Here is a 57,671-nt window from a genome sequence, read left to right as displayed (position 1 = left end):
ATCCAACGCCTTCTGGCTAAGATTTTGAATTCCTTGCGGAATTGGGGGTGTAGCTCAGCTGGGAGAGCGGCTGCTTTGCAAGCAGTAGGTAGCGGGTTCGAGTCCTGTCACCTCCACCAATCTTTTAATTTCTTATCTGATTAGTATTAATCAACACCAAAGTTGCTTCGAAAGAGGCTGCTTTGTTGTTGATCGGGATTACCTGATCAATCGGCTGTTCTTTAACAATTTATAGAGTTTAATCAGCGTTGCTAACTTTAAGCTGCGTGAGGAAACTGCACATTCGTAAAGGTTTAGTGCAGACCGTGCCTTGCGTAGTTGTTAGCAACAATTTTTGATTGCGTCAAAATGAATATCAAACTTTGTTTGAAATTCGAAAGTAAGTTAGACGAGTTTTTTACGAAAGTAAGAGGCGGCGTCATTTACGGCATAACGCGATTGGTGAAAGACCAATCAAACATTCCTTGAAAACAACTTTAAATCTCGCAAGAGAAGTCAAAGTTATAGGGTCAAGTGAATAAGAGCACATGGTGGATGCCTTGGCAATGATAGGCGACGAAGGACGTGATAGCCTGCGATAAGCTTCGGGGAGCTGGCAAATTAGCTTTGATCCGGAGATTTCCGAATGGGGAAACCCACCCTTAGGGGTATCGCATACTGAATACATAGGTATGCGAGGCGAACCGGGTGAACTGAAACATCTCAGTAGCTCGAGGAAAAGACATCAACCGAGATTCCGAAAGTAGTGGCGAGCGAAATCGGAGAAGCCTGCAAGTGATAGCACAAGACATAACGGAACAGCCTGGAAATGCTGGCCATAGCGGGTGATAGCCCCGTACGTGAAATGACCTGTGTGGTACTGAGCTTGCGAAAAGTAGGGCGGGACACGAGAAATCCTGTCTGAATATGGGGGGACCATCCTCCAAGGCTAAATACTCATCATTGACCGATAGTGAACTAGTACCGTGAGGGAAAGGCGAAAAGAACCCCGGGAGGGGAGTGAAATAGATCCTGAAACCGTGTGCTTACAAAAAGTAGGAGCCCGCAAGGGTGACTGCGTACCTTTTGTATAATGGGTCAGCGACTTACATTCAGTGGCAAGGTTAACCGAATAGGGAAGCCGTAGAGAAATCGAGTCCGAATAGGGCGAATTAGTCGCTGGGTGTAGACCCGAAACCAAGTGATCTATCCATGGCCAGGATGAAGGTGCCGTAACAGGTACTGGAGGTCCGAACCGACTAGTGTTGCAAAACTAGCGGATGAGCTGTGGATAGGGGTGAAAGGCTAAACAAACTTGGAAATAGCTGGTTCTCTCCGAAAACTATTTAGGTAGTGCCTCAAGTATTACCGTCGGGGGTAGAGCACTGTTTTGGCTAGGGGGTCATGGCGACTTACCAAACCAATGCAAACTCCGAATACCGACGAGTACAGCTTGGGAGACAGAGCACCGGGTGCTAACGTCCGGACTCAAGAGGGAAACAACCCAGACCGCCAGCTAAGGTCCCTAAAATTGGCTAAGTGGGAAACGAAGTGGGAAGGCTAAAACAGTCAGGATGTTGGCTTAGAAGCAGCCATCATTTAAAGAAAGCGTAATAGCTCACTGATCGAGTCGTCCTGCGCGGAAGATGTAACGGGGCTAAGCCAGTTACCGAAGCTGCGGATTTGCAATTTATTGCAAGTGGTAGGAGAGCGTTCTGTAAGCCTGTGAAGGTGCGTTGTAAAGCGTGCTGGAGGTATCAGAAGTGCGAATGCTGACATGAGTAGCGTTAAAGGGGGTGAAAAGCCCCCTCGCCGTAAGCGCAAGGTTTTCTACGCAACGTTCATCGGCGTAGAGTGAGTCGGCCCCTAAGGCGAGGCAGAGATGCGTAGTTGATGGGAAACAGGTCAATATTCCTGTACCGATGTGTAGTGCGATGTGGGGACGGAGAAGGTTAGCTCAGCCAACTGTTGGATATGTTGGTTCAAGCCTGTAGTCGTGCCTGGTAGGTAAATCCGCCGGGCTTAGATGAGGGGTGATAACGAGGCTGCTTGCAGCCGAAGTGAGTGATACCCTGCTTCCAGGAAAAGCCACTAAGCTTCAGCTACACACGACCGTACCGCAAACCGACACTGGTGCGCGAGATGAGTATTCTAAGGCGCTTGAGAGAACTCAGGAGAAGGAACTCGGCAAATTGACACCGTAACTTCGGAAGAAGGTGTGCCTTTAGTAGGTGAAGGGATTTACTCCTGGAGCCCAATGAGGTTGCAAAAAATCGGTGGCTGCGACTGTTTATTAAAAACACAGCACTCTGCAAACACGAAAGTGGACGTATAGGGTGTGACGCCTGCCCGGTGCTGGAAGATTAAATGATGGGGTGCAAGCTCTTGATTGAAGTCCCAGTAAACGGCGGCCGTAACTATAACGGTCCTAAGGTAGCGAAATTCCTTGTCGGGTAAGTTCCGACCTGCACGAATGGCGTAACGATGGCCACACTGTCTCCTCCTGAGACTCAGCGAAGTTGAAATGTTTGTGATGATGCAATCTCCCCGCGGAAAGACGGAAAGACCCCATGAACCTTTACTGTAGCTTTGTATTGGACTTTGAACAGATCTGTGTAGGATAGGTGGGAGGCTTTGAAGTAGGGTCGCTAGATCTTATGGAGCCAACGTTGAAATACCACCCTGGTGTGTTTGAGGTTCTAACCTAGGTCCATTATCTGGATCGGGGACAGTGCATGGTAGGCAGTTTGACTGGGGCGGTCTCCTCCCAAAGCGTAACGGAGGAGTTCGAAGGTACGCTAGTTACGGTCGGACATCGTGACGATAGTGCAATGGCATAAGCGTGCTTAACTGCGAGACTGACAAGTCGAGCAGATGCGAAAGCAGGACATAGTGATCCGGTGGTTCTGTATGGAAGGGCCATCGCTCAACGGATAAAAGGTACTCTGGGGATAACAGGCTGATACCGCCCAAGAGTTCATATCGACGGCGGTGTTTGGCACCTCGATGTCGGCTCATCTCATCCTGGGGCTGTAGCCGGTCCCAAGGGTATGGCTGTTCGCCATTTAAAGAGGTACGTGAGCTGGGTTTAAAACGTCGTGAGACAGTTTGGTCCCTATCTTCCGTGGGCGCTGCAGATTTGAGGAAGCCTGCTCCTAGTACGAGAGGACCGGAGTGGACACACCTCTGGTGTATCGGTTGTCACGCCAGTGGCATTGCCGAGTAGCTAAGTGTGGAAGAGATAACCGCTGAAAGCATCTAAGCGGGAAACTCGTTTCAAGATGAGATCTGCCGGGGCCTTGAGCCCCCTAAAGAGTCGTTCAAGACCAGGACGTTGATAGGTCGGGTGTGGAAGCGCAGTAATGCGTTAAGCTAACCGATACTAATTGCTCGTGCGGCTTGACCCTATAACTTTGATCGTTAGATCAAGGAAGTTATGCCAAGTTGACGCATTCAAAAATCCTGACAGTACGCAAGTACACAGGTTCGTTAAATCGATGAAGCTGATTAGCTCTATAAATTGGTTGTCTTGACTGGTTCATTCCACATCAAGATGACAAAAAGTTATGCCTGACGACCATAGCGAGTTGGTACCACTCCTTCCCATCCCGAACAGGACCGTGAAACGACTCTGCGCCAATGATAGTGCGGATCCCCGTGTGAAAGTAGGACATCGTCAGGCTATTCAACCGAAAACGCCCCCTGTGATCAGGGGGCGTTTTTACTAGAACTAAGAATTAGTTTTAGTAAAAACGCAAAATGCGTGTTATACTTTAAGGCTCCGCTGATCGCAGCGTCTTAAAAGAAGGTAGTTGAAAGACTGCTTGGTTCGTTAAAAATTTACAGCCGATAAGTGTGGGCGTTTGAAGGCAATTGCCAAGTTCTTCGGAACTATGTCTTAACTGACATACAAACGCTCATGAAGTAAAAAAGATGTGAAATTCGTCAAAGAAAATCACGTCGATTCCAATTTATGAGTGGCTCGAGAGAGCAAAAAATTCAAGATCGAACTATAGAGTTTGATCCTGGCTCAGATTGAACGCTGGCGGCATGCCTTACACATGCAAGTCGAACGGCAGCACGGGAGCAATCCTGGTGGCGAGTGGCGAACGGGTGAGTAATATATCGGAACGTGCCCAGTCGTGGGGGATAACGCAGCGAAAGCTGTGCTAATACCGCATACGATCTACGGATGAAAGCGGGGGACTCGCAAGAGCCTCGCGCGATTGGAGCGGCCGATATCAGATTAGCTAGTTGGTGAGGTAAAGGCTCACCAAGGCGACGATCTGTAGCTGGTCTGAGAGGACGACCAGCCACACTGGAACTGAGACACGGTCCAGACTCCTACGGGAGGCAGCAGTGGGGAATTTTGGACAATGGGCGCAAGCCTGATCCAGCAATGCCGCGTGCAGGATGAAGGCCTTCGGGTTGTAAACTGCTTTTGTACGGAACGAAACGGTCTGCCCTAATACGGTGGGCTAATGACGGTACCGTAAGAATAAGCACCGGCTAACTACGTGCCAGCAGCCGCGGTAATACGTAGGGTGCGAGCGTTAATCGGAATTACTGGGCGTAAAGCGTGCGCAGGCGGTTATATAAGACAGATGTGAAATCCCCGGGCTCAACCTGGGACCTGCATTTGTGACTGTATAGCTAGAGTACGGTAGAGGGGGATGGAATTCCGCGTGTAGCAGTGAAATGCGTAGATATGCGGAGGAACACCGATGGCGAAGGCAATCCCCTGGACCTGTACTGACGCTCATGCACGAAAGCGTGGGGAGCAAACAGGATTAGATACCCTGGTAGTCCACGCCCTAAACGATGTCAACTGGTTGTTGGGTCTTCACTGACTCAGTAACGAAGCTAACGCGTGAAGTTGACCGCCTGGGGAGTACGGCCGCAAGGTTGAAACTCAAAGGAATTGACGGGGACCCGCACAAGCGGTGGATGATGTGGTTTAATTCGATGCAACGCGAAAAACCTTACCCACCTTTGACATGTACGGAAGTCGCTAGAGATAGCTTCGTGCTCGAAAGAGAGCCGTAACACAGGTGCTGCATGGCTGTCGTCAGCTCGTGTCGTGAGATGTTGGGTTAAGTCCCGCAACGAGCGCAACCCTTGTCATTAGTTGCTACATTTAGTTGGGCACTCTAATGAGACTGCCGGTGACAAGCCGGAGGAAGGTGGGGATGACGTCAAGTCCTCATGGCCCTTATAGGTGGGGCTACACACGTCATACAATGGCTGGTACAAAGGGTTGCCAACCCGCGAGGGGGAGCTAATCCCATAAAGCCAGTCGTAGTCCGGATCGCAGTCTGCAACTCGACTGCGTGAAGTCGGAATCGCTAGTAATCGTGGATCAGAATGTCACGGTGAATACGTTCCCGGGTCTTGTACACACCGCCCGTCACACCATGGGAGCGGGTTCTGCCAGAAGTAGTTAGCCTAACCGCAAGGAGGGCGATTACCACGGCAGGGTTCGTGACTGGGGTGAAGTCGTAACAAGGTAGCCGTATCGGAAGGTGCGGCTGGATCACCTCCTTTCTGGAAACTGCAATTTAATTTGAACGCTCACACTTATCGGTTGTTGGAAGGTTGTCGCTGAGGACTTAACTTGAACTCATGTTCAGGCTTGGTAAAAAGTGACCGGCTTGGGTCTGTAGCTCAGTTGGTTAGAGCACTGTGTTGATAACGCAGGGGTCGTTGGTTCGAGACCAACCAGACCCACCAATGTCGTTCAAGAGCGTCATCCAACGCCTTCTGGCTAAGATTTTGAATTCCTTGCGGAATTGGGGGTGTAGCTCAGCTGGGAGAGCGGCTGCTTTGCAAGCAGTAGGTAGCGGGTTCGAGTCCTGTCACCTCCACCAATCTTTTAATTTCTTATCTGATTAGTATTAATCAACACCAAAGTTGCTTCGAAAGAGGCTGCTTTGTTGTTGATCGGGATTACCTGATCAATCGGCTGTTCTTTAACAATTTATAGAGTTTAATCAGCGTTGCTAACTTTAAGCTGCGTGAGGAAACTGCACATTCGTAAAGGTTTAGTGCAGACCGTGCCTTGCGTAGTTGTTAGCAACAATTTTTGATTGCGTCAAAATGAATATCAAACTTTGTTTGAAATTCGAAAGTAAGTTAGACGAGTTTTTTACGAAAGTAAGAGGCGGCGTCATTTACGGCATAACGCGATTGGTGAAAGACCAATCAAACATTCCTTGAAAACAACTTTAAATCTCGCAAGAGAAGTCAAAGTTATAGGGTCAAGTGAATAAGAGCACATGGTGGATGCCTTGGCAATGATAGGCGACGAAGGACGTGATAGCCTGCGATAAGCTTCGGGGAGCTGGCAAATTAGCTTTGATCCGGAGATTTCCGAATGGGGAAACCCACCCTTAGGGGTATCGCATACTGAATACATAGGTATGCGAGGCGAACCGGGTGAACTGAAACATCTCAGTAGCTCGAGGAAAAGACATCAACCGAGATTCCGAAAGTAGTGGCGAGCGAAATCGGAGAAGCCTGCAAGTGATAGCACAAGACATAACGGAACAGCCTGGAAATGCTGGCCATAGCGGGTGATAGCCCCGTACGTGAAATGACCTGTGTGGTACTGAGCTTGCGAAAAGTAGGGCGGGACACGAGAAATCCTGTCTGAATATGGGGGGACCATCCTCCAAGGCTAAATACTCATCATTGACCGATAGTGAACTAGTACCGTGAGGGAAAGGCGAAAAGAACCCCGGGAGGGGAGTGAAATAGATCCTGAAACCGTGTGCTTACAAAAAGTAGGAGCCCGCAAGGGTGACTGCGTACCTTTTGTATAATGGGTCAGCGACTTACATTCAGTGGCAAGGTTAACCGAATAGGGAAGCCGTAGAGAAATCGAGTCCGAATAGGGCGAATTAGTCGCTGGGTGTAGACCCGAAACCAAGTGATCTATCCATGGCCAGGATGAAGGTGCCGTAACAGGTACTGGAGGTCCGAACCGACTAGTGTTGCAAAACTAGCGGATGAGCTGTGGATAGGGGTGAAAGGCTAAACAAACTTGGAAATAGCTGGTTCTCTCCGAAAACTATTTAGGTAGTGCCTCAAGTATTACCGTCGGGGGTAGAGCACTGTTTTGGCTAGGGGGTCATGGCGACTTACCAAACCAATGCAAACTCCGAATACCGACGAGTACAGCTTGGGAGACAGAGCACCGGGTGCTAACGTCCGGACTCAAGAGGGAAACAACCCAGACCGCCAGCTAAGGTCCCTAAAATTGGCTAAGTGGGAAACGAAGTGGGAAGGCTAAAACAGTCAGGATGTTGGCTTAGAAGCAGCCATCATTTAAAGAAAGCGTAATAGCTCACTGATCGAGTCGTCCTGCGCGGAAGATGTAACGGGGCTAAGCCAGTTACCGAAGCTGCGGATTTGCAATTTATTGCAAGTGGTAGGAGAGCGTTCTGTAAGCCTGTGAAGGTGCGTTGTAAAGCGTGCTGGAGGTATCAGAAGTGCGAATGCTGACATGAGTAGCGTTAAAGGGGGTGAAAAGCCCCCTCGCCGTAAGCGCAAGGTTTTCTACGCAACGTTCATCGGCGTAGAGTGAGTCGGCCCCTAAGGCGAGGCAGAGATGCGTAGTTGATGGGAAACAGGTCAATATTCCTGTACCGATGTGTAGTGCGATGTGGGGACGGAGAAGGTTAGCTCAGCCAACTGTTGGATATGTTGGTTCAAGCCTGTAGTCGTGCCTGGTAGGTAAATCCGCCGGGCTTAGATGAGGGGTGATAACGAGGCTGCTTGCAGCCGAAGTGAGTGATACCCTGCTTCCAGGAAAAGCCACTAAGCTTCAGCTACACACGACCGTACCGCAAACCGACACTGGTGCGCGAGATGAGTATTCTAAGGCGCTTGAGAGAACTCAGGAGAAGGAACTCGGCAAATTGACACCGTAACTTCGGAAGAAGGTGTGCCTTTAGTAGGTGAAGGGATTTACTCCTGGAGCCCAATGAGGTTGCAAAAAATCGGTGGCTGCGACTGTTTATTAAAAACACAGCACTCTGCAAACACGAAAGTGGACGTATAGGGTGTGACGCCTGCCCGGTGCTGGAAGATTAAATGATGGGGTGCAAGCTCTTGATTGAAGTCCCAGTAAACGGCGGCCGTAACTATAACGGTCCTAAGGTAGCGAAATTCCTTGTCGGGTAAGTTCCGACCTGCACGAATGGCGTAACGATGGCCACACTGTCTCCTCCTGAGACTCAGCGAAGTTGAAATGTTTGTGATGATGCAATCTCCCCGCGGAAAGACGGAAAGACCCCATGAACCTTTACTGTAGCTTTGTATTGGACTTTGAACAGATCTGTGTAGGATAGGTGGGAGGCTTTGAAGTAGGGTCGCTAGATCTTATGGAGCCAACGTTGAAATACCACCCTGGTGTGTTTGAGGTTCTAACCTAGGTCCATTATCTGGATCGGGGACAGTGCATGGTAGGCAGTTTGACTGGGGCGGTCTCCTCCCAAAGCGTAACGGAGGAGTTCGAAGGTACGCTAGTTACGGTCGGACATCGTGACGATAGTGCAATGGCATAAGCGTGCTTAACTGCGAGACTGACAAGTCGAGCAGATGCGAAAGCAGGACATAGTGATCCGGTGGTTCTGTATGGAAGGGCCATCGCTCAACGGATAAAAGGTACTCTGGGGATAACAGGCTGATACCGCCCAAGAGTTCATATCGACGGCGGTGTTTGGCACCTCGATGTCGGCTCATCTCATCCTGGGGCTGTAGCCGGTCCCAAGGGTATGGCTGTTCGCCATTTAAAGAGGTACGTGAGCTGGGTTTAAAACGTCGTGAGACAGTTTGGTCCCTATCTTCCGTGGGCGCTGCAGATTTGAGGAAGCCTGCTCCTAGTACGAGAGGACCGGAGTGGACACACCTCTGGTGTATCGGTTGTCACGCCAGTGGCATTGCCGAGTAGCTAAGTGTGGAAGAGATAACCGCTGAAAGCATCTAAGCGGGAAACTCGTTTCAAGATGAGATCTGCCGGGGCCTTGAGCCCCCTAAAGAGTCGTTCAAGACCAGGACGTTGATAGGTCGGGTGTGGAAGCGCAGTAATGCGTTAAGCTAACCGATACTAATTGCTCGTGCGGCTTGACCCTATAACTTTGATCGTTAGATCAAGGAAGTTATGCCAAGTTGACGCATTCAAAAATCCTGACAGTACGCAAGTACACAGGTTCGTTAAATCGATGAAGCTGATTAGCTCTATAAATTGGTTGTCTTGACTGGTTCATTCCACATCAAGATGACAAAAAGTTATGCCTGACGACCATAGCGAGTTGGTACCACTCCTTCCCATCCCGAACAGGACCGTGAAACGACTCTGCGCCAATGATAGTGCGGATCCCCGTGTGAAAGTAGGACATCGTCAGGCTATTCAACCGAAAACGCCCCCTGTGATCAGGGGGCGTTTTTTTTTGACCAAAAACTCCCATAACGAACTCTCTCCGTACTTTAGCCAAATTGGCTCTACGTGTTCGCTAGACAGTGTCTTAGGCTAGATGTAACTTCGTCTGTTGGGCCATCGAAAAATCGGGTAATCCAAGCTTCTTCTCTGTCTCGCACTTGGTTTAGAAAATAGCCTGCCCCGGTCGAGTCATTACACCGACTCATTGTTTTGAATGTTTCGAACCCTGTTTCCAAGAAGGTTTGTAGGGATTCCAATCCAGCCAGATGTGCAGGGCGTCGCATTAGCTTAAGCAGCGTTGATAGGCCTACTGTGTTGGTAAGCTGGGTAAGGTCCTTACCAAGCTTCAGAACACCTAGTAGTTGCGTAGAGCGTTCGTGACGCGCTCCAACGAAACGCCAGCAGTCGATGTAGCGCGAGACCGGATCCCTGTCCAAAGGCTGTTCCAACCAGCAAGCCCCCATTGCCTGGTCAAGTTCTTCAGTCAAACAATGTACCGACGCCATCTGTGTAGCCGTTTGTATGACAGACGCAGGAAAGACTTTCTCGATTGTCTTGGCAATGCGTGAAAATTGCTGATCTCTTGCAGAATAATCCTTTGCCGCGTACAGCTCGGTTAGGAAAAACCTAGCCGCATCTCCAAAATCTTCACTCCGCAATAGATCTCTATAGGTTCCTTCGAACCGCCTTGCTTGAAGTTGTTTGATTTGGATAACTGCGTCTCCCAGTCGTGGCGCAACCACTTGTGCTTCCCGTAAAGCGTTGACTTTAGCCAATGCTTTGGCGATTGTTTCGTGTGAAGTCATGCTGCAAGTCTAGATTAGGGTTATCCGCAAATTATCGGCATCGGGAAGCAGCCCGCATCGGAGGTAAACGAGATTGGACTAGATAGTCTACGGGTTTACCCGTACATTATGGCGATGTCGAACCACCTGGTCTCAATAAAAACCGCTTTTCAGGCGGTGCTACGTCTAGTCTTTGGGCGCGCTCCTGCCTCACAAGAGACCGGTGGTGCAACTGTAGCGCGCGCTATTGTGCCTATTCGTTCATTGGGCGAGAACCAACGTCCGCGCATCCTCAAGCATTTGCTGGCACTTGATCCTCGTGATCGTTACCTGCGCTTTGGCAGTGTCATAAAGGATGAACGTATTGCTAAGTATGTCGAAAGCATTGATTTTCAACGCGACGACGTGTTCGGAATCTTCAATCGAAAGCTAGATCTGATCGCGGTCGCGCATCTCGCATACGCTGAACAGATGGATTGCGAAGCATGTGCGGAATTTGGCGTATCAGTCTTACCTCACGCGCGTGGTTTGGGCTACGGGTCTCGGCTATTCGAACGAGCCACAATGCATTCCCGTAACGAGGGGGTGCAGATGATCTTTATCCATGCGCTTTCCGAGAACACTGCGATGCTGGCGATCGCAAGAAAGGCGGGTGCAATCCTGCAGCGCGATGGAAGTGAGTCCGAAGCCCATCTGCGACTGGCACCCGCTGATCTCAGCAGTCAACTGGGATCGCTCCTTGATTCCCAGTTGGCACATTCAGATTACCAGCTCAAAGTACAGGCTCGGCAGTTTTGGCGATTTCTTTCCGCCGTGCAAGAGGTCCGAAACGGCGTTATTGACGCACAACGGCGTAGTGCCCCTTAGCGTTGCAATGGGTTCAATGCAGCCCTGAAACGTAAATCCGCTATCCTAGAGGGTCCGTAACAATGGCAAACATTGCCCACAAGTTAAGTGTCTGACCCACATCCATCGCGCAATTTCGACAAAGAAGATAAGCGTACCTTCTTGCAGAAGTTGGCAGAGTTTCTACACCCAGGCCCAGACTCAACAGCGGAGCTGATTGAAACCTTGGTTGAGGCAGAGGATAACAAGATCATCGGGGCTGAGTCACGTGCGATGCTGGAAGGGGTCATCCGCATGGCGGATATGACAGCCGGTGATGTGATGGTGCCGGCCACGCGCATGGACATCGTTAACATCGCGGCGCCTTTCGAGGACTTGCTGAATAACGTGATTGACACTGCGCACTCGCGCTTCCCTGTCTATGAACGGGAACGAGAAAACATCATCGGTATTTTGATGGCCAAGGACTTGTTGAAACTGCAGCGTGCCCCGGAGTTCAACATTCGGGCCTTACTCAGGCCCGCGGTCTTTATTCCGGAAACCAAAGGATTGAACGACTTGCTCCGTGAGTTTCGGGGCAACCGCAACCATTTGGCGATTGTGATAGACGAGTTTGGCCGTGTGGCCGGCCTCATTACGATCGAAGACGTCTTGGAACAGATCGTCGGGGAGATTGAAGACGAGTTCGATATCGCTGAGGATGAGGGTGACATTTTCGGCCTACCTGACAAAACGTATCGGGTTAGCGGAGACACACCGATTGACCGGGTGAACAGTGCTTTCGACACCCATCTTGCTGGTTCTGATCCAGATGACCACTTTGACACCATCGGTGGCCTCATTGCCCACGAAATGGGGCACGTGCCAAAGCGGGGCGAGAAGTTCACTTGGGGTGGATTGGATTTTGTGGTGCTTCACACCAAAGGTGGGGCCGTACGCTGGTTTAAGGTGGCGCCCGCCATCAAACACAACGCGCCAAGCCCCGCGCCTGAACAATAGCCATTGTCGTACGCGATGGGCCTCATCAAGGCTACGCCTTCCTTGCGTATTACGGCACTCTTACTCGGGGCTTGTGCTGCTGCGTCCAGCGTCGCATGGCCGCTTGAACTTGGGTTGAACAAAGGTAGCTCTGTATGGTGGCTGCAAACCATCGCGGTGCTTGCCTATGTTCTATCCCTGCGAAGGAGCCCCAGCGCAAAGCAGGCATTTTGGAGTGGGACATTTTTTGCCACCACGTGGCTCGGTGCGACATTCTGGTGGCTCTATGTGGCGATGCACGTTTACGGCGGACTAAGCGCCGCTTTAGCGGTAGCGGCTATCGTCGCCTTGGCCTTTGTACTCTCGCTCTACTATGGTGTGGCTGCTCTTGTCTACTGGCACTGGGGGCGGGCGCGACCTGCCGTCGGCGCCTTGTTGTTTGCCGCGACATGGACCTTGGCTGAAATGGCGCGTGGCACATGGTTCACTGGATTTGGCTGGGGCGCGATGGGGTACGCGCATCTGAGCGGCCCTCTGGCCCCTTACATCCCTTGGGTAGGCGCATACGGTGTGTGCGCCATAGCTGCGTGGTTAGCTGCGGCACTGGCCACGCTTCGCTTGCGGCAGCTGTCTCAAACTGTGGCCATCGTATCGATCGTGGCACTACCTCAGCTGTTGCCAGCACAGCTCACCCAGTTCGGCGAAGCGAACGGCGTATTGGGCGTCAAGTTGCTACAAGGCAACATCCCTCAAAACGAAAAATTTGAAGTGGGCACGGGCATTCAACAGTCTTTGGATTGGTACGGCGCCGAGCTGCTAAAGAGCACGGCCCAACTGGTTGTGGCACCTGAAACAGCCATCCCCATCCTTCCGCAACAGCTCCCTCCAGGCTATTTACAGGCCTTGCAACAACGTTACGCGGGGCCCTCGCAGGCTGCGTTGGTTGGTGTACCCACCGGTTCGTTCAGCAGTGGGTATACCAATGCCGTCATGGGCCTCGGTGGCGACCACTCGCAGCATTGGCAGTACGACAAACACCACTTGGTTCCGTTTGGCGAATTCATTCCCCCTTTCTTCAAGTGGTTTACGCGGCTCATGAACATCCCGCTGGGTGACTTCAATCGCGGTGAGCTAGGGCAGCCGTCGTTTGCGTTTGCAGGTCAACGCTTGGGCGTGAACATTTGCTACGAAGATCTATTTGGCGAAGAGTTGGCCGCCCGCTTCGTGGATCCAGACTTGGGCCCCACTATTTTCGTCAACGTCAGCAATATTGGCTGGTTTGGTGACACCACAGCGATAGACCAGCACCTCAACATTTCACGCATGCGTGCCTTGGAGTTTCAGCGCCCCTTTGTGCGTGCCACAAACACAGGGGCCACCGCTATCGTGGACCATCAAGGCCAAGTTACTGCTGACATGCCCCGTCTCACGCGCGGCAGTTTGCAGGGGGACGTGACCGGTCGTACCGGGATCACGCCTTTTGCGTGGTGGGCATCTCGCTTTGGCCTGTGGCCCATGTGGCTGTTGATGGCAGGTATTTGCGCGGCTGCATGGCTCACACGGCCGCGCCGCTGAGATTTGCACATAGCCCCGTAAAATAAGCGGTTTCGTTAACACGCCAAATTCAGCATTGCTGCCGGGCGTCGCGCAGTGGTCGTTCGGCCACCGTGCGCGCACGCAGTGCATCACTCCAAACACCATGCTTACTTTTCAGCAAATCATTCTTCGCCTGCAGGAATACTGGGACCGCCAGGGTTGCGCGCTTCTGCAACCGTATGACATGGAAGTGGGGGCAGGCACATCGCATACCGCCACCTTTTTGCGCGCCATCGGCCCGGAGCCTTGGAAGGCTGCTTACGTGCAACCCAGTCGCCGCCCCAAAGATGGCCGCTATGGCGAGAACCCCAACCGCCTGCAGCACTACTACCAGTACCAAGTGGTGCTCAAGCCCGCTCCCGCCAACATCTTAGAGTTGTACCTCGGCTCTCTCGAAGCGCTGGGCTTTGATCTCAAGAAAAACGACATTCGCTTCGTGGAAGACGATTGGGAAAACCCCACGCTAGGCGCTTGGGGTCTGGGCTGGGAGGTCTGGCTCAACGGAATGGAAGTGACCCAGTTCACCTACTTCCAACAAGTAGGCGGCATCGATTGCAAACCCGCCACCGGCGAGATTACCTACGGCCTGGAGCGCTTGGCCATGTACCTGCAAGGCGTGGACAACGTCTACAACCTGCAGTGGACAGAAACCATGAAGTACGGTGATGTGTACCACCAGAACGAAGTCGAACAATCCACCTACAACTTCGAGCACAGCGACGCTGACTTCCTGTTCACCGCGTTCAATGCGCACGAAAAGCAAGCCAAGTACCTGATCGAACAGCAACTGGCCTTGCCAGCTTACGAGCAAGTGCTCAAGAGCGCCCACAGCTTCAATCTGCTGGACGCTCGGGGCGCCATCAGCGTCACCGAGCGTGCTGCCTACATCGGCCGCATCCGCAATCTGGCACGCAGTGTGGCGCAGGCCTATTACGAGAGCCGGGAGCGTTTGGGCTTCCCCATGGCGCCGCGCGAGTGGATTGAACAGATGCCCAAGAAGGCCGCCTAAGCGCACGGAGAAACTAAGACATGACCACAAAAAACCTTCTGGTAGAACTGTTTGTAGAAGAGCTGCCCCCCAAGGCATTAAAGAAGTTGGGCGAAGCATTTGCCACGGTGCTGGCGGATTCCCTCAAGGCCCAAGGCTTGGTGGCGGCAGACGCTGCAGTCACTAGCTTTGCATCCCCTCGCCGTTTGGCTGTGCACGTTGCTGCAGTGGCGGCGCAAGCTGCCGACAAGGCGGTCTCGCAAAAGCTGATGCCCGTAGCGGTGGGCCTGGACGCAACTGGCAACGCAACCCCCGCCTTGCTCAAAAAGCTGCAAGCCCTCGGTGCAGACGCGACTGCCGTAACCGCCCTCAAGCGCGCCATGGATGGCAAGGCCGAGGCGCTGTTCTATGACAGCATGGTCAAGGGCGCTACCTTGGTGGACGGCCTGCAAAAAGCTTTGCTGGAGAGCATCGCCAAGCTGCCTATCCCCAAGGTCATGAGTTACCAATTGCAAAGCGGGTGTGAGCTGCCGGGCTGGACCAGCGTGAGCTTTGTGCGCCCCGCGCACGGTTTGGTGGCTTTGCATGGCAGCGACGTAGTGCCGGTGCAGGCGCTCGGCCTACAAGCCGGCAACCGCACCGAAGGCCACCGCTTTGAAGCAGCCATGTCGCCTGTGGTGATTTCCGATGCCGATGCCTATGCCGCTACCTTGGCAAAAGACGGCGCAGTCATTGCCAGCTTTGCCGAGCGTCGCGCCGACATCGTGCGCCAGCTCAATGCCGCCGCGGCCAAGGTCGGTGGTGGTTGCAAACCGATTGAAGATGACGCCCTGTTGGACGAAGTCACCGGCTTGGTCGAACGCCCGAACGTGCTGATTTGCGAGTTTGAAGCCCAGTTCCTCGAAGTGCCGCAGGAATGCCTGATTCTCACGATGAAGGCCAACCAGAAGTACTTCCCGCTGCTGGATGCCTCCAACAAGCTCACCAACAAATTCCTTGTCGTGAGCAATATCGCGCCCGACGACGCCAGCCTGGTGATTGGCGGTAATGAGCGCGTGGTGCGCCCCCGTTTGGCCGATGCCAAGTTCTTCTTTGACCAAGACCGCAAGAAGACGCTGGAGTCACGCGTAGCAGGCTTGGGCAAGGTCGTCTACCACAATAAGCTCGGTACCCAGGGTGAGCGCGTGGAGCGTGTGCGTGCGATTGCTACATGGGTGGCTGAGCGGATTGGCGCGGAGCCAGCGCTGGCAGACCGTGCGGCTGTACTTGCAAAAGCGGACCTGTTGACGGACATGGTCGGTGAGTTCCCTGAGCTTCAGGGTGTGATGGGGGGCTATTACGCACGGCATGATGGTGAGGATGAATCTGTCGCGGAAGCAATTGAAGACCAGTATCTCTTGCAACGCGAGCACAGCGATGCGGTCAACCTCGTTTCTGCTGCTTTAGATATTGCTGATCGCATTGAGACCTTAGTTGGTATATGGGGAATTGGGCTTAAGCCCACGGGCGAAAAAGATCCCTTTGCGTTGCGACGTCACGCTTTGACTTTGGGGAACCGTTTTGAGCTGCTCGGCTTTGCGGCGTGTTCGGATGCTGGGCAAATGCGCCTTGATTTAGCCGAGTTACTTGATTTTGCGCGTCAGCAATTCCCATCAGAGCTCTTATCGCCAGACACGGTGTCTGGACTCAGTGAATTTATTTACGATCGTTGCCAAAATCGTTTAGTGGCCACTGGCATTTACCGCCTGGAGGTCGTTGATGCTGTTGTGTCCACGCGCCCCCCATTGCACGACATCGTTCCCCGCATTCAAGCTGTCAAAGCCTTTGCAGCACTTCCTGAAGCTCCCGCCTTGGCCGCTGCCAACAAGCGCATCAGCAACATCCTCAAAAAGACCGACGATGTGGACGCGCATGTGAGCGAGGTGTTGTTGCAAGAGCCTGCCGAGAAGGCCTTGTACGCCGCCATGCAAACCGTGCTGCCCCAGGCGCAGAGCCAGTGGCAGGCGGGCGACTACACCGCCTCGCTGCAATCGTTGGCAGCTTTGCGCGCACCGGTGGATGCATTCTTTGAAGACGTGATGGTCAACGCCGAGCAGTTGGACTTGCGCCTGAACCGTTTGGGCCAACTCAAGTGCTTGCATGTGGCCATGAACCGCGTGGCGGACTTGTCTAAGCTGGCATCCTGATGCTTTTGCCTATGCCGCACGGTTTGCCTAGCCTGGCTTGCGCCAGTCGGGCCAAGCTGCGGCATTAGCCAGCGGACCACCATTGAAAAGGGCTTTATGAAACTTGTCATTCTCGACCGTGACGGCACCATCAACGAAGACAGTGCCGACTACATCAAGTCCCCCAGCGAATGGCAGCCCTTGCCGGGCGCCTTGCAAGCCATTGCCCGCCTCAACCACGCGGGCTGGTTGGTGGTGATTGCCAGCAACCAAAGCGGCTTGGGCCGTGGCCTGTTTGACGTAGCCACGCTCAATGCCATGCACGCTAAGTTGCACACCATGCTCGCAGCCGTGGGCGGGCGGGTCGACTCCATTTTTTATTGCCCCCACACGCCAGATGACGCCTGCCGCTGCCGCAAGCCTGAGCCGGGTTTGTTTGAACAAATTGGTGAGCGCTATGGTGTGGAACTTGCTGGTGTGCCTGCCGTGGGTGATACCTCGCGCGACTTGGTCGCAGCCGCCGCAGTGGGGTGTGAGCCGCATTTGGTGCTCACGGGCAAAAGTGTGGGCCTGGCGGGGCGCAGCTTGCCCGACAGTTTTCCCAAAGACACGCGCACCCATGCCGATTTGGGCGCGTTTGCCGACTTTTTGATCACCCGCGACAGCGGATTGAAGGTTGCTATTTAATTGCTAGCTGTTTGCACAATATCTACGGGGGCTACAGGCCTAAAACACTGAAATGGCATTGATTCGTTCGGCACTGCATATGGCGTGGATGGTGCTCACCGTCATCCCTTGGGCCCTGGCCTTGGTCATTAGTTCTTTGTGGATGAAGCGCACGCCGCTGTGGTGGTTTGCGGTGAACTGGTTTCGCGTGGTCATTTGGGGCGCACGCGTGATCACCGGCATCCAGGTGCGGGTGACGGGTCTGGAGAACCTGCCGGTCGGAGAGACCAGCCCGGCGGTGTTGCTGTCCAAGCACCAGTCCACGCTAGAGACTCTGTTGTTGCCCACGCTCATGCCGCACCCGCTGGCCTTTGTGTTCAAGCGCGAGCTGCTCAAGATTCCGTTTTTTGGCTGGTCCATGGCGCGCCTGGACATGATTCACATCGACCGTGAGTCGCGCGCAGCGGCCATGAAGAACGTCATTTCCCAAGGCACGCGCCTCTTGTCGCAAGGCACCTGGGTCATCCTGTTCCCCGAGGGCACGCGCATGGCACGCGGCGAAAAAGGCACCTACCAAACCGCGGGTACCCGTTTGGCAGTGGAGTCTGGGGCGCCCGTGGTGCCGATAGCAGTGACGTCTGGCAAGTGCTGGCCGCGCATGAGTTACATCAAATACCCCGGTGTGGTGGATGTGTCCATTGGCAAGCCCATTCCCAGCGTGGGCCGCGAGCCCAAAGAGCTGATGCGCGAGGTTGAGGCCTGGATTGAAGCCGAGATGCGCCGCCTAGACCCCGAGGCCTACGCGGCTGCGCCAGCCACCAGCACACCGGCCAAGGCCTAAGGACGCCTCAGCCTGTCTGAATGAACGCCATGCATTCCCTGCTGCGCTTCACGCTAGACCTGTTTAGCGACCTGCCTGCTCCGCAGGTCGCTCCCAAACCTACAGCGCCACCCGCCAAACGGGCACGCAAAGCGCCACGCGCTCCCTTGGTGCCGCCTGCTTCATTACTACCTGGTGGTTTTGATGCAAATGGGCCTCTAGCGCCCATGGATAAAGCGCAGGCAGCTCCTAACTTGGTAGCAAATTTGGTGGGGCCGCAGCAACCTGTCCAAAGTTTGCGCCAAGCCATTGCGCCCGCACCGTTTAGCCACCCCTTGGCCAATCGCGAGCTGCGATTGGCGCACGCCATCGTGGGCTACCGGTTTGAGCGGGCCAAGCGCCGCACCATTGGCTTTATGGTGGGGCCCGACGGTTTGGTGGTGCGTGCGCCCAACTGGACGCCCATTTACGAGGTTGAAGCGGCGCTTCAAACCAAGGCCGACTGGATCATGCGCAAGCTGGCCGAAACCCGCGAGCGCCAAACCCGCCGCGAGGACGCCCGCATCGTGTGGGCCGACGGCGTGCGCTTGCCCTATCTGGGTCAAAGCATCGCCGTGGTGCTAGACCCCAGCCACAGCTTTAAAGGCGTGGGCGCGGTGCTGGACGCGGCCGATGGTGACATGTCTGCAGCGGACAGCGCTGGCACCTTGCGCGTGGCCTTGCCCAAGCACGCCACACCTGAGCAAATCCGCGATGCGGTGCAAGCCTGGCTGATGCGCCAAGCCAGGGCCAACTTCATCCAGCGCTTGGACCACTTTGCGCCCTTGTTGGGCGTCAAGTGGCAGCGCATGGGGCTGAGCAATGCGGGTACCCGCTGGGGTAGCGCCAAGTCTGACGGCTCCATCCGGCTGAACTGGCGCCTGATCCACTTTCGCCAGCCGGTGATTGACTACGTGGTCGCCCACGAACTCAGCCACCTGCGCGTGATGGACCATAGCCCCCGCTTTTGGGACACGGTCAGCACCGTGGTGCCCGACTACGCCACGCTGCGTGGGCAACTCAAGGACGACAGCATCCCCAAGTGGTAGGCGTTGTAAGCGCAGCTTGCTATGTACTTGATAGCTACTTGCGCATATCCGATGGGCGTCAGAGGCCTTTTTTCGTCTGAAATTTGCCCTTGCCAGCTACTGCACGTGCTCATGCGTTCGTTGGAGCCGTCAGCGGACGGGTTGGCTTGGATCAGTTGCTGGGCCGCTGGCGCAACCCGTTACGGTCGCTACCAAGGCGGCGATTAAGGCAAAACGCAAGGTAGTCATCATTCCAGGGTTAAGTTCGCAGGGGCCGCAACTTGTTTGAATGGTTGCGCCGCAACTGCTACACCGTCGGTACAGAATGTGATTGCAGCGCACACGCTGTATGGGGCGTTCAGGCCATACAAATCACTGCCTTAGGTGTGCTGCTCCGTCGCAGCGAGCACAAGCACCGCCACCCCAATCACGCCCATTCCCACCACCAACACCGCAATCACCCCTCGCGCATCGGCGCCCTGTGCACCTAAGCCAACGGCCAAGCCAGCGAGTGGCTGGGTCAGGTTGTTCAGCAGCACCACCACGCCACTGGTTTTGCCGAAGTCTTGTGCGGGGATGATGCGCTGGCGGGCGGCGCGGATGTAGATGCTGAACATCTTGTCAAAGCCTATGACCAGCAAAAAGCCCAGCGCATACACCGCAGGGTGCGCGGCCCATGCGGTCATGAGCCCTCCCACGAGGAGCAGTGCGTACGACCACACGCCCAGTGCGTGGCCGCGCCAGTGTGCGCGCGCGACCCAAGCCAACACCAACACCGTGAGCACGGCTCCCGCCGTTTGCAACTGTGCGTAGGCGGCAGCGCTTTGCCCCAGCAGACCGGTCAGCATGGCGGCCGCAGTGGCTTGCGTTACGCCCACCACCAAGTTGACACCCGCCGCCAAGGCGATGAGCGGTTTGAGGCCGGGCAGGCGTGCAATGTGGGCCAGCGCGGTGCGCAGCGGCACCCACCAGCTTTCACCCACTGCGCTGCGGCCTTGGGGCAGTGCGCCGGTGTGCTGCCTTTGCCACCACGCCAGCGCCGCATCGGCCAGCACAAACATCAGGGCGCTGCAGCCCAGCACGCCTTGCCATGGCCAAATCGCTAGCGCTGCGGCAGCCACCACAGGGCCGGCCACCATGCCCAGCTGATCGGCGATTTGGGCGTGCGCTAGCACGCGCTCAAAACGCTCGCCGGGGAAGATGTGGGGCAGCAGCACCTCGCGTGCCATGACGCCCTGGGTGGTGAACACCCCACAAGCGGCAGATGCGAGCACCAAGGCCCCCAGTGCGGCCTGCCCGCTGAGAGCGTAGCCCGCCGCTAGCCCAGCAACGCAGCTCAGGGCCCGCAGTGCTTGGCTTTGGCGCAGCAGGCGCAGGGGAGGGTGCCGGTCACTCAGCACACCACAGACGGGGAAGGCCACAAAGCGGGTGAGTGTCTCGATGAAAAACGCGATGCCTGTCCACGATGCGCTGCCGGTTTGCTGGTACACCACCAAGGGCACCAAAAACAGCAGCACCTGATCGGCCAAGCGTGAGAGCAAGAGCGAACTGTAGAAAGAAAGATGGTGTGCGCGCATGCCGTACCTAGGTGGGAGTGTGCAGGCACTGTAGCGCCGAATGGCTGCTGCGCACGCGCTCGGTGCAACAGCGTGGGTTCGTAACTCAAACCGCCGCCCAAGCGGCTAGCACCACGCAAGCTACACGTCTTGCGCTTTGCGGCTGCGTTGCTTTTTCAGCCGCATGATGCAGTCTTCCAGCGTTTGGCCAATGATGGTTTGGTCGCGAATCATGGAGATATTGGGCCAGGTGGCGCGCTCTCCGGCGAGGACCCACTCTTGGAAGTCCGCCTGCGACAGGTTGCCCAAGAGGCGCGCATAGTCTTTCATACGCACGGAAGGGTGGATGGTGACATCGCCGTAGTACTGCTGGTCCACGATGGCGAGCACGCCTTCCATGAGGTTTTTAACAATGCCTGCGTCAAAACCGTAAGACGCCAGTTGCATGAACTGTTTGCTGCGGAACTGCACCTCGTTCTTCATGAGGTCGGTCAAAAAGCGGCTCCAGCCGTCTTTGCGCGTGGTGTCCGTGATAAACGGCAGCACATGCGGGTTGGTTTGGCTCACCAGGTGGTGGTTGACGTTGTACAGCTCCCCTAAGCGCTGCGCGGGCAAGTCACTTTGGATCGCGCCGTCCACCCATTTGATGGATGCCATATAGGGCTTTTCTTCGCCCAGACGGTCTTTGGTCATCAGCCGCACAGGCGGGAAGAGTCCGGGCACCGCGCACGAGGCCAGCACCGCGCTCCACACCAGCAAGTGTGGGGTGGTGAGGTAGTTGAGCAAGCGTGCGTGCTGGTTCTTGGCCACTGGCGACACGGTGATGTTGATGATGCGCTTGGTGCGCTTGAATGCTTCTTCAAAGGTGTACTCACCGATTTGCGCGCGCAAAAACTGCTCGAGCTTTTGGCTGTCCATGATGGACTGCTGGCGAAACATCTCCATGGGGCTGAGCGTGCGCCACGCATCAAGCGCCATGCCCTCGCCTTGGAACCACGGGGCTAGCTCATTGTCTTTGCGCGTGCCCAAAAATGCCGCCACCACGGCGCCTGCGCTAGACCCCGAGATCACACGGGGCAACAGGCGTTGTTCGCTCAAGGCCTTGATCACGCCAATGTGAAACATGCCCATATTGGCACCACCACTGAGCATGAGGGCCGAGCGCCCAAAGCTTTGGCCCGTGTGACGGAAAAACAAAAGCTTTTGCGCGTAAGGCAGTTCAGGGATGTCGCGGTCACACACTTGGTTGAGCAGGGACACCACCTCGGTGATGTACTCGTCAATCAGGTACTTGGTGCCGACCTTGGTGTGCTTGTACAGCTCAGGGTTGGCAAGGTTGCCCAGGTTGCGGTGCAGGCCTTCGCGCAGGCTGTAGATGAGTTGCGGCCAATCATTGGCTTTGCGCCACTTGCGCAGGTTGATGAGCCGCTGCTGTATGAGTTGGTACTGGTAGTGCGGTGAGTTGGGGTTGCTCTTCCACACATCCATGCCCGCTTGGGTGTCCAGGTCCAACGCATGGGTGCGCCAATCTGCATAGGTGCTGGCCTGCTCAATGGCTTGATGCGTGGATTTTGATTTTTGGGTTCGCATGGCGCGCTTTGCTGCTGTTGCCGTAGCAGGCTATTGTCGGACAAGCAGCTTCCAAAAGGTGTCTCCTGCGCGGCCTAACTTAGGTGGAGCCTTCTAGGCTAAGGCTCCGCTGCAAATCGCACCACGCCGTCCGCACCTTCGTTGCGGGTCAGTACGCCGTCAAACCAGAGCTTGTGCAGGTGCGCAATGGCCTCGCCCATGGCGAAGGTGGTTTGGTGCAGGTCCAAGGGACGTTTGAACAGCACGGGCAATACGTCGGCTGCGCTGCAGGGCGCAGTCTGGCAAGCCACTAGCACTTCGGCTAAGCGGTCACGGTGGTGGGCGTGCAGTTGTTCAATGCGGGTGTGTAGGCCGGTGAAGGGATTGCCGTGTGAAGGCAGCACCAAGGTGTCGGTGGCTAGGGGCTTGAACTTGTCGATCGAGTCCAAAAACAAAGCCAAAGCATTGCTGAGCGGCTCTTGCTCGTACACGCTGACATTGGTCGAAATACGCGGCAGCATCATGTCGCCGCCTATCAAAATACCTAGGGACTCGCAGTACAAGGCCATGTGCTCGGGCGCATGGCCGTAGCCGCTGATACAGCGCCAGCGGTGCTCTCCCAGTTGGAGCTCGGTGCCGTCTAACAAGCGCCGATATTGCGTGGGCACGGCGGGTACCAGCGATGGAAAGTAGTTGATACGGGCTTTCACCTGCGCCACCATCTCGGGCGCGTTCAGGCCATGCAGCGCAAAGAAATTGGCTGCAGGCTCGCCACCAAAAGCCGTGGGCCCCAGGCAGCCCCAGCGCGCGACTTGGTAGTCGGTGGCGCTAATGTAGAGCGGGGCACTCCAGCGCGTGCACAACCAGTCGGCCAGGCCAATGTGGTCAGGGTGCATATGGGTCACCACCACGCGCAGCACCGGCAAGTCTTCAAGCTCGCTGGCAAACACCGCTTCCCACTGCGCCATCGAGGTGTCTGCGTGAATGCAGCAGTCCACAATGCACCAGCCCTCCAAGCGACCTTGCGGCGTGTCCATGGCGTCACGAATGAGCCATAGGTTGATGTGGTTCAGCGCAAACGGCAAGGCCATGCGCACCCACTTTACGCCCGGCGCCACTTCGATGCAGCGGCCTTGCTCGGGCAGGGCGTCGCCCAAGGGGTAATGCAGTTGCAGTTCCAGATCGTTCATGGCGGCGCTTTATGATTCATAATTGACGTTTACGTAAACGTCAATCGAAAATAGGCATTGTAGGCGGCAGTGGGCACGCGCACTGTCGCCCTGGCATCACACACACTATGAGCACTACCTACAGCATTGGCGACTTGGCACGCGAGTTTGACTTGACCACCCGCGCCATTCGTTTCTACGAGGACTTGGGGCTGCTTTTGCCGGAGCGCAGCGGGCCAGGTGGCCGCACCCGCGTGTACAGCGGCCGTGACCGTACCCGCCTCAAACTCACCCTGCGTGCCAAGCGGCTGGGCTTGAGCCTGACCGAGGCCAAAGACATCATCGACATGTACGACAGCCCGCGTGACACGGGTGCCCAGTTGACCAAGTTTTTGGATGTGTTGGCGGCGCACCGCAAACAAGTGGAGGAGCAAATGGCGGACTTGCAAGCCAATTTGGACGAAATCAAAGTTCACCAGCGCGAAGCCAAAGCCCTGCTGGTTAAGGCAGAAAAAGCGGCTGAAGCCAAGGCCGCCGTGCAAGCGATCCACAAAACGGCCAAAGCGCCCGCAGCCAAAGCAATCAAGACCGCATAAGCATCTGGCAAACCCTATTCCCCCTCTGCGTCACAAGCGCACCTACCTGTTGATTTGAAACGGAGACTATCCATGAGCAATCTACCCGGCCTGAACTTCCAACTCGGTGAAGACATTGACGCCCTGCGCGACGCAGTGCGTGACTTTGCGCAAGCCGAAATCGCCCCCCGCGCGGCGGAGATAGACCGCAATGACCAGTTCCCCATGGACCTGTGGCGCAAGATGGGTGACTTGGGTGTGCTGGGTATCACCGTGGGCGAAGAGTATGGCGGTGCCAATATGGGCTACCTGGCGCACATGATTGCCATGGAAGAAATCAGCCGTGCCAGCGCCTCCGTGGGCCTGAGCTATGGCGCGCACAGCAACCTGTGCGTGAACCAGATCAAGCGCAACGGAACTCCTGAGCAGCGCGCCAAGTACCTGCCCAAGCTGATCAGTGGTGAACATGTGGGCGCACTGGCCATGAGCGAGCCGGGCGCTGGCTCCGACGTTTTGAGCATGAAGCTCAAGGCCGAAGACAAAGGTGGCTACTACCTGCTCAACGGCAACAAGATGTGGATCACCAACGGCCCCGATGCCGACACCTTGGTGGTCTACGCCAAGAGCGAGCCCGAACTGGGAGCGCGTGGCGTGACCGCTTTCTTGATTGAGAAGGGCATGCCCGGTTTCAGCATCGCCCAAAAGCTGGACAAGCTGGGCATGCGCGGTAGCCATACCGGCGAGTTGGTGTTCAACAACGTGGAAGTACCTCTCTCCAACGTGCTGGGCGCTGTCAATGGCGGCGCTAAGGTGCTGATGAGCGGCTTGGACTATGAGCGCGCCGTGCTCACGGGCGGTCCCTTGGGCATCATGCAGTCTGTGATGGACAACGTGATTCCGTACATCCACGACCGCAAGCAGTTTGGCCAAAGCATTGGCGAGTTCCAACTGATCCAAGGCAAGGTGGCTGATATGTACACCGTGCTGCAAGCTGGTCGCAGCTTTGCCTACACCGTGGCCAAGAATCTCGACCTGTTAGGCAGCGAGCATGTGCGCCAAGTGCGTAAAGACTGTGCTTCGGTCATCTTGTGGACCGCCGAAAAGGCCACGTGGATGGCGGGTGAAGGCGTGCAAATTTTTGGTGGCAATGGCTACATCAACGAATACCCGCTGGGCCGCCTGTGGCGCGATGCCAAGCTCTATGAAATTGGGGCAGGAACCAGCGAAATTCGCCGTATGCTTATCGGTCGAGAGTTGTTCGCTGAAACCATGTAATGAAACCCACCATTGGCCACCACTTAAACACTTTTTTGAACGGACTTTTGCGCGGCTTGGTGCGCGCGTGGTTGATGGTGCTGCCTTTGGTGCTGGCCTTAAGCCTGATTCGGCTTGGGCAAGTGGCCTACTTTTGGCCCACGGGCTACCAAGTAGACGCCACGGAAGTGGCCACTGTGCTCTTTCAAGGCGCGCGGTTTGACCTCAAGGTCAGCGCCATCTTGGGTTTCTTGCTGCTGTTGGTGCTGCCTTGGGTGTCAGGTCGCATCAACCAACGCATCGCAGCAGGCATGGCGTTTGTGTACGTCATGCTGTCCTTGGTCAATCTGCATTACTTTGGCTTTTACAAACGCCCCATCGACGACTTGATCTTTGGTCTGGCCGAAGACGACACGGTGGCGGTGCTCCACACCATTTGGCGTGACTTCCCAGTCATCTGGACGGTGGTGTTGGCACTGGTACTGAGCTACCTCAGCAGTTGGCTGCACCGCACGCTGATCACCAAGCTCAAGGCGGATACGCTGCTGCACACACGCCACGTGGTCACGCGCCTGCTGGTGCTTGTGCTGGTGTTTTTTGCGCTAATTTTTGCGGGCAAGGGCACCTTGCGCCAAATGGCCTTACAGCGCCAGCACCTCACAGTTACCGCGTCACAGTTTTTGAATGACATGGTGCCCAACGGCGTCATTGCTTTGAAGTACGCATGGGACAGCCGTGGCTTCTCGCAAAACCTAGACAACCCCTTGGCTGGACTCAAGGCCATGGGCTTTGAGTCCCCTTTGGCCGCCGCCGAAGTGCTGGGCCTGCCCTCTGGCAGCGAAGCAGAGGTCAAAGCCGCATTGACTGCACACCCCCCTTTGCCCCCCGGCACCGCCAAGAAGAACTTGGTGTTTTTCTTGATGGAGTCTTGGAGCGCCGAGCCCATGCTTTATCAGTCCCCGCAGTTCGATGTGTTGGGGCGCTTGGCACCTACCTTGGACAAGGCGTGCCATTTCAGCAATTTTGACTCTGCCCATGCGGGTACCCATCCGTCGCTAGAAGCTATTTTGTTTTCCACGCCGCTCACACCCTTGACGCTGGGCCCCGTGGGGCGTAAGCCCATCCCGTGGTCCGTGGCGCGCATCGCCAAAGAGGCGGGGTACCAAACGCTGTTTGTGAGCTCCGTGCGATCGGGCTGGCGCGATCTGAACCGTGTGCTCGCCGCGCAGGGTTTTGATGAGGTGGTAGATGCCAATCACCTGCACGACAAATACCCAGATGCGCTCTTGGGCATTTGGGGGGTGTGGGATAGCTATGTGTTCAAGTACCTGAAAGAACGCATGGCCAAACAGCAAACAGGCGACAAGCCGATGTTCGTGTTTGTGCTGACGTCGACCAACCACCCGCCGTATGACTTGCCTGCCGATTACAAACGTGTGCCCCGCGACATGGCCTTGTGGAAGGGCGAGACCAGTTCTGACACCCTGGTCCCCAATCTCGATACCTACCACTACGCGGCAGATTTGCTGGGGGACTTTGTGCACGACATGCAAACGGGCCCTCGCAAAGCAGACACGGTGGTGGCAGCTACGGGGGACCACAACGTGCGCTCCTTTGGGGTCTACGCTGATGCGCAGCGTCGCCACCTCATGCGGCAAGTGCCTTTTGTCATCTGGGGCCAAGGTGTGCAGTGCGGCCCCCAACAGGCTTTGCCCGCCAGCCACCGGGACATGTTCAGCACCTTGTTCCCCTTGGTCGGGGTGGAGGGGGCCTACATCAACGCAGGGCGCAATCTGTTGCTGCCTATCGGAGAACAGCCTGCCGCCATGAATGCCCCGCGTGCCCTGTTTTTCACGGGAGAAGCACGTAACAGCCAAGGCATGTGGCAACTGGGCAATCCTGCCTCATTTGCCTGTAGCTCGGGCAGCGGCGCGCAAAAGGCCGACAATTGCAGCTTCAACGCACAAGACGACCAGCAAGAACGGGCCCGCTTTGGCCTATTGGACTGGAACGTGCGCACTTCCCTGAAACACTAGAGTTCGGCCTGTACTGATGTCTGATTTGCACGATTTGTTTGCCCGCAACCGCGCGTGGGCTGCTGAAATGGAGCGCAAGCGCCCTGGTTTCTTTACCGGTTTGGCCAACCAGCAAAAGCCCCATTACATGTGGATCGGCTGCTCCGACAGCCGTGTTCCGGCCAACGAAATCATCGGCTTGGACCCGGGTGAGATTTTTGTCCACCGAAACGTGGCCAACGTCGTGGTGCACTCGGACCTCAATGCCTTGTCCACCATTCAATTCGCCGTCGAACGCCTGAAGGTCAAGCACATCATGGTGGTCGGTCACTACGGTTGCTCCGGCGTACAGGCTGCGCTAGAAGGTGCCCGCATCGGGCTTGCCGACAACTGGCTTCGCCATATCCAAGACGTGAGGGATCGCCACCGCCACCTCATCGAAGCCGTGCCTGAGCACGCCCGTGCCAACGCCCTGTGTGAACTCAATGTGATTGAGCAGGTGGTCAACGTGGCGCAAAGCACGGTGCTGCAAGACGCATGGGCCAAAGGCCAAGACGTCACCCTGCATGGATGGGTGTACGGTGTGCACGACGGCTTGGTGCAAGACCTACATATGAAGGTGGACGGCCCTGCCAGCTTGGAGGCTTTGTACCGTGACGCGGTAGCTGGCGTGAGCTTGCTAAGGCGCCAGCTGGAGAAAGCGGCATAAAAGTGTTGGTTACGCCCGTGGAATATGCGCAGCTAGCTATCCAAATGGTAGTGACCGCCTCATTGGTAAGGGTGGGCTGCGGTATGGTTTGGGCTATCAACAACAGTGATTGACAGGTATTGAAAGAGTAAGCGACATGTTTCCAACCCGGCTCGATTCCTCCTTGGCTTACGATGTGGCCAAGGCCATGATGGACGGTTTTAACCGCCATTACCAGTTGTTTAGAACGGAGTCGGCCCGCGCCAAGCACCGCTTTGAAACCGCAGACTGGCATGGCCAGCAACGCGCCCAGCGTGAGCGGATTGAGTTTTACGACCTGCGGGTGCGCGAGTGTTCCAACCGCTTAGAGCGCGAATTCAAAGCCGGGGAGCAATCCATGGAGGTGTGGCAGCAAATCAAGCTGCACTACATCGGCCTTCTGGTCGACCACCACCAGCCCGAACTGGCAGAGACCTTTTTCAACTCGGTCACCACCAAAATTCTGCACCGCAGCTACTTCCAGAACGACTTCATCTTTGTTCGCCCTGCGGTCAGTACCGAATACATCGAGAACGACGAGTCCGAAAAACGCCCCAGCTACCGGTCCTACTACCCCACCCGCGAGACCATGGCCTCGGTGCTGGTGCAAATGGTGCAAGACTTTGACTTGCGCTTGGCCTTTGAAAACCTAGAGCGCGATGCAGGCTTTGTGCAGGCGGCCATGGCCGAGCGCTTGGGCGACGCCAAGCTGCGCGCGAATTTTCAGATCCAGGTGCTCACAGGCTTGTTCTTTCGCAACAAGGGCTGCTACGTGGTGGGCAAGCTGATCAACGGGTTTTACGAATACGCCTTTGCGCTGCCTGTGCTGCACAACGACGATGGCCGTTTGGTGATTGATGCGGCGCTGTTTGGTGAAGACGACTTGCTCATGCTGTTTAGCTTTGCCCGTGCCTACTTCATGGTGGACATGGAGATCCCTAGCGCCTACGTGCAGTTCTTGCGCAGCATGATGCCGCGTAAGCCACGCAACGAGATTTACAACGCGCTGGGGCTGGCTAAGCAAGGTAAAACACTTTTTTACCGCGACTTTCTGCACCACCAGCGCCACAGCACCGACAAGTTTCGCATCGCCCCCGGTATCAAAGGCATGGTCATGCTGGTGTTTGACTTGCCCAGCTTTCCCTATGTGTTCAAGGTCATCAAAGACTTTTACCCGCCGCCCAAAGACACCAGCCGCGAGCAGATCAAAGGCAAGTATTTGCTGGTGAAGCAGCATGACCGCGTGGGCCGCATGGCCGACACGCTGGAGTACAGCGAGGTGGGCTTTCCGCGCGACCGCTTCAGCGATGAGCTCATTGCCGAGATTCAAAAATTCGCGCCCAGCCAACTGGAAATCAGCGACCGGGATGGCGATGGCCGCATCGAGGTCATCATCAAGCACGTCTACATCGAGCGGCGCATGATCCCGCTCAACATCTACCTGCAAGAAGCCTTTGACGCGGGTGGCGCAAACCCTGAGGCGACGGGCCCTGCTGCGGAAAAAGCGCGCGAGCAGATTGAGCGTGGCGTCATCGAATACGGCAACGCCATCAAAGACCTGGTGGCTGCCAACATCTTTCCTGGCGACATGCTGTGGAAGAACTTTGGTATCACCCGCCATGGCAAGGTCGTGTTTTACGACTACGACGAAATCGAATACATCACCGACTGCAACTTCCGCAAAGTGCCCGCACCGCGCAACGAAGAAGACGAGATGAGCGGCGAAGTCTGGTACACCGTGGGTCCCAAAGACGTGTTCCCCGAAACCTTTGGCCCCTTCCTCTTGGGCAACCCCGCCGTGCGTGGCGTGTTCATGAAACACCACGGCGACCTGCTGGACGCCGCATTCTGGCAATCCCACAAAGAACGCATCTTGGCCGGCCATGTGCACGATGTGTTCCCGTATGAGCGGGAGAAACGGTTTGTGAACAAGGGGTGATCGCCACTGGTTTTGCATGGCCTTGCGGGGTGGCACCAGCAATGGCCTGGGACCCCGCTGCAAGGCCTCTCTTTTTTGGCGGCTCTCTTGTCTGTCATGCGCTTCGCGTACACTCCGCGCTGCCCGGGGTGCGCAGTGGTTGCGCTGAGATGGATACCAAACCCGTGAACTTGATCTGGTTCATACCAGCGTAAGAAGTGCAGAGCAGTGCCCCCGGCCGAGTGCCGCGTGGGCGGTCTCATTTTTAAGTTTGCGGGGCTGGTGTAGGTCGACTTCGGGTGATTAACCCAAGGAGACATTCCAGTGAACGCCCCCGACACGCTTGCCCAGTTCATCCGCCTCACGCGCGAGCCGCTTCCCGCTTCCACCAAACGTTACCTGCAAGGCAGCCGCCCTGACATCCAGGTGCCGTTGCGCGAAATCCTGCAGAGCAACGGCGAGGCCATCACGGTGTACGACACCTCCGGCCCCTACACCGATCCGCGTGCCCACATCGATGTGCGGTCCGGCCTGCCGCTGGTGCGCGCGCAGTGGATTGCCGGTCGTGGTGACACCGAGTTGTACGCAGGCCGCAAACCCTTTGCGTTGGACGATGGCCTGAAGAACGGCGAGACTGATGCCCTGGCTGCCTTGCGCGCCCAAGCCGCAGGCCTGCAGCGCCAACCCCGCCGGGCCAAGAGCGGCGCCAACGTCACCCAGATGCACTACGCGCGCAAAGGCATCATCACGCCCGAGATGGAATACGTCGCCCTGCGCGAGAACCAGAACTTGGAGTGGCAAGCCCAGTACCTCAGCAACGCCGACCGTGAAAAGCGTTTGGCCGGCAACAGCTTCGGAGCCAGCATTCCCAAAGTGGTGACGCCTGAGTTTGTGCGGGATGAAGTGGCCCGTGGCCGCGCCATCATCCCCGCCAACATCAACCACACCGAGCTGGAGCCCATGGCCATAGGCCGTAACTTTCTGGTGAAGATCAACGCCAACATCGGCAACTCGGCGGTGACGTCCAGCATCGAAGAAGAAGTGGAAAAACTGGTCTGGTCCATCCGCTGGGGTGCCGACACGGTGATGGATTTGTCCACCGGCAAAAACATCCACACCACGCGCGACTGGATCGTGCGCAACAGCCCGGTGCCCATAGGCACCGTGCCGATCTACCAGGCGCTGGAAAAAGTGGGCGGCATTGCCGAACACCTGACCTGGGAGATCTTCCGCGACACGCTGATTGAGCAAGCCGAGCAAGGCGTGGACTATTTCACGGTGCACGCCGGTGTGCGCCTGCCCTTCATCCACCTGACCGCCAACCGGGTGACAGGCATCGTCTCGCGCGGCGGTTCCATCATGGCGAAGTGGTGTATTGCCCACCACAAAGAGAACTTTTTGTACACGCACTTCGACGAGATGACGGAAATCATGCGCGCCTACGACGTGAGCTACTCGCTAGGCGATGGCCTGCGCCCCGGTAGTGGTGCGGATGCGAACGATGAAGCCCAGTTCGCCGAGCTGCACACCTTGGGCGAGCTCACGCACAAGGCCTGGCAGCAAGATGTGCAGGTGATGATTGAAGGGCCCGGCCACGTGCCCATGCACATGGTGCAGGCCAATATGACCGAGCAGCTCAAGCACTGCGGCGAAGCCCCGTTCTACACCCTCGGGCCGCTGACCACCGACATCGCGCCGGGCTACGACCACATCACCAGCGGCATTGGCGCGGCCATGATCGGCTGGTTCGGCACTGCGATGCTCTGTTACGTGACTCCGAAGGAGCACTTGGGTTTGCCCGACCGTGAAGACGTGAAGACCGGCATCATCACCTACAAAATTGCCGCCCACGTGGCCGATGTAGCCAAGGGCCATCCCGGGGTGCGGGCGCGGGACGATGCCTTGTCCAAAGCGCGTTTTGAGTTCCGCTGGATGGACCAGTTCAACCTCTCGCTGGACCCCGACACCGCCAAGCAATTCCACGACGAGACCCTGCCGGCCGAAGGCGCCAAGGTGGCGCATTTCTGCTCCATGTGCGGCCCCAAGTTCTGCTCCATGAAGATCACCCAGGAGGTGCGCGACTACGCCAAAAACCTGGGCGTGAGCGAAGAGCAGGCGTTGCAATCGGGCATGGACGTGATGTCGGGCGAATTCAAAAAGGTGGGCGGGGAAATCTACATCCCCATCAACCCGGTACAGACCACCACTGACGTCACCAAGGCCTGACGATGGCGCGGCGCATAGGCATTGCCGGTGCGGGTGTGCTCGGGCGCTTGCTGGCGTTCACACTCAGCCGCGCGGGCCACGACGTGCAGGTGTTTGACCCGGCCAGTGGCCCCGGCCCGCGTGCAGATTCGGGTTCGCAGGCTGCGGGCTGGACCGCCGCAGGCATGCTCAGCCCCGTGGCCGAGTTGGAGCGCGCGGGCGCTGAGGTGTTTGCGCTGGGCGTGCGCTCCTGCCAGCTGTGGCCGCAGATCGTGCAGGCGCTCTCCGAGCCGGTGGCCTTGCACATGCAAGGCAGCCTGCTGCTGGCGCACCGCAGCGATGCGGGTGCCGCACAGCGCGTGCTTGGTTTGTTGCAAGCCAAGGCGGATGCGCCGTACCAACCGCAGCTTTTAACGATGGATGCACTGCGCGCGCTGGAGCCCGGCATCCAAGGCCCGGCGCTGGCTTGGTTGCTGCCCAGCGAAGGGCAAATCCACCCCGTGCAGGCGCTGCAGGCACTGGCCGCCCAAGCCACTGCGCAGGGTGTGCAGTGGCATTGGGGCAGCACCGTCACAGCGGTGGACGCAGGCGCGATCCATACGGGCGAAGCACAACATCGCTTCGACCACGTATTCGACGTGCGTGCCGTGGGTGCCAAGCCCGCATTGCCGGTGCGTGGCGTTCGCGGCGAAGTGTTCTGGCTGCATGCCCCCGGCGTGCCGCTGCATCGACCGGTGCGCCTGCTGCACCCACGCCACGCGATCTACATGGTGCCCCGCCCCGGCGATGTGATCGTGGTGGGTGCGAGCGAGATAGAAAGCGAAGACCGCTCGCCCGTGTCTCTGCGCAGCACGCTGGAGCTGTTGAGTGCGGCCCACAGCGTCATGCCCGCACTCGCCGAAGCGCGCGTCATTCACACAGAAACCAACCTGCGCCCCGCGTTGCCCGACAACCTGCCTGCCATTCGCCACAGCGCAGGCAAAACAGAAATCAACGGCCTCTTTCGCCACGGCTGGCTCATCGCCCCGGCGCTGGTGGAGCAGGCATTGCAAGAGCTCAAGCTATGACCACCACAGACACCGAGCCAAAGACCATCACCATCACGGTGAATGGCACCCCGGAACCCACAAGCGCCAGAACCCTACAAGCCTGGGTAGACGCCCGTGGTGTGCTACCAGCTGCCCTGGCCACCGCCGTCAACGGCAACTTCGTGCCACGCAGCCTGCGCGCCCAGCAGCTGCTCGCTGAGGGCGACACCATCCTGACCTTTCAACCCATCGAAGGCGGTTGAGCCATGAATCCAGACATGAATGACGAAGCGGCTGAGCAAAGTACTGCCGAGCAAAAGATGGCTGGACTCGAGCGTTCAACGGCCACCCCCAGAGACTTGGTGGCAGTGTGTTCTGCGCAGGTCAAGGAGGAGCCCGCAAAGCGGGCGGGGGACACGGAGCAGAGCACACTGCCGCCAAGTCGCCCCGAAGAAACAAGTGAATGGCAAATAGGCGGTAGAACCCTCACCAGCCGCTTCTTTCTAGGCACCGCAGCCTACCCCTCGCCCCAAGTCCTGAAAGACGCCATCCAAGCCTCTGGCGCCCAAGTCGTCACCATGGGCCTGCGCCGCCAGCTCGCCCATGGAACCGAGGCGAGCGACTTCTTCGCCCTCATCCAAGCCACAGGTTCCCACCTGCTCCCCAACACCGCCGGCTGCCACACCGCCCGCGAAGCCATCACCCTGGCGCACATGGCCCGCGAACTGTTTGACACCTCCTGGATCAAGCTCGAAGTCGTGGGCGACGCCCACACCCTGCAGCCCGACCCCTTCGAGCTGCTGACCGCCGCCACGCAACTGGTGAAAGACGGCTTTGAAGTGTTTCCCTATTGCATGGACGACCTCGTGAGCTGCCAACGCCTGCTGGATGCGGGCTGCAGCGTCCTTATGCCCTGGGGCGCGCCCATAGGCTCGGGCCAGGGGCTGGTCAACCCCGGCGCGCTGCGTACCCTGCGCGCACGCCTGCCTGGCGTGCCCCTCATCGTGGACGCCGGCATCGGCTCGCCGGCAGATGCGGTGCAGGCCATGGAACTGGGGCTGGACGCGGTGTTGCTCAACAGCGCGGTGGCCCACGCGGTAGACCCGGTGCGCATGGCGCGTGCCTTCAAGCTCGGCATAGCTTCCGGCCGCCTCGCTTTTGAGGCCGGCGTCATGCCCCGCCAAGACATGGCGGTGGCCTCCACCCCGGTGGCGGGCCACCCGATTTTGTTGTGAGATTGCTATGAAAAATGAAGCTGCCCGCGCAATCCCTATGCGCGCAAGAAGCACTTTTGGCACTGAAAAATTCCCAGAACTCCAGAAACATCGCCCCGTGGTCTGGAGCATTGCTGGCTCGGACTCAGGCGCTGGCGCAGGCCTGCAGGCCGACTTGAAAGCCCTGCAGGCATTTGGCGTGCACGGCTGCACGGCAGTGGCCGCCATCACCGCGCAAAACTCGGTGGCGGTCACGCAGGTCGAGCCCACCAGCGCCGCACTGCTGGACGCACAACTCAAGGCGCTGGCGCAGGACATGCCGCCGCAGGCTATCAAAACAGGGCTCTTGGGCAGCGTGGACAACGTGCGCGTGGTGTGCGAATGGGTGGATCGCCTGCGCGCACAGGGCCACGCCGTGCCGCTGGTGGTCGACCCTGTGTTGGGGGCCACTACGGGGGCCAGCTTTGCCAACCCCGCCTTGGTAGACGCCTACCGCCAGCAGTTGCTGCCCCGCGCCACGCTGATCACCCCCAACCACTTGGAGGCCATCCACTTGCTTGATGCGTCGTCACCGCTGCCCGCAAGGGCTGCCTTGGACGTGCACCAGGTGGAGCAACTGGCCCAGCAGTTGCGTGCCCAGTTGGCGGTGGGCACGCGCGCTTGGGGCGCAGCCGGTGCCTTGTCGCAGCAGGCGGGCATCTCCATCGCGCTCACCGGGGGCGACGCCACGGGGGGCTCGCAGACGGCAGGCCTGGCCAGTGACTTCTTGTTATCGCCACAAGCCACGGGCTGGCTTAGCGTGCCACGCGTGGCTACCATCCACCACCATGGCACGGGCTGCACGTTTGCTTCCACTGCAGCCGCCGCCTTGGCCAGCGGCTACTGCGTGGCCGATGCGGTGGTGCTGGCCAAAATGGCCACCACCCATGCGCTGCGCCATGCCTATGCGGCGGGGCAGGGCGCAGGCCCCGTGCACGCCGCGCCAGACTTTGCGCAGCACGCGGCCAACCTGCCTTGGCTGCAAACCCAGCCCAACGCGCAAACGGCCTTCCCCGCATTGCGCAACCCTGCCCTGGGCGTGTATGCGGTGGTGGACAGTGCCGCATGGGTACAGCGCGTTTTGGAGAGCGGCATACGCACTGTGCAGCTACGCATCAAAGACCCTGCCGAGCCTACCTTGGCCGCGCAGATTGCTCAGAGCATTGCCATGGCCCACGCGACCCCAGGCGCACAACTGTTCATCAACGACCATTGGCAACTTGCCTTGCAACTCGGCGCGTACGGCGTGCATTTGGGCCAAGAAGATTTGGATACTGCAGACCTGGATGCGCTGCGCAAGGCCGGTGTGCGCGTGGGCCTGAGCACCCACAGCTACTGGGAAGTGGCCCGCGCATGGGCCTTGCGCCCCAGCTATATAGCTTGCGGCCCCATCTTCGCCACGCAAAGCAAAGACATGCCCTGGATTCCCCAAGGCTTGGACAATTTGCGCTACTGGGCCCGCGTGCTCCCGCTGCCTGTGGTAGGGATTGCAGGCATTGATGCCAGCAATGTGGCGGATGTGGCTGCGACGGGCGCGGCCAGCGCGGCGGTGATTTCGGCCATCACCAAAGCGGACAAGCCCGAGCAAGCTTGCGCAGACCTGCAGCGCGGCTTTGCGGCAGGCGCAAACCGTAGCCAAGATAGCTAGCTTTAGCAGTGGCCGCATCAATACCCGCCCGGGGCACTGCGCCATCCGGTTTCGAGCATGATCGGGCCCATGAAAACTAACTTCTTTCGCACCGCCGTGGTGCTGGGTTTGCTATCGGCCATCGGCCCGTTTGCGATTGATATGTACCTGCCCGCGCTGCCGTCCATCGGCCAAAGCTTGGGCGCATCCATGGGGGCGGTGCAAGCCAGCCTGATGGTGTTTTTTATTGCGCTGGGCGTGGGGCAGCTGGTCTACGGCCCGGCCTCCGACATGCTGGGGCGCAAACTGCCTTTGTATTTCAGCTTGGGACTCTTTGCGGTGGGCAGCGTAGGCTGCGCCTTGGCACCCGATGTGCAAACGCTGATCGTGCTGCGCTTTATCCAGGGCTTGGGTGCCAGCGCTGGCATGGTGATTCCCCGTGCCATCGTGCGCGATATGCACACGGGGGTGGGCGCAGCGCGGCTCATGTCCATGCTCATGCTGGTGTTCAGCGTATCGCCCATTTTGGCGCCGCTGGCGGGCAGCTTGTTGATTGAAGCTTTGGGCTGGCGCAGCGTGTTTTGGTCGGTGACCGCCATCGCCATGGTGGGCTTGGTCATCTTGTTCACCAGCTTGGAAGAAACGCGCCCGGCGAGCGAACGCGCCAACAGCACGGTGCGCAGTGCGCTCACCGCCTATGGCGAACTGCTGCGGGATGCGCACTTCTTGGGGCTGGTGTTTATTGGCGCATTTGGCATGGCCAGCTTCTTCTCGTTTTTGGCCAACTCCCCCTTCGTGATGATTGACCACTATGGCCTCACACCCCGCCAATACAGCATGGCTTTTGCCATCAACGCGGCGTCCTTCATTGGCGTCTCGCAGTTCACTGGCAAGCTGGCGGGCCGCTTTGGTCTGGTCAAGCTGGTGAAGTTTGCGGTTGGCGGCTACGCCGCAGTAATGACGCTGCTGCTGGTGCAAAACCTCTTGGGCGTAGACCGCTTGGACGTGCTCATTGTGCTCATGCTACTGGGCTTTGGCTTCTTGGGTTTGGTGGTGCCCACCACCTCAGTCTTGGCCTTGGAGGCGCATGGCGCCATTGCCGGCACCGCGTCTGCCCTCATGGGCACCTTGCAGTTTGTCACCGGCGCCATCGTGATGGCCGTGGTTGGTCAGTTTGTCGACGGCAGCGCCCGCCCCATGGTGTTAGGCATCGCAGGGTGCGCATGGGTGGCGTTTGTGATGGCGCGGGTGACGTTGCGCTCGCACGCAGTTAAAGCGGCCTAGTAGGCCGCAGCTTGGAGTCTGTTCGGATTAGAACAAACTGAAGAAAGATCGGCTGGCTTGGCTTGCTGTGTCTGGGGCCTAGGCGTACCATCGTTTGCGTGTCCATGAATACACATGCGTAGTGATATGCCTAGACTCGCAAACGTCGATTGGGCCAATTGTTCTGGAGAGTCGGCATGATCACACAGGCTGTATCGCTTTGCGCGCGCATCGCGTTGGTTTTAGTTTTTGCAATGAACGGTATCTGCAGCAGAGCGTCGGATAAACCTCAGAAAGTGGGGTTTTTGATCCCTCGCACCAGCCAAGACATGTTCTATGGCCCCGTCGTTGGTTTTTTGCAGGCAGCGGCGAAAAATCTGAATATGGACATTGAGCTGCTGGAGAACGACAACAACCACTTGAGTACCGCAGGACTCGTTGAGGATGCATTGCAAGGCGACCACAGGCCGGATGCGTTTATCGCGGTGAGCGTGAAAGAGTCGGGCTTTACGACCGTTAAGCTCGCCGAGCAAGCCAAGGTCCCGGTCATGATCGAAAACGGGGCTATCCTGAGCCCAGTCGCGGGCGCCCCCCGTGAACACTTTGCGTACTACATTGGAGAAATGTTGCCCAGCGAAGAAATGGCGGGCTACGAATTGGCAAAGTATTTGATTGCCCATGGCAAACCTGCGCGCAACGGGAAAATTCAGGTCCTCGCTTTCAATGGCGCTTTCGGCAGCTCTGCATCGGACGGTAGAGAAAAGGGGCTTCGACGGGCGCTTTTGGAGTTTCCGCAGGCAGAGCTCAAACAAATTGTCAGTGCACGCTGGGAACCAGAGACTGCGCAGGCTATGTTCACAGGCCTGATCAAGCGTTACCCAGAAACCAGCGTCGTGTGGTCAGCCAGTGACGGTATGGCCTTGGGGGTGCTCAAAGCAGCCAAAGCACGTGGCCTAGTGAGTGGGCGCGACTTTGTGATTGGCGGGATCGATTGGTCAGCCGAGGGGCTGGCTGCCGTGCGAAGCGGAGCCCTGCAAGCAACGGCAGGCGGGCACTTTATGGAGGCCGCTTGGGCCTTGGTCTTGGTACATGACTATCTGGCTGGGGTGGATTTCAAAAACGAAGGCCTGCGCATCAAGACCGATATGACGTTGCTCACCAAGGCCAATGCTGACCGTTACGCGCCATTGCTTGACCCCGTGAATTGGGCAAAAATTGATTTTTCACGCCTTTCCAAGGTCCACAACCCAAGACTCAAAAAGTACAGTTTCTCGGTTGAAACCGTGCTTAAGCTTTTGCCGCAAGAGCAGGGCTCCGCCAAACGCTAACGAAACGCCTGCAGCAAGGTATGCGCCTCGGGCGCATGGCTTTGTTTGGCATAGATGTCTAGGCGGCCATCGCGTGCCACATTAGGTAGAACTACGCGGGCACTTTCGCTTTTTCGCACTTCGGGCACAATTGACGTTTACGTAAACGTCAATTCGTTTGCATTGCCGCTTAGCGCACCCCAACCATGAGAGGAAGACCATGTCAGAAACCGTTGTGATCGTCAGCGCCGCCCGCACCCCTATGGGTGGTTTTCAGGGGGATTTCACCAGCTTAGCTGCCCATGATTTGGGCGGTGCTGCTATCAAGGCCGCCGTGGAGCGCGCCGGCATCAGCCCGGAGCTGGTGACCGAGGTCATCTTCGGCAACTGCCTAATGGCCGGCCAGGGCCAAGCGCCTGCGCGCCAGGCTGCGTTCAAGGGCGGCTTGCCCAAGAGCGCGGGCGCGGTCACGCTCTCCAAGATGTGCGGCTCCGGCATGCGCGCCGCCATGTTTGCGCACGACATGTTGCTGGCCGGCAGCCACGATGTGCTGGTGGCCGGTGGCATGGAAAGCATGACCAACGCGCCCCACCTGCTGCTCAAGGGCCGCAGCGGCATCCGTATCGGCCACGACCGGGTGATGGACCACATGATGCTCGACGGCCTGGAAGACGCGTACGAGGCCGGTCGCTCCATGGGCACCTTCGGGGAAGACTGCGCCGCCAAATACAGCTTCACCCGTGAGCAACAAGACAACTTTGCCACAGCCAGCGTACAGCGTGCGCAGGCAGCTATCAAATCAGGAGCGTTTGAGGCGGAGATTACGCCCGTTACGGTCAAAACCCGTGCTGGCGACGTGCAGGTCAGTGTCGATGAAGGCCCCGGTAAGATCAAGTTGGACAAGATTCCCACGCTCAAGGCCGCGTTCAAAAAAGACGGCACCATCACCGCCGCCAGCAGCAGCTCCATCAACGACGGCGCAGCCGCCATGGTGCTGATGCGCGAAGGTACTGCCAAAGACCTCGGCTGCAAGCCGCTGGCCAAGATCGTGGCCCACGCCACCCACGCCCAAGAGCCCAATTGGTTCGCTACCGCGCCAGTGGGTGCCACCCAGAAGGTGCTGGCCAAAGCCGGCTGGAAGGTGGAAGACGTGGACCTGTGGGAAATCAACGAAGCCTTCGCCGTGGTGCCCATGGCGCTGATGGCCGAGCTGAACATCCCGCACGACAAGGTGAATGTGAACGGCGGTGCTTGCGCGCTGGGCCACCCCATTGGCGCGTCAGGCGCACGCATCATGGTGACCTTGATCCACGCATTAAAGGCGCGCGGCCTCAAAAAGGGCGTAGCCACCCTGTGCATTGGTGGTGGCGAGGCCACGGCTTTGGCCTTGGAGTTGCTCTAAGCAATGCCTGACCTTTGGAAGCGGTAATGTTGAGGTGCGCGCTAAGTCGGAAGACACGGCGCAGCTTCTGAAATACTACGGGTTTTGCCCGCTTCAGGATCACCATGCAGCCTACCCCCGAGATCACCCACTTCTGGCGCGACTTTGCCGCCGCAGAGGCCAGCCTTCAAACGCTCTCGCTGAGCGAGCGGGTGGAGCGCGCCAACGCGCTGCTGGAGCCGCATGTGCAGGGCCTTGCCTTGGAGATCATGGGCAAAGAGGGTGAGGCGGTGGTGGACCTGATTGTGACCGCGCACGGGCACATTGAGAACTTTCAGCGGCTCACCCAACTGGTGGCAGCTGCTCCCAAGTTGGCGCACAACCGTGTGATTGCGTTTCGGGAGCGCAGTGCCAACCCCGACTTTCCCATTGGGATGGATGGCTTTGAACTCGCAAGCCACGAGGTGTTGGTTTCTTTGCAGCAAGACAATGGGCAAGTGGCCTTGGAGCTGCGATTTGCGCGCGAGATTCCGTATGACTTTGTGGACCATGCGCGCCAAATGACCTTCATCATGTTGGACCATGTGTTGGGTGAGTTTGACTTTGCGGTCAAGGTTGGCGCGGTGGACTTTGTGGATGAAGACTTTGAGCAAGACCAAGCGTGGATTGCGCTGAGTCAGCTGCCGCCTGTGTTTGACGCCTACTGGGCGCAAACCATGGGCCACACGGGCCATTTCCCCGCGGGTGAGCATGATTGGGAAGGCTTTGACCTGCAGTTCAACTGCGCCGTGGACGACGAAGGCAATGAGGTCGCAGATTCCGATTTGCCAGAGGGCGAGGCGGGCGAATCCGAGCAAGGCGAGGTCATGGTCAACACCAGCGCCAACGCAGTTGCCATGCGCGCCGATTTGGCATGGGCCTTGTCGCTGGACTTTGCCACGCCGGATGACGCCACACGCACTGCGGTGCAAGACCTGCAGGCGCAAGCGGCGACCTTGTTGCAAGTGCCGCAACTCGGTATTGGTGTGTGGACGCTGCAGCGCGAAGGCCGTCGCCAAGCCCTGTATTACGTGAGTGACGAGCAATTGGCCAAGCAGGCGTTGGCCCCTTTGCTGGCGCGCGAAGTAGCCGCGTCGCTGGAGATGAAAGTGGACTTTGACCCCGCGTGGTCGGGCTACTTTGAGTATGCAAGCTACTTGTTGTAAACCTACTGCTGCAATCAAACCATGAAAACCGTTTTGGTGATGGGCGCATCCCGTGGCATCGGCCTAGAGCTGGTGCGCCAATATGTAGAAGCGGGCGACCGCGTGATCGCCACCGCGCGCGATGAGGCGGGGCTGGCCTGTTTGCGCGACATGGGGGCAGAGCCTAAGACGCTGGATGTGGCCAACCCCGCCAGCGTGAGCGGCCTGAGCTGGCAGCTCGATGGCGAGAAGATTGACATCGCCTACTACGTGGCTGGCGTGTTTTCAGATGAAGACGCCAAATCCCCACCCACGCAACAGGCGTTTGACGCCATGATGCATGTGAACGTGCTGGGTGCCATGCAAGCACTGCCGCAAGTAGCGCCTTGGGTGGAAGAGGCGCGCGGCCAGTTCGTTTTCATTACCAGCGACTTCGCCCACATCGGCGGTGTGCAAAGCAGCCGTGCGTGGATGTACCACGTGAGCAAAGCCGCACTGAATATGGCGGTGGTGGCCGCGCAGCCGGACTACCCGAATGCGCAGTTTTTACTCATTCACCCTGGCTGGGTGCGCACCGACATGGGCACCGCCCAGGCCCCGTTGCTGCCGGAAGACAGCGTGGCGGCCATTCGCAAGACGGTGGCACAGCGCAAGACCCCAAAGACCTCACACACCTGTGCGGATGTGCCCTACCTGCGCTGGGACGGCAGCGCCTTTAGTGGCTGGTAAGCCACGCCCAACTGACAACCCACAAGACACCCACAAGAAGGACAAGCCCCCATGCTGCTGACCCAAGACCAAGAAATGATCCGTGACGCCGTGCGCGACTTTGCCCAAGCCGAGCTCTGGCCGAACGCCGCCAAGTGGGACAGAGAGCACACCTTCCCCAAAGCGGTGCACCAAGGCTTGGCTGCGCTGGGCGCCTATGGCATTTGCGTGCCCGAAGAATTGGGCGGTGCGGGGCTGGACTATGTGACCCTGGCCTTGGTGCTGGAGGAAATTGCGGCGGGGGATGGCGGCACCAGCACGGTGATCAGCGTCACCAACTGCCCGGTTAACGCCATCCTCATGAAGTACGGCAACGCGCAGCAGAAAAAACAGTGGCTGGAGCCGCTGGCCCAGGGCCGGATGCTGGGCGCTTTTTGCCTCACCGAGCCGCATGTGGGCAGCGATGCCTCGTCCCTGCGCACCACGGCGGTGAAGGAGGGCGACCACTACGTCATCAATGGCGTCAAACAGTTCATCACCAGCGGCAAAAACGGCGATGTGGCCATCGTCATCGCGGTGACCGACAAAGGTGCCGGCAAGAAGGGCATGAGCGCCTTTCTGGTGCCCACCAACGCGCCGGGCTATGTGGTCGCGCGGCTGGAAGACAAGCTCGGCCAGCACAGCAGCGACACCGCCCAAATCAACTTCGACAACTGCCGCATTCCCGTCGAGAACCTGATCGGCAAAGAGGGCGAGGGCTACGGCATTGCACTCGGTGGGCTGGAGGGCGGGCGCATCGGCATTGCAGCGCAAAGCGTGGGCATGGCCCGCAGCGCACTCGAGGTGGCGATTGCCTATGCCAAAGACCGCCAGAGCTTCGGCCAACCCATCTTCAACCACCAAGCGGTGGGCTTCCGCTTAGCGGACTGCGCCACGCAGTTGGAAGCCGCGCGCCAATTGATCTGGCATGCCGCTGCCCTGCGTGACGCGGGCCGCCCCTGCCTCAAAGAGGCCGCCATGGCCAAGCTGTTTGCCAGCGAGATGGCAGAGAAGGTGTGCAGCGCCGCCATCCAGACCCTGGGCGGCTACGGCTATGTGAGCGACTTTCCGGTAGAGCGCATCTACCGTGACGTGCGCGTGTGCCAGATTTACGAGGGCACCAGCGACGTGCAGAAGATCATCATCCAGCGGGCTTTGTAATGGCCATCACCTTCCCCGCGGGTGTCACCGTCTTCGAGCGGGGCTGGCTGTCCAGCAACAACATCCTGATCCAGGGCGAGGGGGGCACCGCGCTCATCGACAGCGGCTACTGCACGCATGCTGAGCAAACATTGGCGCTGGTGGAGTCTGCCTTGCAAGGCCGGCCGCTGGACCTGCTGCTCAACACCCATTTGCACAGCGACCACTGCGGTGGCAACGCCGCGCTGCAAGCGCGCTTTCCCGAACTACAAACCCACATCCCGCCCGGCCATGCCGACTATGTGCGCGTGTGGGACGCCTATGCCTTGAGCTACACACCCACCGGCCAGCACTGCCCGCGTTTCAGCCTGAGCGCCACGCTGCAGCCCGGTAGTGAAATGCATTTGGGTGACCTGCAGTGGCAGGTACACGCGGCTCCCGGCCATGACCCGCACTCCGTCATCCTGTTTGAGCCCCAGAGCCGCACGCTGGTGTCGGCCGACGCGCTGTGGGAAAAAGGCTTTGGTGTGGTGTTCCCCGAGCTCGATGGTGATGACGCCTTCGACGAGGTGTCCGCCACGCTGGATGTGATCGAGCGGCTGAACCCCGCCACCGTCATCCCCGGTCATGGCGCTGCGTTTACCGACGCGCCGCAAGCCATTGCCTATGCGCGCCAGCGCCTCAACGGCTTTGTGCAAAACCCGGGCAAGCATGTGCAGTATGCGATCAAGGTATTGGTCAAGTTCAAGTTGCTGGAGGCGCAAGCCATAGAGCGGGCTGCTTTGGAGCAGTGGATGCAAAGCACGCGCTACTTTGCGGACACCTTTGGCAAACACTTTGACGCGAATAAGTTCACCGATGGCGTGGACCACCTGGTGCAAGACCTGGTGCGCTCGGGCGCTGCTGCTGTGCAAGGCAGTGTGATTTACAACCGCTAAGTTCTGGAGCTCCCTATGCCCATCACCAAATCATCCCGTGCCCTGGTTGACGAAGCCATGGCGCAAGTCACCACCTACAGCGTGGCCGAGGTGCAGGCCCGCCTGCATGACCCGCGGGTGCAGATCGTGGACATTCGCGACATCCGTGAGCTCAACGACGGCACCGTGGTGGGCTCTTTCCACGCGCCGCGCGGCATGCTGGAGTTCTGGGTAGACCCAGACTCACCCTACCACAAGCCGGTGTTTGCCGATGCGTCCAAAGAGTTCATCCTGTTTTGCGGTGCGGGCTGGCGCAGTGCGCTGGCGGCCAAAGCCTTGCAAGACATGGGCATGACCAATGTGGCCCACATCGACGGTGGCTGGGGTGAATGGGTCAAGGCCGGTGCCCCCACCGAAACCCTGGAAGCGCAAAAGGCGCGCCGCCAAGCCAAGGCATGATGGAGGGCATGAAGCCCTTTGCGATGACAGAAGCCTGCCCTTGTGGCCGGCAGCACCAGAAGAAACCACTCCCCTACGCCCAATGCTGTGGCCGTTGGCTGGAGAGTGATACCCCCGCCACGGATGCCGAGAGCCTGATGCGCAGCCGCTACTGCGCCTTTGTGCTGGAGCGCGAGCCGTACCTTCTCAAAACCTGGCACGCCAGCCACCGGCCTGCGCGCATCGCGTTTGACCCCGGCGTGAAATGGCTGGGGCTGGAGGTGCGCAGCCACACGGTGCAAGACGCCACCCACGCCGAGGTGGAGTTTGTAGCGCGCCAGAAACCGCCAAGTGGTGCGGCCATGCGGCTGCATGAGCGCAGTCGCTTTGTACGGGAAGATGGTGCCTGGTTGTATGTGGATGGAGACGCGCTGTGATGTCTGAAGCGGTGTTGTTCGACCGCGCTGGCGAGTGACGCGAGGCCTGAGCCTTCAGGTTTGTGGCCTTGCGCTGCGCCTGAACTCTGCGGGCGTTTGCCCTGTCCAGCCTTTGAAGGCGCGGATAAAGCTCTTCTCGTTCTGAAAGCCTGCGGCCTCGGCCACCTGCTTGATGGGGCGGGGGCTGCGCAATAGCAGCTCGGCGGCCTTGCTGTGCCGCACTTCGTCTTTGAGTGCCTGCAGCGTCGCACCTTCTTCCTTGAGCTGGCGGTGCAGGGTACGGGGTGACACATGCAGCAAGCCCGCCAAGGCCTCTGCGCTGTGGGTGTCTTGGGGTTGCTTGCCTAGCAGTTGGCGCACTTGTTGCACCAGCAAGCGGTCGCGACGGTATTGCAAAACCGTCAGCGGCAGGGCGTTTTGCAGCATGTGCTGCAAGGCTTTTTCATCGCGACGCAAGGCCAAGTCAAGGTAGCGCGCATCAAAAAAGATAGCGGCTTGCGCTTGCTGGAAGCGCGTAGGGGCTGCAAACAGCACCGCATAAGCGTCTTGGTGAGGGGGAGCGTCAAACGGGAAGCTCGCACCCTTCAGGGCAATGCGCGAGTCGATCAGCCAGCAGGCCACGCCCAGCACATTGCGCAGCACGGAGACCATGCAGAACTCGCGGAAGGGCCCCGGGATCCGGTTGGGTTTGGGCGTACAGGGTGGCTGAAGTTTTTGCTCCCTGTCCCCCGCCCGCTTTGCGGGCTCCTCCTTGACCTGCGCAAAAGCCCCATGCCCTTGGTCTGGTGGCGTCGCATTCTCGGTGAGCACGATGCTGGCGGTGTCACCTTCGATGTTGAGCGTGAGGGTGATGTCCGGCGCAATCAGGCCGTGGTGGCGGCACCAGCGGCTCAGCGCCACGTGCAGGGTGGGCGCTGAAATCGAGGCGCGCGCCAGCATGCCGTAGCTGCCCCAAGGCAGGCGGCGGCTGAACCAGCCCAGGGCTTCATCGTCGAGCTCACGCATGGCTGCCTCTGACATGCGCTCCATCTGCCATGCGCTAATGCGCGCGTCGGCTTGCGCCAGCTGCTCTGGCGTAATCTGCGCCTGTGCGAGCGCGCGCGCGGGGTCTTTGTTGTAGCGTGCGTAGGCCTGGACCATCGCTCTTACAAAAGCCATAGGTGTAGCGGTGATGGGTGACGAGGCTGGCATCTCAGAAGTGTGCCAAAAATTGTGCATCTTGTGGCACGATTTGCAACCTCGCAAGCCAGCGCTGCTGCACACCTTGGCCGCACAATGCTGGCTGACTGATCAACCTTGACCGGATGCGCCCCATGACGATGCTGGATTCCAAACTCAACCCGCGTTCCGCCGACTTTGCAGCCAACGCTGCTGCCATGCGTGCACTCGTGGTCGACCTCAACGCGCAGATCGACAAAGCCGCCCTCGGCGGTGGCGAAGCCGCCCGCGCCAAGCACACCGCCCGCGGCAAACTGCTGCCACGCGACCGCGTGGGCATGCTGCTGGACCCCGGTACCCCTTTCCTCGAGCTTTCCCCCTTGGCCGCGCTGGCCATGTACCCCGACCGTGACGGCACCGACAGCGCGCCCTGCGCCGGGGTGATTGCCGGGATTGGGCGAGTCAGCGGCGTGGATTGCATGATCGTGTGCAACGACGCCACGGTGAAGGGCGGCACCTACTACCCGCTCACCGTCAAGAAGCATTTGCGCGCCCAGGAAGTGGCGGCGCAAAACAACCTGCCCTGCATCTACCTGGTGGACTCAGGTGGCGCGAACTTGCCCAACCAGGACGAGGTCTTCCCCGACCGTGACCACTTCGGCCGCATCTTCTTCAACCAGGCCAATATGAGCGCGCAGGGCATTGCGCAAATCGCCGTGGTGATGGGCAGCTGCACGGCCGGTGGCGCGTATGTGCCCGCCATGAGTGATGAGACCATCATCGTTAAAAACCAGGGCACCATCTTTCTGGGTGGCCCCCCGCTGGTGAAGGCTGCGACGGGTGAAGTGGTGACGGCCGAAGACTTGGGCGGTGGCGATGTGCACACGCGCCTCTCCGGCGTGGCCGACCACCTGGCGCAGAACGACCTGCATGCGCTGTCGCTAGCGCGTGAGGCGATTGCGCATTTGAATAAAAACAAGGCCCCGACCCCCGAATTGCGTGCGCCAGTAGCTCCTAAATTTGCAGCAGAAGAGTTGTATGGGGTGATCCCCACCGACACCCGCAAGCCTTTTGATGTGCGCGAAATCATCGCCCGCATCGTCGACGGCTCGGAGCTGCATGAGTTCAAGCCCCGCTACGGCACCACCCTGGTTTGCGGCTTTGCCCATGTGGAAGGCATGCCGGTGGGCATCATCGCCAACAACGGCATTTTGTTCAGCGAGTCCGCGCTCAAGGGCGCGCACTTCATCGAGCTGTGCTGCCAGCGCAAGATTCCTCTGGTGTTTTTGCAGAACATCACCGGCTTCATGGTGGGGCGCAAATACGAGAACGAGGGCATCGCCCGCAACGGCGCCAAGATGGTGACGGCCGTGGCGACCGCGCAGGTACCCAAGTTCACCATCATCATCGGCGGCAGCTTCGGGGCCGGCAACTACGGCATGTGCGGCCGCGCCTACAGCCCCCGCTTCTTATGGATGTGGCCTAACGCGCGTATCAGCGTCATGGGCGGCGAGCAGGCGGCCAGCGTGCTGGCCACCGTCAAGCGCGACGGCATTGAAGGCAAGGGCGGCGCTTGGAGCATGGAGGAAGAAGAAGCCTTCAAAGCCCCCATCCGCCGCCAGTACGAAGAACAGGGCCACCCCTACTTCGCCACCGCCCGCTTGTGGGACGACGGCATCATTGACCCTGCCGACACCCGCCGCGTGCTGGCGCTGGGGCTAAGTGCGTCATTGAACGCGCCCATCCCTGAGACGAAATTCGGCGTGTTCCGGATGTAAGCAAGTGGGTCGGTTCACGCACATGGCCATCTATCGCGCGCTGCTACTCGCGTGCGTGCTGGGCATGGGTGCTTTGCATGCGCAAACCCGTGCTGCAACGCCCACAGCAACGCCCGAAGTCTTATCCGTTGACATGCGTGAGGAGATCGTGCGAACCCAGGCCACGGTGACCGACTTGTACGGACGGCGCGAAACCAAGACCCTGCCCATCACGGTGTACCGGCCTGCGGGTGAGGGGCCGTTTCCTTTGGTGGTGTTTAACCATGGGCGGGCCGTGGCCGCCATGCGTGCGCAGCAAGGGCGCTATCGGCCCGACGCAGCCGCGCGGTATCTGGTAGGCAAGGGCTTTGTGGTGCTGGTGCCCAACCGCATTGGGTATTGGGAAACCTATGGCGACTTTGATCCCGAGAACAACGGCAGCTGTGCAAGCCCCCGCATCGAGCCCATGTCGTTGGCTGCTTCCGACCAGGTGTTGGCGACCGTGGAGTTTGCCAAGACCTTGCCTTATGTCGACGCCAGTCGGTGGTTGGTGGTGGGGCAATCGGTCGGTGGCTTAACCAGCGTCGCCACGGTGGGGCGCGCTCCAGCCGGCTTGCTGGGTGGCATTAACTTTGCGGGCGGCACAGGGGGCGAACCTGAGGCGCACCCTGGTCAACCCTGTGCGCCACATGCCATTGCGCGGTATTGGGGCGGGTTGGCCAAAAACGCCAAAGTGCCCATGCTGTGGCTGTACTGGGAGAACGACAAATACTGGGGTGCCAATGTGCCCAAAACCTGGCACCAAGCGTGGGTTGACGGCGGTGGCCAAGCGGTGCTGGCTACCTTTGGCCCAAGCGGCGACGATGGGCATGGGGGCCTGATGACCGACATGGACCACTGGGTGCCCGCAGTGGACGCTTTTTTGATCGGTTTGGGGTTTACGGCCCCCGCCATTCCTGTGCGCCCGGTCGCCACGGCGTTTGCCGACCTCACGGACGCCACCCAAGTGCCTGTGCGCAGTGAGTTCCAAGCCGCTTATGCCAAGTTTTTGACCTTGGGCGTGCCCCGCGCGTTTGCGGTAGGCAACAAGGGCGGCTACGGCTATGCCAGGGGCGACTATGCCATGGGCCGTGCCTTAGGCAATTGCCAGCGCCAAGGCCAAAAGTGCGCGCTCTATGTGGTGGATCAGGATGTAGTGTGGACCGCCCCATGAAACGCATGTGTGCTCGCTTGGCGATGCGATGGGCCGTGCGCTATGGGCAATACCCGGGCAGCTACCACGCGTTTGACGGCATGAGCCCGGTGCCCGCACCTACGGCTTACGCAGCGCTCACCGAGGTGGACCGCGTGCCTCGCCTTGGCGAGACGACCAAAGCCATGTACCGCGAATGGCTAGAGAAACCTTTTCCCCGGGCGGTCGCGGTATCTGACAAAGGCGCGTTGGCGCGCGGGTACGGACGCACCGCCATGGAATACGCCATCACCACCTGTCAAAAGTTCGGCAGCCCCTGTCGCCTCTACGCCGTAGACGACCAGGTGGTTTGGGTCAGCCCCTAGCGTCGCATCAGGCGCTCCATTGAAAGAAAGAAGACTATGTTCACCAAAATTCTCATCGCAAACCGTGGCGAGATCGCCTGCCGGGTGGCCGCCACTGCTGCGCGGCTAGCTGTTAAAACCGTCGCGGTGTATTCCGATGCGGATGCGCACGCCAAGCATGTGGCGGCGTGTGACGAGGCGGTGCACATTGGGGGCAGCGCTCCCAAAGACAGCTACCTGCGCTGGGAGCGCATCATCGAAGCGGCCAAGGCTACGGGTGCCCAGGCCATTCACCCGGGCTATGGTTTCCTGAGCGAAAACGAAGAATTTGCCAACGCCTGCGCCGCTGCCGGGCTGGTGTTTATCGGGCCACCGGCCAGTGCCATCCAGGCCATGGGCCTGAAAGCCGAGTCCAAGCAGCTGATGGAAAAGGCCGGTGTGCCGCTGGTGCCCGGCTACCACGCCGCGGACCAAGACCCAGCCCTGCTGCAGCGCGAGGCCGACCGCATTGGCTACCCCGTGCTCATCAAGGCCAGCGCAGGCGGTGGCGGCAAGGGCATGCGCGCGGTGGACAAGGCGCAAGACTTTGCAGACGCGCTCGCATCCTGCAAGCGCGAGGCGATCAACAGCTTTGGTGATGACGCAGTGCTGATTGAAAAATACGTGCAGCGGCCACGCCATATCGAAATTCAGGTGTTCGGCGACACATTGGGCAACTACGTGTACCTGTTTGAGCGCGATTGTTCCGTGCAGCGCCGCCACCAAAAGGTGTTGGAAGAAGCGCCCGCACCGGGCATGACGCCCGCACTGCGCGCCCAAATGGGCCAGGCCGCCGTCGAAGCGGCGCGTGCTGTGAACTATGTGGGTGCTGGCACGGTGGAGTTCATCGTGGAGCAGCCCGGCGGCTACGGATTGGAAGGGGCCGATGAAGGTTTTGCCGCCGGGCCGCCCCAAGGCGAAACAGCCCCCTTGGGGGGCAGCGATCCAACGCAGCGGCAGAGCGTGGGGGCCAGGTTCTATTTCATGGAGATGAACACCCGCTTGCAGGTGGAGCACCCGGTGACGGAAGCCATCACCGGGCTGGACCTGGTGGAGTGGCAGTTGCGTGTGGCCAGTGGCGAGCCGCTGCCTTTGCGCCAAGACCAGCTGCAGATCCACGGCCATGCCATCGAGGCCCGCATCTGCGCGGAAAACCCCGACAACAACTTCTTGCCTGCCACCGGCAGCTTGCATGTGTATGGGCTGCCCCCGCATGTGACTTTTGAGCGTGCACCCCAAGGCGTGCGCGTGGACTCCGGCGTGCGCGAGGGCGATGCCATCAGCCCGTTTTATGACTCCATGGTGGCCAAGCTGATCGTGCATGGTGCTACCCGCGAAGAGGCGCTGGCCCGGCTGGACGCGGCGCTCGCACAGACCCACATCGTGGGGCTGGCGACCAATGTGCAGTTTTTGCGGCACGTGACCACCAGTGCCTCGTTTGTTGCGGCCCAGCTCGACACCGCGCTGATTCCCCGCGAGGCCGCAGCCTTGTTCAACCAGGACAAGGTGGGCCTGCCTCTGGCCGCAGCCGCCCTGATTGCACACACCTTACAAGCCGGGGAACGCCTCGCCGCCCAGCCAGATGCCCGGGGCTGGCAAGACCCCTGGGCGCAGCGCGATGGCTGGAAGTCGCATGGCGCGCAGGTGCGCAGCTTTGCGGTGGAGTACGCTGGAGAGGCGCACACCGTGCTGCTGCGCAGCCCACGTGGCGGTGCCACGGGCTTGCAGCTCAATGTGGGGGCGTTTACGGCGGACTTGGCATTTGCACCCACGGCAGATGGCGGGCTGGATGTGCAGCTAGGCGCTCAGCGCCAACGGGTGCGTGTGTACCGAAAAGGTGAGGTGGCGCACGTATTTACTGCGCAAGGTGCTACACAAATCATAGTGATCGATGCCTTGGCGCACGCGGGTGATACGCAGTCCGAGGGGGGCCGCTTGACCGCCCCTATGCCCGGCAAAGTGGTGTCATTTGCCGTCAAAGCCGGTGACGTGGTGAAGAAAGGCCAAGCGCTGGCCGTGATGGAGGCCATGAAGATGGAGCACACCATTGCCGCACCGGCCGATGGCACGGTGGCTGAATTGATGTTCGCGCCGGGGGACCAAGTCACCGAGGGCAGCGAGTTGCTGCGCATGGCCGTACCCGCCTGAGGGAGCGCAGTCTGCACTGCGGCGAAAATGCGGGTATGACTTCTTTGCGCATCACCTACTATTCGGCCGACTTTGACGAGGCCACCTGGATCTCTGGACTGCAAGCGGCCATTCCTGGCGCCCAGGTCAGCCTCTGGCAGCCCGGCGCACCGGTGGCAGACTACGCCGTGGTGTGGAAGCCGCCGCAGCAGATGCTGGATGAGCAAGCGGGCCTCAAGGCCATCTTCAATACCGGTGCCGGCGTTGACGCCCTGATGAAGCTGAAACTGCCAGCCGGTGTTCCCGTCATCCGGCTGGACGATGCGGGCATGGCGGTGCAGATGGCGGAGTACGTGTGCCATGCGGTGATCCGCCATTTCCGCGAGTTCGATGGCTATGAGGCCGACATGCACAAGGGCAAGTGGTCCTTCCGCAAGCCGCGCAGCCGGGCGGACTACCCCGTGGGCGTGCTGGGGCTGGGTGTGTTGGGCGAGCGCGTGGCCAAAGCGGTGGCGCAGTTTGACTTTCCGGTCAATGGCTGGAGCCGGTCGCCGAAAGCGCTGGATGGCGTGCAGTGTTTTTCTGGCGAGCAGGGCTTGGATGCGTTCTTGGCCGCCAGCCGCGTTTTGGTGTGTCTCTTGCCCTTGACGCGGGACACAGAAAACCTGATCAATGCGCAGCGTCTGGCCCAGTTGCAAGCAGGGGGCTATGTCATCAATGTCGCCCGTGGTGCCCATGTGGTGGACGCGGACTTGCTGGCTGCAATCGCCAGCGGGCATGTGGCAGGCGCCACATTGGACGTGTTTCGCACCGAGCCACTGCCCCCAGACCACCCCTTTTGGACCTGCCCCCAACTCACCCTCACGCCCCACACCTCGGCGCGCACCTTGCGCTCTGAGAGCATTGCCCAGATCGCCCGCAAAATTGCGGCCCTGCAAAACGGGCAGAGCGTGGCGGGGCTGGTGGACACTGGTCGAGGCTACTGAGCCGCATGACAGGGACTGATGCCTTTACTGCCTTGGTGCGTGCGCGTACCTCGGTGCGTGGCTTTACGGATCAGCCGGTGCCCGATGACTTGCTGCGTGCGCTGTTGGTCAATGCGCGGCTGGCCCCCAGCGGTGCCAACTTGCAGCCGGGCAGCTTTGTCCAAGTGCGTGGCGCGGTGCGCGAAGGGCTGTCGCAGGCCATGTCGGCGGCTTACCGCGCGGGCAGTGCCGAGGCCGAGGACTACAGCTATTTCCCCGACCCCATGCCCGGCCATTTGCGCCGCCGCCAAGTGGCGGCAGCGCGTGCGCTGTACGACAGCATCGGCATTGCCCGCGACGACCGCGCCGGGCGCGACCAGCAGTTTGAGCGCAACTTCCGCTTCTTTGATGCGCCCGTTGCTTTGGTCGTCACCATCGAGCGGGGCCTGGGCAGTGGCAGCTTTATGGACTTGGGGATGGCGCTGTATGGTCTTTTGCTGGCTGCGCAGTCTCGGGGGCTGGCCAGCTGTGCGATTGGTGCACTGGCGTCTTACCCTCACTTGGTGCGCAGCCACCTGGGCCTGGGGGCGGACAGTCACATCGTGTGCGGCGTGGCCATCGGTTTTGCAGATGCGAATGCGGTGGTCAACCAAACCCGTACCAGCCGCATCGATGTAGACAGTTTTTTCAAGGTAGTCGGCTAGCCCAGCCATTGCACCAGCGTGGCCGCACCGATGCCACCCGCGCCGGCCACTGCGGCCAAGCCGTAGGCGCGGAGGTGATTGAAGCGCTGCAAATCTGAGAGCGCCCGCACCAATGCGATTGCGCCCGAAGCGCCTATAGGGTGCCCGCGCGCAATGCCGCCCCCCAGGCGGTTGAGCATGGTTGCATCCAGACCCAATGCGTCGCAAAACGTCAAACCTTGCACGGCAAACGCATCATGCAGTTCCATGACGTCGCAGGCGTGCACATCTGGCAGTTCCGCGCGCTGCAGCACGGCACGTGTGGCGGCTTCGGCCGCCAGCAGGGGCATGGCAGGGTCCATGCCTAGGGACGCGCTGGCCCGCCACTGCGCAGCGGGGCGAATGCCAAACTTGCGCGCTGCGGCCTCTGTCATCAGCAGCACCATCGCCGCCCCATCGGCACGGGTGGAAATGGCCAGGGTGCTGACTGCACAGTCCTCCGCCGCTGCGTTGGCATCTATCGCATCACCCACGGCTTGCACCGGCAGCCGGGCTGCGGCGGAAGGGCGCATGGCGCGAGGGTAGGCATCGAAGTGCAAGCCTGCAACCGGCACGATCTCTGGGGCCAATAGGGCACGGTGGGTGATCGCCCGCGCATGGCTGTGTAAGGCATATTCGTCTTGCCGCGCCCGGCTGATGCGGTGTGCGGCGGCATAGTCAGCGGCGGCTTGGAGCAGGTCGGGGTCGCGCGCCGGGTCGGGGGCGAAAGCCGGGCGCTCAAAAGTGACGGCGGGCTCGCCGGCCACCAAGGGGCGGTGTTGGCGTATGGGCGCACGGCTCCAGGCCTCTACGCCCCCGGCCACCACCACCTCGGCCTGGCCGCTGGCGAGCAGCCCGGCGGCCATGGCAACGGCATCCAGCCCGGCGCAGCATTGGGTGTCTATAGAAAACGCAGCGCAGCGGTCCGGTAGTCCGGCGGCCAGCGCCACCATGCGCGCGGGGTTGCCTCCAGCGCCCAAGGCATTGCCCATGACCACGGCCTCCACCGCGCTGGCCGGTAGACCGGCGCGCTGCAGCAGCGCTTGTAGCACGGGGGCTGCGATCTCATGGGCGTGTAGGTTACGGAAGGCGCCACCGTGCGGCGCGACCGCACTGCGCGCCCAGGCGGCGATTAACGCAGGGCTGTCAGGCATGGTGCGGCCTCGTGCGGGTGCGATGGCAGGGTGCGGCCTAGTGCCGGATGGTCCGTCTTGCCGCTGGCGGTGAAGGCCCATGTGGCATGCACCCAGATGTGGCGTGGCACTTTGAAGGCCTCCAACCGGCTGCGGCACCAGGCTTGCAGCGCAGGCAAGTCGGCTTGTTCACCGCCTGTCGCCCACTGAACGATGGCCACAATCTGCACACCACGCTGGGCATCGGGCAGCCCATGCACCGAGGCGCGGGCAACGGCGGGGTGGGCTTCCAGCACGGCTTCTAGTTCTTCAGGGAACAGCTTTTTGGCCAGGGTGACCAGCATGCGGCTTTCGCGCCCGGCCACCCACAAGCGGCCCTGATCGTCCAGGTGCCCCAGGTCTCGCACACAGACCCAGTCGCCATCTCGCAGGGCGGCCGTGTGGTCCTGGGCCGCGCCCACATAGTCCATGAACACCATGGGGCTGCGCACATAGATCAGGCCGTCCGGGCTGTCCGGTGTGGCACCACGTACATCTAACTCTACGGTTTCAAACGGGCGGCCCACCACCTGGTCGGGCAGGTCGGAGTGGGACTCGGTCCAGGCGATAAAGCTGGTCTCGGAGGCACCATAAAACTCGATGATGCGCGCCTCGGGAAACAGCGCTTGCAAGTCCGGGGTGCGGCTGCGCATCCAACGCGCACCGCTGATCAGGATGAGACGCACGCCCCGCACCGGGGGCAGTTGGCGGTGGGCGGCCCACTCCAGTATTAGCAGCAACTGACTGGGCACCGCGACCAGGCAGGGTGTGTGCCCCGTGGCCAAAGTGGCCAGTGCTGCAGACGCAGAAAACTGCTCCTGCACCACCACGCCTGCGCCCGTCCATAAGCCGAGCAGCATGCCGAAGAGAAAGAGCGAATGCGAATCCCGCCCCGGCGCGAGGATGCGGGTAGATGCGGCTTCGCCAAAGGTGCTCAGGCACAGCGCGAAACTCTCGGTCCATGAACGGTGGTGTCGCCTAAAGCCTTTGGGCAGGCCGGTGCTGCCGGAGGTGAAGCCGGTGTAGAAGGGGCTCAGTGGGGTCGGTGCGCCCATGTCGCAGGGCGTATCCGGCAGGCTGGAGCGCACGGCAGCCAGCACACTATCTGGCCAAGCCGGGTCGCTCACGGCAGCGCAGCGGCCACTGGCGATGGTGCCCAGAAAAGCGCTTAAGCGTTGGGGCAGTGGCAGGCTGCTGTCTTGCAGCACCGTGGCGGGGGCATGGCTGCTGGAAAGGGCCTCTGCATGGGCCTGCACTTGGTGCGCCAACTCCGCGAAAGTGATGTTGCCGGCCTCGCTTTGGATGGCGAAGGCCGCTCCCCGGTCCCGGGCCCAGTGGGATAGCCGGCTGTGCACCAGCTCCGGGGTCTGGGGCATCAGGCGCCTTGTTTGCCGAATTTCCAGTCGGGCAGGCCGCGCGCCACGGTGTGGCACACCACAGCGGTGAGCACGCACTTGATCAAGTCACCAGGCACAAACGCGCTGGTGCCGATCAGGGCTTGCTTGAGGCTCATGCCCGCAATGGCCATGAGGCCCACCACACCAGAGGCGTGAATCACCAACAAACCACCCACGACCGAAGCAATGAACGCACTGGTGGCAACACTGCGTGGCGAGCCAGCGGGCAAGCTGCGCATGAGCAAGCCAGTGACCAAGGCACCCACGGGCCAGGCCAGCAGGTAGCCCGCCGATGGCGTCATAAACACGCCAAAGCCGCCACGTCCGCCAGACAACAAGGGCAACCCAATAGCCACCGCCGTTAAAAACAAGAGCAGCGCTTGCAATGCCAAGCGCGGGCCCAGCAAGCAACCCGCCAGCATCACACCCAGCGTTTGCAAGGTGATAGGCACGCCCAAGGGCAGGTCAATTTTGGGGATCAGGCCCAGAACGGCCATCAATGCGGCGAACAGGGCGACGAGAGCGAGAGAGTGGTTACGTTGCATAGTCTTCAATGAAACAAAAAAAATGTGGGCTATTTGCCCAGTCGGACGTCGAGTGTATCGGCCACGCGGCGTGCCGTTTGTAGCAGCTGAATGGTCAGGGGGGCCAGCAGCCTGAAACCACCCGCTTTGCCGGTGCGCAGCTGGTGCGAATCGTCCAAGCGCTTCCAGACCACAAAAAAGTGTTCGATAAAGCGCAGCATGAGCGCCAGTTGCAGGGCAAACCGGTCGGGGCGCACACCGAGCCGCTGCAGGGGCTTGAGCAGCCACTCCAACACGTCTTGCAGCTCGCCGCTGCGCGTGGTGAGGGTGAGGGCAATGCTCAGCAAGGAGGCGCTGGCCATGCGCAAGACGCTGACTACGCCCACCATCGGTTGCTGTAGCACGGCGTGAAATGCCAGCACCAATGCGGCCGCGATGAGCAGTCCACGCAGCAGTCTGCGGCCTTGGGCCATGGCTTTGCCCAGCGACAGGTACATGCCTACGCACAGCGCACACGCGACCCCTAGCCAAGCTGGGGACGTGATCCAAAAAATGCCCGTGCTTAAGACCACCAACAGGCCCAGCTTCCAGCCGGCGGGCACGGCGTGCAGCCAGGTGCGGTGCTCGCTATAAAGGCTGCCCATGGTTTAGCCCGTGGTAGCGGTGCGCTTGCGGATGCGCGTGGCCACATCGGCACGGTACTGCTCGCACACAGTATCGGCAGCGCCATCGGCGCGCACCCGGCCGTGGTCTAGCCAGACCACGCGGTCACAGCCGCGCAAATGCTCCAGCACATGGGTGGACACGATGATTTGCTGCGGGGCTTGGGCGATGTCCTCATGCAGCAAGGCCTGGCCCGGCAGGTCCAAGCTGGCAAAGGGCTCGTCGAGCAGGATGAGCGCGGGTTGGCTGAGCAAAATGGCCAGCCAGCACACATGTTGGCGCTGGCCCTGGCTCAGGCTGCTGATGGCACGTTCGGCCCATGCGGCCAAACCCCGGGTGGCCAAGAAGGTGCGGGCTTGGGCAATCGCATCCCGCCTAGGGATGCCCGTGGCGGTCAGACCCAAAGCGAGCTCTTCCTGCACGGTAGGGAAGACGATCTGATCGTCCGGGTTCTGGAACATCATGCCCACGAGATTGGGGCGCTGGGCGTTGATGCGAAAGGCCACAAGCCCCTGCACGGTGACCGATCCGCTTTGGGGTGCTTCCAGCCCGCAGGCCATGCGAAATAG

The 57,671-nt window shown here is 59.2% G+C and carries 43 protein-coding genes, 3 tRNA genes, 5 rRNA genes and 1 riboswitch (1 of these 52 cut by a window edge); of the genes, 41 read left to right on the top strand and 10 right to left on the bottom strand.

Annotation, left to right across the window (positions count from 1 at the left end):
• Positions 1-43 precede the first annotated feature (43 nt).
• The 8 genes from EXZ61_RS18775 (at position 44) to rrf (EXZ61_RS18740) (ending at position 9,388) form a co-directional block, all read left to right on the top strand.
• Positions 44-119 (top strand) — tRNA-Ala (locus EXZ61_RS18775).
• A gap of 388 nt (positions 120-507) precedes the next feature.
• Positions 508-3,386, top strand: a 23S ribosomal RNA gene (locus EXZ61_RS18770).
• A gap of 162 nt (positions 3,387-3,548) precedes the next feature.
• Positions 3,549-3,661 (top strand): 5S ribosomal RNA (rrf, locus tag EXZ61_RS18765).
• 325 nt (positions 3,662-3,986) lie between these two features.
• A 16S ribosomal RNA gene (locus tag EXZ61_RS18760) occupies positions 3,987-5,523 on the top strand.
• A 109-nt stretch (positions 5,524-5,632) separates the two neighbouring features.
• Positions 5,633-5,709 (top strand) — tRNA-Ile (locus tag EXZ61_RS18755).
• Positions 5,710-5,770: 61 nt separating this feature from the next.
• Positions 5,771-5,846 (top strand) — tRNA-Ala (locus EXZ61_RS18750).
• A 388-nt stretch (positions 5,847-6,234) separates the two neighbouring features.
• Positions 6,235-9,113 (top strand): 23S ribosomal RNA (locus tag EXZ61_RS18745).
• 162 nt (positions 9,114-9,275) lie between these two features.
• A 5S ribosomal RNA gene (gene rrf / locus EXZ61_RS18740) occupies positions 9,276-9,388 on the top strand.
• Together the 16S, 23S and 5S rRNA genes with 3 tRNA genes alongside form the textbook arrangement of a ribosomal RNA operon.
• Positions 9,389-9,483: 95 nt before the next feature.
• Here the strand turns inward: rrf (EXZ61_RS18740) and EXZ61_RS18735 are convergent.
• Positions 9,484-10,227, bottom strand: a complete 744-nt coding sequence (locus EXZ61_RS18735) for an FFLEELY motif protein (RefSeq protein ID WP_142813306.1) — start codon at positions 10,225-10,227, stop codon at positions 9,484-9,486.
• A 108-nt stretch (positions 10,228-10,335) separates the two neighbouring features.
• Here EXZ61_RS18735 and EXZ61_RS18730 point away from each other — a divergent pair, with 108 nt between their 5' ends.
• The 8 genes from EXZ61_RS18730 to EXZ61_RS18695 all read left to right on the top strand — a co-directional run bounded on the left by EXZ61_RS18730 (position 10,336) and on the right by EXZ61_RS18695 (position 19,353).
• Complete coding sequence (locus tag EXZ61_RS18730; protein ID WP_237219007.1) at positions 10,336-11,073, top strand: GNAT family N-acetyltransferase; 738 nt, start codon at positions 10,336-10,338, stop codon at positions 11,071-11,073.
• A gap of 87 nt (positions 11,074-11,160) precedes the next feature.
• Positions 11,161-12,051, top strand: a complete 891-nt coding sequence (locus tag EXZ61_RS18725) for a CorC family transporter (protein WP_142813304.1) — start codon at positions 11,161-11,163, stop codon at positions 12,049-12,051.
• 15 nt (positions 12,052-12,066) lie between these two features.
• The gene (lnt, locus tag EXZ61_RS18720; protein ID WP_142813302.1) at positions 12,067-13,605 is read left to right on the top strand and encodes an apolipoprotein N-acyltransferase; all 1,539 of its coding nucleotides are present in this window, start codon (positions 12,067-12,069) and stop codon (positions 13,603-13,605) included.
• Between the two features lie 124 nt (positions 13,606-13,729).
• Positions 13,730-14,635 carry a glycine--tRNA ligase subunit alpha gene (gene glyQ / locus EXZ61_RS18715; RefSeq protein ID WP_142813299.1) on the top strand — a complete coding sequence of 302 codons (906 nt, stop codon included), beginning with the start codon at positions 13,730-13,732 and terminating at the stop codon, positions 14,633-14,635.
• Positions 14,636-14,655: 20 nt separating this feature from the next.
• Complete coding sequence (glyS, locus tag EXZ61_RS18710; protein WP_142813297.1) at positions 14,656-16,800, top strand: glycine--tRNA ligase subunit beta; 2,145 nt, start codon at positions 14,656-14,658, stop codon at positions 16,798-16,800.
• Between the two features lie 96 nt (positions 16,801-16,896).
• Positions 16,897-17,466: a D-glycero-beta-D-manno-heptose 1,7-bisphosphate 7-phosphatase gene (gene gmhB / locus EXZ61_RS18705; protein WP_142813295.1), complete on the top strand. Its 570-nt coding sequence runs from the start codon at positions 16,897-16,899 to the stop codon at positions 17,464-17,466.
• A 52-nt stretch (positions 17,467-17,518) separates the two neighbouring features.
• Positions 17,519-18,286 (top strand): lysophospholipid acyltransferase family protein, encoded by a 768-nt coding sequence (locus EXZ61_RS18700; protein ID WP_142813292.1) that lies wholly within the window; start codon positions 17,519-17,521, stop codon positions 18,284-18,286.
• 29 nt (positions 18,287-18,315) lie between these two features.
• Entirely contained in the window at positions 18,316-19,353 is a 1,038-nt protein-coding gene (locus EXZ61_RS18695) for a M48 family metallopeptidase (RefSeq protein WP_142813290.1), read from the top strand.
• A gap of 359 nt (positions 19,354-19,712) precedes the next feature.
• Here the strand turns inward: EXZ61_RS18695 and EXZ61_RS18690 are convergent, their stop codons facing one another.
• The 3 genes from EXZ61_RS18690 to EXZ61_RS18680 form a co-directional block, all read right to left on the bottom strand.
• On the bottom strand, positions 19,713-20,909 hold the full coding sequence (locus EXZ61_RS18690) for an MFS transporter (protein ID WP_142813288.1): 1,197 nt from the start codon (positions 20,907-20,909) through the stop codon (positions 19,713-19,715).
• Positions 20,910-21,029: 120 nt separating this feature from the next.
• The gene (locus tag EXZ61_RS18685) at positions 21,030-22,478 is read right to left on the bottom strand and encodes a DUF3336 domain-containing protein (RefSeq protein ID WP_142813286.1); all 1,449 of its coding nucleotides are present in this window, start codon (positions 22,476-22,478) and stop codon (positions 21,030-21,032) included.
• A 98-nt stretch (positions 22,479-22,576) separates the two neighbouring features.
• Positions 22,577-23,647 carry an MBL fold metallo-hydrolase gene (locus EXZ61_RS18680; protein ID WP_142813284.1) on the bottom strand — a complete coding sequence of 357 codons (1,071 nt, stop codon included), beginning with the start codon at positions 23,645-23,647 and terminating at the stop codon, positions 22,577-22,579.
• Positions 23,648-23,754: 107 nt separating this feature from the next.
• On the opposite strand from EXZ61_RS18680, the gene EXZ61_RS18675 reads away from it, so the two are divergent.
• The 19 genes from EXZ61_RS18675 to EXZ61_RS18585 all read left to right on the top strand — a co-directional run bounded on the left by EXZ61_RS18675 (position 23,755) and on the right by EXZ61_RS18585 (position 45,042).
• Positions 23,755-24,222, top strand: coding sequence for a MerR family transcriptional regulator (locus tag EXZ61_RS18675; protein ID WP_142813281.1), 468 nt, complete (start codon positions 23,755-23,757; stop codon positions 24,220-24,222).
• Between the two features lie 72 nt (positions 24,223-24,294).
• Positions 24,295-25,476 (top strand): isovaleryl-CoA dehydrogenase, encoded by a 1,182-nt coding sequence (locus tag EXZ61_RS18670; protein ID WP_142813279.1) that lies wholly within the window; start codon positions 24,295-24,297, stop codon positions 25,474-25,476.
• A complete protein-coding gene (locus EXZ61_RS18665) occupies positions 25,476-27,491 on the top strand; it encodes an LTA synthase family protein (protein WP_142813277.1) in 2,016 nt (671 codons plus the stop codon). Before EXZ61_RS18670 ends, EXZ61_RS18665 begins: the two co-directional genes overlap by 1 nt.
• 16 nt (positions 27,492-27,507) lie before the next feature.
• On the top strand, positions 27,508-28,179 hold the full coding sequence (gene can / locus EXZ61_RS18660) for a carbonate dehydratase (RefSeq protein WP_142813275.1): 672 nt from the start codon (positions 27,508-27,510) through the stop codon (positions 28,177-28,179).
• 136 nt (positions 28,180-28,315) lie between these two features.
• Positions 28,316-30,136 carry a bifunctional isocitrate dehydrogenase kinase/phosphatase gene (gene aceK, locus EXZ61_RS18655; protein WP_142813272.1) on the top strand — a complete coding sequence of 607 codons (1,821 nt, stop codon included), beginning with the start codon at positions 28,316-28,318 and terminating at the stop codon, positions 30,134-30,136.
• Positions 30,137-30,250: 114 nt separating this feature from the next.
• Positions 30,251-30,351: riboswitch (TPP riboswitch) on the top strand.
• A gap of 88 nt (positions 30,352-30,439) precedes the next feature.
• On the top strand, positions 30,440-32,341 hold the full coding sequence (thiC, locus tag EXZ61_RS18650) for a phosphomethylpyrimidine synthase ThiC (RefSeq protein ID WP_142813270.1): 1,902 nt from the start codon (positions 30,440-30,442) through the stop codon (positions 32,339-32,341).
• A 2-nt stretch (positions 32,342-32,343) separates the two neighbouring features.
• Positions 32,344-33,387 (top strand): FAD-dependent oxidoreductase, encoded by a 1,044-nt coding sequence (locus EXZ61_RS18645; protein WP_142813268.1) that lies wholly within the window; start codon positions 32,344-32,346, stop codon positions 33,385-33,387.
• Positions 33,384-33,611, top strand: coding sequence for a sulfur carrier protein ThiS (gene thiS / locus EXZ61_RS18640; RefSeq protein WP_142813266.1), 228 nt, complete (start codon positions 33,384-33,386; stop codon positions 33,609-33,611). The genes EXZ61_RS18645 and thiS overlap by 4 nt, the downstream gene beginning before the upstream one ends.
• 3 nt (positions 33,612-33,614) lie before the next feature.
• Entirely contained in the window at positions 33,615-34,583 is a 969-nt protein-coding gene (locus tag EXZ61_RS18635; protein ID WP_237219006.1) for a thiazole synthase, read from the top strand.
• 7 nt (positions 34,584-34,590) lie between these two features.
• Positions 34,591-36,249, top strand: a complete 1,659-nt coding sequence (thiE, locus tag EXZ61_RS22260) for a thiamine phosphate synthase (protein ID WP_142813264.1) — start codon at positions 34,591-34,593, stop codon at positions 36,247-36,249.
• Between the two features lie 69 nt (positions 36,250-36,318).
• The gene (locus EXZ61_RS18625) at positions 36,319-37,512 is read left to right on the top strand and encodes a multidrug effflux MFS transporter (RefSeq protein WP_142813262.1); all 1,194 of its coding nucleotides are present in this window, start codon (positions 36,319-36,321) and stop codon (positions 37,510-37,512) included.
• 284 nt (positions 37,513-37,796) lie between these two features.
• Positions 37,797-38,819, top strand: coding sequence for an ABC transporter substrate-binding protein (locus tag EXZ61_RS18620; protein ID WP_168224819.1), 1,023 nt, complete (start codon positions 37,797-37,799; stop codon positions 38,817-38,819).
• Positions 38,820-39,018: 199 nt separating this feature from the next.
• The gene (locus tag EXZ61_RS18615) at positions 39,019-40,200 is read left to right on the top strand and encodes an acetyl-CoA C-acyltransferase (RefSeq protein WP_142813258.1); all 1,182 of its coding nucleotides are present in this window, start codon (positions 39,019-39,021) and stop codon (positions 40,198-40,200) included.
• Positions 40,201-40,304: 104 nt separating this feature from the next.
• On the top strand, positions 40,305-41,384 hold the full coding sequence (locus EXZ61_RS18610; RefSeq protein ID WP_142813256.1) for a DUF695 domain-containing protein: 1,080 nt from the start codon (positions 40,305-40,307) through the stop codon (positions 41,382-41,384).
• 21 nt (positions 41,385-41,405) lie between these two features.
• Positions 41,406-42,092 (top strand): SDR family oxidoreductase, encoded by a 687-nt coding sequence (locus EXZ61_RS18605; RefSeq protein ID WP_142813254.1) that lies wholly within the window; start codon positions 41,406-41,408, stop codon positions 42,090-42,092.
• A gap of 51 nt (positions 42,093-42,143) precedes the next feature.
• Positions 42,144-43,271 (top strand): acyl-CoA dehydrogenase family protein, encoded by a 1,128-nt coding sequence (locus EXZ61_RS18600; RefSeq protein WP_142813251.1) that lies wholly within the window; start codon positions 42,144-42,146, stop codon positions 43,269-43,271.
• Positions 43,271-44,188: an MBL fold metallo-hydrolase gene (locus tag EXZ61_RS18595; protein WP_142813249.1), complete on the top strand. Its 918-nt coding sequence runs from the start codon at positions 43,271-43,273 to the stop codon at positions 44,186-44,188. The genes EXZ61_RS18600 and EXZ61_RS18595 overlap by 1 nt, the downstream gene beginning before the upstream one ends.
• Positions 44,189-44,203: 15 nt before the next feature.
• Positions 44,204-44,626, top strand: coding sequence for a rhodanese-like domain-containing protein (locus tag EXZ61_RS18590; protein WP_142813247.1), 423 nt, complete (start codon positions 44,204-44,206; stop codon positions 44,624-44,626).
• 8 nt (positions 44,627-44,634) lie between these two features.
• Positions 44,635-45,042, top strand: a complete 408-nt coding sequence (locus EXZ61_RS18585; protein WP_142813245.1) for a YchJ family protein — start codon at positions 44,635-44,637, stop codon at positions 45,040-45,042.
• A gap of 54 nt (positions 45,043-45,096) precedes the next feature.
• On the opposite strand, the gene EXZ61_RS22255 is transcribed toward EXZ61_RS18585, so the two are convergent.
• Positions 45,097-46,233 carry an AraC family transcriptional regulator gene (locus EXZ61_RS22255; protein WP_237219005.1) on the bottom strand — a complete coding sequence of 379 codons (1,137 nt, stop codon included), beginning with the start codon at positions 46,231-46,233 and terminating at the stop codon, positions 45,097-45,099.
• A 122-nt stretch (positions 46,234-46,355) separates the two neighbouring features.
• Between EXZ61_RS22255 and EXZ61_RS18570 the strand changes: the two genes are divergently transcribed.
• The 6 genes from EXZ61_RS18570 to EXZ61_RS18545 are packed head-to-tail and all read left to right on the top strand — an operon-like array spanning position 46,356 to position 53,328.
• Positions 46,356-47,978, top strand: coding sequence for a carboxyl transferase domain-containing protein (locus tag EXZ61_RS18570; protein ID WP_142813243.1), 1,623 nt, complete (start codon positions 46,356-46,358; stop codon positions 47,976-47,978).
• A 22-nt stretch (positions 47,979-48,000) separates the two neighbouring features.
• Positions 48,001-49,170, top strand: coding sequence for an alpha/beta hydrolase family protein (locus tag EXZ61_RS18565; protein ID WP_168224818.1), 1,170 nt, complete (start codon positions 48,001-48,003; stop codon positions 49,168-49,170).
• Complete coding sequence (locus EXZ61_RS18560; protein ID WP_142813241.1) at positions 49,167-49,514, top strand: hypothetical protein; 348 nt, start codon at positions 49,167-49,169, stop codon at positions 49,512-49,514. Before EXZ61_RS18565 ends, EXZ61_RS18560 begins: the two co-directional genes overlap by 4 nt.
• A 36-nt stretch (positions 49,515-49,550) precedes the next feature.
• The gene (locus EXZ61_RS18555; RefSeq protein WP_142813239.1) at positions 49,551-51,680 is read left to right on the top strand and encodes an acetyl/propionyl/methylcrotonyl-CoA carboxylase subunit alpha; all 2,130 of its coding nucleotides are present in this window, start codon (positions 49,551-49,553) and stop codon (positions 51,678-51,680) included.
• A 35-nt stretch (positions 51,681-51,715) separates the two neighbouring features.
• Entirely contained in the window at positions 51,716-52,645 is a 930-nt protein-coding gene (locus EXZ61_RS18550) for a 2-hydroxyacid dehydrogenase (RefSeq protein WP_142813237.1), read from the top strand.
• A gap of 5 nt (positions 52,646-52,650) precedes the next feature.
• Entirely contained in the window at positions 52,651-53,328 is a 678-nt protein-coding gene (locus tag EXZ61_RS18545; RefSeq protein ID WP_142813235.1) for a nitroreductase, read from the top strand.
• On the opposite strand, the gene EXZ61_RS18540 is transcribed toward EXZ61_RS18545, so the two are convergent.
• The 5 genes in view from EXZ61_RS18540 to EXZ61_RS18520 are tightly spaced (at most 29 nt apart) and all read right to left on the bottom strand, a layout consistent with a single transcriptional unit that may run on beyond the window.
• Entirely contained in the window at positions 53,325-54,500 is a 1,176-nt protein-coding gene (locus tag EXZ61_RS18540; RefSeq protein ID WP_142813233.1) for a thiolase family protein, read from the bottom strand. The genes EXZ61_RS18545 and EXZ61_RS18540 overlap by 4 nt on opposite strands.
• A complete protein-coding gene (locus EXZ61_RS18535) occupies positions 54,479-55,894 on the bottom strand; it encodes an AMP-binding protein (RefSeq protein WP_142813230.1) in 1,416 nt (471 codons plus the stop codon). The genes EXZ61_RS18540 and EXZ61_RS18535 overlap by 22 nt, the downstream gene beginning before the upstream one ends.
• Positions 55,894-56,460 carry a biotin transporter BioY gene (locus EXZ61_RS18530; RefSeq protein ID WP_142813228.1) on the bottom strand — a complete coding sequence of 189 codons (567 nt, stop codon included), beginning with the start codon at positions 56,458-56,460 and terminating at the stop codon, positions 55,894-55,896. Before EXZ61_RS18530 ends, EXZ61_RS18535 begins: the two co-directional genes overlap by 1 nt.
• Before the next feature lie 29 nt (positions 56,461-56,489).
• Positions 56,490-57,083 (bottom strand): energy-coupling factor transporter transmembrane component T family protein, encoded by a 594-nt coding sequence (locus tag EXZ61_RS18525; protein WP_142813226.1) that lies wholly within the window; start codon positions 57,081-57,083, stop codon positions 56,490-56,492.
• A gap of 3 nt (positions 57,084-57,086) precedes the next feature.
• Positions 57,087-57,671 carry the 3' portion of an energy-coupling factor ABC transporter ATP-binding protein gene (locus EXZ61_RS18520; RefSeq protein WP_237219004.1) on the bottom strand. The gene runs 123 nt beyond the window's last position, so the window shows 585 of its 708 coding nt (coding positions 124-708); its start codon lies beyond the right edge, outside the window; the stop codon is at positions 57,087-57,089.

This window comes from Rhodoferax aquaticus (genome assembly GCF_006974105.1).
GTDB classification, from domain to species: domain Bacteria; phylum Pseudomonadota; class Gammaproteobacteria; order Burkholderiales; family Burkholderiaceae_C; genus Allorhodoferax; species Allorhodoferax aquaticus_A.
Note: the sequence above shows the minus strand (reverse complement) of the source record. Positions and strands in the feature narration are given on the sequence as shown.

Bases quoted from the DNA above. Each gene is read 5' to 3' on its own strand.
- EXZ61_RS18545 (WP_142813235.1), top strand. From the start codon at position 52,651: ATGACAGGGACTGATGCCTTTACTGCCTTGGTGCGTGCGCGTACCTCG.
- EXZ61_RS18635 (WP_237219006.1), top strand. From the start codon at position 33,615: ATGAATCCAGACATGAATGACGAAGCGGCTGAGCAAAGTACTGCCGAG.
- EXZ61_RS18645 (WP_142813268.1), top strand. From the start codon at position 32,344: ATGGCGCGGCGCATAGGCATTGCCGGTGCGGGTGTGCTCGGGCGCTTG.
- EXZ61_RS18570 (WP_142813243.1), top strand. From the start codon at position 46,356: ATGACGATGCTGGATTCCAAACTCAACCCGCGTTCCGCCGACTTTGCA.
- EXZ61_RS18730 (WP_237219007.1), top strand. From the start codon at position 10,336: ATGGCGATGTCGAACCACCTGGTCTCAATAAAAACCGCTTTTCAGGCG.
- EXZ61_RS22255 (WP_237219005.1), bottom strand. From the start codon at position 46,233: ATGCCAGCCTCGTCACCCATCACCGCTACACCTATGGCTTTTGTAAGA.
- EXZ61_RS18540 (WP_142813233.1), bottom strand. From the start codon at position 54,500: ATGCCTGACAGCCCTGCGTTAATCGCCGCCTGGGCGCGCAGTGCGGTC.
- EXZ61_RS18595 (WP_142813249.1), top strand. From the start codon at position 43,271: ATGGCCATCACCTTCCCCGCGGGTGTCACCGTCTTCGAGCGGGGCTGG.
- EXZ61_RS18530 (WP_142813228.1), bottom strand. From the start codon at position 56,460: ATGCAACGTAACCACTCTCTCGCTCTCGTCGCCCTGTTCGCCGCATTG.
- EXZ61_RS18625 (WP_142813262.1), top strand. From the start codon at position 36,319: ATGAAAACTAACTTCTTTCGCACCGCCGTGGTGCTGGGTTTGCTATCG.
- EXZ61_RS18555 (WP_142813239.1), top strand. From the start codon at position 49,551: ATGTTCACCAAAATTCTCATCGCAAACCGTGGCGAGATCGCCTGCCGG.
- EXZ61_RS18535 (WP_142813230.1), bottom strand. From the start codon at position 55,894: ATGCCCCAGACCCCGGAGCTGGTGCACAGCCGGCTATCCCACTGGGCC.
- gmhB (WP_142813295.1), top strand. From the start codon at position 16,897: ATGAAACTTGTCATTCTCGACCGTGACGGCACCATCAACGAAGACAGT.
- thiE (WP_142813264.1), top strand. From the start codon at position 34,591: ATGAAAAATGAAGCTGCCCGCGCAATCCCTATGCGCGCAAGAAGCACT.
- EXZ61_RS18585 (WP_142813245.1), top strand. From the start codon at position 44,635: ATGAAGCCCTTTGCGATGACAGAAGCCTGCCCTTGTGGCCGGCAGCAC.
- EXZ61_RS18685 (WP_142813286.1), bottom strand. From the start codon at position 22,478: ATGCGAACCCAAAAATCAAAATCCACGCATCAAGCCATTGAGCAGGCC.
- EXZ61_RS18560 (WP_142813241.1), top strand. From the start codon at position 49,167: ATGAAACGCATGTGTGCTCGCTTGGCGATGCGATGGGCCGTGCGCTAT.
- EXZ61_RS18600 (WP_142813251.1), top strand. From the start codon at position 42,144: ATGCTGCTGACCCAAGACCAAGAAATGATCCGTGACGCCGTGCGCGAC.
- glyQ (WP_142813299.1), top strand. From the start codon at position 13,730: ATGCTTACTTTTCAGCAAATCATTCTTCGCCTGCAGGAATACTGGGAC.
- can (WP_142813275.1), top strand. From the start codon at position 27,508: ATGTCTGATTTGCACGATTTGTTTGCCCGCAACCGCGCGTGGGCTGCT.
- EXZ61_RS18565 (WP_168224818.1), top strand. From the start codon at position 48,001: ATGGCCATCTATCGCGCGCTGCTACTCGCGTGCGTGCTGGGCATGGGT.
- EXZ61_RS18610 (WP_142813256.1), top strand. From the start codon at position 40,305: ATGCAGCCTACCCCCGAGATCACCCACTTCTGGCGCGACTTTGCCGCC.
- lnt (WP_142813302.1), top strand. From the start codon at position 12,067: ATGGGCCTCATCAAGGCTACGCCTTCCTTGCGTATTACGGCACTCTTA.
- EXZ61_RS18615 (WP_142813258.1), top strand. From the start codon at position 39,019: ATGTCAGAAACCGTTGTGATCGTCAGCGCCGCCCGCACCCCTATGGGT.
- EXZ61_RS18700 (WP_142813292.1), top strand. From the start codon at position 17,519: ATGGCATTGATTCGTTCGGCACTGCATATGGCGTGGATGGTGCTCACC.
- glyS (WP_142813297.1), top strand. From the start codon at position 14,656: ATGACCACAAAAAACCTTCTGGTAGAACTGTTTGTAGAAGAGCTGCCC.
- EXZ61_RS18670 (WP_142813279.1), top strand. From the start codon at position 24,295: ATGAGCAATCTACCCGGCCTGAACTTCCAACTCGGTGAAGACATTGAC.
- EXZ61_RS18590 (WP_142813247.1), top strand. From the start codon at position 44,204: ATGCCCATCACCAAATCATCCCGTGCCCTGGTTGACGAAGCCATGGCG.
- EXZ61_RS18680 (WP_142813284.1), bottom strand. From the start codon at position 23,647: ATGAACGATCTGGAACTGCAACTGCATTACCCCTTGGGCGACGCCCTG.
- EXZ61_RS18605 (WP_142813254.1), top strand. From the start codon at position 41,406: ATGAAAACCGTTTTGGTGATGGGCGCATCCCGTGGCATCGGCCTAGAG.
- EXZ61_RS18525 (WP_142813226.1), bottom strand. From the start codon at position 57,083: ATGGGCAGCCTTTATAGCGAGCACCGCACCTGGCTGCACGCCGTGCCC.
- aceK (WP_142813272.1), top strand. From the start codon at position 28,316: ATGTTTCCAACCCGGCTCGATTCCTCCTTGGCTTACGATGTGGCCAAG.
- EXZ61_RS18665 (WP_142813277.1), top strand. From the start codon at position 25,476: ATGAAACCCACCATTGGCCACCACTTAAACACTTTTTTGAACGGACTT.
- EXZ61_RS18690 (WP_142813288.1), bottom strand. From the start codon at position 20,909: ATGCGCGCACACCATCTTTCTTTCTACAGTTCGCTCTTGCTCTCACGC.
- EXZ61_RS18675 (WP_142813281.1), top strand. From the start codon at position 23,755: ATGAGCACTACCTACAGCATTGGCGACTTGGCACGCGAGTTTGACTTG.
- EXZ61_RS18695 (WP_142813290.1), top strand. From the start codon at position 18,316: ATGCATTCCCTGCTGCGCTTCACGCTAGACCTGTTTAGCGACCTGCCT.
- EXZ61_RS18550 (WP_142813237.1), top strand. From the start codon at position 51,716: ATGACTTCTTTGCGCATCACCTACTATTCGGCCGACTTTGACGAGGCC.
- EXZ61_RS18735 (WP_142813306.1), bottom strand. From the start codon at position 10,227: ATGACTTCACACGAAACAATCGCCAAAGCATTGGCTAAAGTCAACGCT.
- thiS (WP_142813266.1), top strand. From the start codon at position 33,384: ATGACCACCACAGACACCGAGCCAAAGACCATCACCATCACGGTGAAT.